The 55,323-nt window shown below is 67.8% G+C and carries 56 protein-coding genes, 1 tRNA gene and 1 riboswitch; of the genes, 22 read left to right on the top strand and 35 right to left on the bottom strand.

Going from position 1 to position 55,323, the window contains the following annotated elements; genetic code table 11:
- From ACE3Q6_RS06795 to ACE3Q6_RS06810, 4 genes are all read left to right on the top strand, one after another.
- Window positions 1–858: DNA polymerase III subunit delta' (locus ACE3Q6_RS06795; protein ID WP_374430006.1), on the top strand; the 858-nt coding region annotated here is incomplete at its 5' end.
- A gap of 5 nt (window positions 859–863) precedes the next feature.
- Window positions 864–1,673, top strand: a complete 810-nt coding sequence (locus ACE3Q6_RS06800) for a TatD family hydrolase (RefSeq protein WP_374430009.1) — start codon at window positions 864–866, stop codon at window positions 1,671–1,673.
- Entirely contained in the window at window positions 1,673–2,476 is an 804-nt protein-coding gene (locus ACE3Q6_RS06805) for an MBL fold metallo-hydrolase (protein ID WP_374430011.1), read from the top strand. Before ACE3Q6_RS06800 ends, ACE3Q6_RS06805 begins: the two co-directional genes overlap by 1 nt.
- Window positions 2,473–3,411 (top strand): AEC family transporter, encoded by a 939-nt coding sequence (locus ACE3Q6_RS06810; RefSeq protein WP_374430013.1) that lies wholly within the window; start codon window positions 2,473–2,475, stop codon window positions 3,409–3,411. Before ACE3Q6_RS06805 ends, ACE3Q6_RS06810 begins: the two co-directional genes overlap by 4 nt.
- Before the next feature lie 161 nt (window positions 3,412–3,572).
- On the opposite strand, the gene ACE3Q6_RS06815 is transcribed toward ACE3Q6_RS06810, so the two are convergent.
- The 5 genes from ACE3Q6_RS06815 to ACE3Q6_RS06835 all read right to left on the bottom strand — a co-directional run bounded on the left by ACE3Q6_RS06815 (window position 3,573) and on the right by ACE3Q6_RS06835 (window position 8,402).
- Window positions 3,573–4,511: an ABC transporter permease gene (locus ACE3Q6_RS06815; protein WP_374430015.1), complete on the bottom strand. Its 939-nt coding sequence runs from the start codon at window positions 4,509–4,511 to the stop codon at window positions 3,573–3,575.
- 4 nt (window positions 4,512–4,515) lie between these two features.
- Window positions 4,516–5,754 carry an ABC transporter permease gene (locus ACE3Q6_RS06820; RefSeq protein ID WP_374430018.1) on the bottom strand — a complete coding sequence of 413 codons (1,239 nt, stop codon included), beginning with the start codon at window positions 5,752–5,754 and terminating at the stop codon, window positions 4,516–4,518.
- Window positions 5,755–5,809: 55 nt separating this feature from the next.
- A complete protein-coding gene (locus ACE3Q6_RS06825; protein ID WP_374430020.1) occupies window positions 5,810–6,880 on the bottom strand; it encodes an ABC transporter substrate-binding protein in 1,071 nt (356 codons plus the stop codon).
- A 51-nt stretch (window positions 6,881–6,931) separates the two neighbouring features.
- Complete coding sequence (locus ACE3Q6_RS06830; RefSeq protein WP_374430022.1) at window positions 6,932–8,032, bottom strand: ABC transporter ATP-binding protein; 1,101 nt, start codon at window positions 8,030–8,032, stop codon at window positions 6,932–6,934.
- Window positions 8,033–8,315: 283 nt separating this feature from the next.
- Window positions 8,316–8,402 (bottom strand) — tRNA-Leu (locus ACE3Q6_RS06835).
- A 142-nt stretch (window positions 8,403–8,544) separates the two neighbouring features.
- On the opposite strand from ACE3Q6_RS06835, the gene lipB reads away from it, so the two are divergent.
- From lipB to ACE3Q6_RS06855, 4 genes are all read left to right on the top strand, one after another.
- Complete coding sequence (gene lipB / locus ACE3Q6_RS06840) at window positions 8,545–9,210, top strand: lipoyl(octanoyl) transferase LipB (protein WP_374430413.1); 666 nt, start codon at window positions 8,545–8,547, stop codon at window positions 9,208–9,210.
- Window positions 9,211–9,311: 101 nt separating this feature from the next.
- Window positions 9,312–9,722 (top strand): cytochrome C, encoded by a 411-nt coding sequence (locus ACE3Q6_RS06845; protein WP_374430023.1) that lies wholly within the window; start codon window positions 9,312–9,314, stop codon window positions 9,720–9,722.
- Window positions 9,723–9,926: 204 nt separating this feature from the next.
- Window positions 9,927–11,606, top strand: coding sequence for a cytochrome c oxidase subunit I (ctaD, locus tag ACE3Q6_RS06850; RefSeq protein WP_374430025.1), 1,680 nt, complete (start codon window positions 9,927–9,929; stop codon window positions 11,604–11,606).
- 69 nt (window positions 11,607–11,675) lie between these two features.
- The gene (locus ACE3Q6_RS06855) at window positions 11,676–12,623 is read left to right on the top strand and encodes an alpha/beta hydrolase (protein ID WP_374430027.1); all 948 of its coding nucleotides are present in this window, start codon (window positions 11,676–11,678) and stop codon (window positions 12,621–12,623) included.
- On the opposite strand, the gene ACE3Q6_RS06860 is transcribed toward ACE3Q6_RS06855, so the two are convergent.
- Window positions 12,620–13,303 carry a gamma-glutamylcyclotransferase gene (locus tag ACE3Q6_RS06860; protein WP_374430031.1) on the bottom strand — a complete coding sequence of 228 codons (684 nt, stop codon included), beginning with the start codon at window positions 13,301–13,303 and terminating at the stop codon, window positions 12,620–12,622. The two genes, ACE3Q6_RS06855 and ACE3Q6_RS06860, sit on opposite strands and share 4 nt — an antisense overlap.
- A gap of 104 nt (window positions 13,304–13,407) precedes the next feature.
- Here ACE3Q6_RS06860 and ACE3Q6_RS06865 point away from each other — a divergent pair, with 104 nt between their 5' ends.
- Complete coding sequence (locus tag ACE3Q6_RS06865) at window positions 13,408–13,893, top strand: DUF2244 domain-containing protein (RefSeq protein WP_374430033.1); 486 nt, start codon at window positions 13,408–13,410, stop codon at window positions 13,891–13,893.
- A gap of 6 nt (window positions 13,894–13,899) precedes the next feature.
- On the opposite strand, the gene ACE3Q6_RS06870 is transcribed toward ACE3Q6_RS06865, so the two are convergent.
- Window positions 13,900–14,250, bottom strand: a complete 351-nt coding sequence (locus tag ACE3Q6_RS06870; RefSeq protein WP_374430035.1) for a hypothetical protein — start codon at window positions 14,248–14,250, stop codon at window positions 13,900–13,902.
- The gene (locus ACE3Q6_RS06875) at window positions 14,251–14,709 is read right to left on the bottom strand and encodes a GatB/YqeY domain-containing protein (RefSeq protein WP_374430037.1); all 459 of its coding nucleotides are present in this window, start codon (window positions 14,707–14,709) and stop codon (window positions 14,251–14,253) included.
- A gap of 179 nt (window positions 14,710–14,888) precedes the next feature.
- Between ACE3Q6_RS06875 and carA the strand changes: the two genes are divergently transcribed.
- Both carA and ACE3Q6_RS06885 read left to right on the top strand, forming a co-directional pair.
- Window positions 14,889–16,040 carry a glutamine-hydrolyzing carbamoyl-phosphate synthase small subunit gene (gene carA, locus ACE3Q6_RS06880; protein WP_374430040.1) on the top strand — a complete coding sequence of 384 codons (1,152 nt, stop codon included), beginning with the start codon at window positions 14,889–14,891 and terminating at the stop codon, window positions 16,038–16,040.
- Between the two features lie 62 nt (window positions 16,041–16,102).
- A complete protein-coding gene (locus ACE3Q6_RS06885) occupies window positions 16,103–17,974 on the top strand; it encodes a glycosyltransferase family 2 protein (protein WP_374430042.1) in 1,872 nt (623 codons plus the stop codon).
- Window positions 17,975–18,017: 43 nt separating this feature from the next.
- On the opposite strand, the gene ACE3Q6_RS06890 is transcribed toward ACE3Q6_RS06885, so the two are convergent.
- Window positions 18,018–18,653 (bottom strand): GntR family transcriptional regulator, encoded by a 636-nt coding sequence (locus tag ACE3Q6_RS06890; protein ID WP_374430044.1) that lies wholly within the window; start codon window positions 18,651–18,653, stop codon window positions 18,018–18,020.
- 96 nt (window positions 18,654–18,749) lie between these two features.
- Between ACE3Q6_RS06890 and ACE3Q6_RS06895 the strand changes: the two genes are divergently transcribed.
- The 4 genes from ACE3Q6_RS06895 (at window position 18,750) to ACE3Q6_RS06910 (ending at window position 21,508) form a co-directional block, all read left to right on the top strand.
- Window positions 18,750–19,397, top strand: coding sequence for a pyrimidine 5'-nucleotidase (locus ACE3Q6_RS06895; protein ID WP_374430046.1), 648 nt, complete (start codon window positions 18,750–18,752; stop codon window positions 19,395–19,397).
- Window positions 19,398–19,470: 73 nt separating this feature from the next.
- Window positions 19,471–19,713, top strand: coding sequence for a hypothetical protein (locus tag ACE3Q6_RS06900; RefSeq protein WP_374430048.1), 243 nt, complete (start codon window positions 19,471–19,473; stop codon window positions 19,711–19,713).
- A gap of 61 nt (window positions 19,714–19,774) precedes the next feature.
- Window positions 19,775–20,998, top strand: coding sequence for a UbiH/UbiF family hydroxylase (locus tag ACE3Q6_RS06905; protein ID WP_374430051.1), 1,224 nt, complete (start codon window positions 19,775–19,777; stop codon window positions 20,996–20,998).
- Between the two features lie 258 nt (window positions 20,999–21,256).
- Complete coding sequence (locus ACE3Q6_RS06910; RefSeq protein ID WP_374430054.1) at window positions 21,257–21,508, top strand: hypothetical protein; 252 nt, start codon at window positions 21,257–21,259, stop codon at window positions 21,506–21,508.
- A 57-nt stretch (window positions 21,509–21,565) separates the two neighbouring features.
- Here the strand turns inward: ACE3Q6_RS06910 and ACE3Q6_RS06915 are convergent, their stop codons facing one another.
- The 3 genes from ACE3Q6_RS06915 to ACE3Q6_RS06925 form a co-directional block, all read right to left on the bottom strand.
- A complete protein-coding gene (locus ACE3Q6_RS06915) occupies window positions 21,566–22,690 on the bottom strand; it encodes an aminotransferase class V-fold PLP-dependent enzyme (RefSeq protein WP_374430058.1) in 1,125 nt (374 codons plus the stop codon).
- A gap of 79 nt (window positions 22,691–22,769) precedes the next feature.
- On the bottom strand, window positions 22,770–23,228 hold the full coding sequence (locus ACE3Q6_RS06920) for an Lrp/AsnC family transcriptional regulator (RefSeq protein WP_374430060.1): 459 nt from the start codon (window positions 23,226–23,228) through the stop codon (window positions 22,770–22,772).
- Complete coding sequence (locus ACE3Q6_RS06925; RefSeq protein WP_374430063.1) at window positions 23,225–23,683, bottom strand: Lrp/AsnC family transcriptional regulator; 459 nt, start codon at window positions 23,681–23,683, stop codon at window positions 23,225–23,227. Before ACE3Q6_RS06925 ends, ACE3Q6_RS06920 begins: the two co-directional genes overlap by 4 nt.
- Window positions 23,684–23,809: 126 nt before the next feature.
- Between ACE3Q6_RS06925 and ilvC the strand changes: the two genes are divergently transcribed.
- Complete coding sequence (gene ilvC, locus ACE3Q6_RS06930; RefSeq protein ID WP_374430066.1) at window positions 23,810–24,832, top strand: ketol-acid reductoisomerase; 1,023 nt, start codon at window positions 23,810–23,812, stop codon at window positions 24,830–24,832.
- Window positions 24,833–24,865: 33 nt separating this feature from the next.
- Here ilvC and ACE3Q6_RS06935 read toward each other — a convergent pair whose 3' ends face one another.
- Complete coding sequence (locus ACE3Q6_RS06935) at window positions 24,866–25,126, bottom strand: hypothetical protein (RefSeq protein WP_374430068.1); 261 nt, start codon at window positions 25,124–25,126, stop codon at window positions 24,866–24,868.
- 140 nt (window positions 25,127–25,266) lie between these two features.
- On the opposite strand from ACE3Q6_RS06935, the gene ACE3Q6_RS06940 reads away from it, so the two are divergent.
- The 3 genes from ACE3Q6_RS06940 (at window position 25,267) to ACE3Q6_RS06950 (ending at window position 27,173) form a co-directional block, all read left to right on the top strand.
- Window positions 25,267–26,049: a hypothetical protein gene (locus ACE3Q6_RS06940; RefSeq protein ID WP_374430071.1), complete on the top strand. Its 783-nt coding sequence runs from the start codon at window positions 25,267–25,269 to the stop codon at window positions 26,047–26,049.
- A gap of 81 nt (window positions 26,050–26,130) precedes the next feature.
- The gene (locus ACE3Q6_RS06945) at window positions 26,131–26,283 is read left to right on the top strand and encodes a hypothetical protein (protein WP_374430073.1); all 153 of its coding nucleotides are present in this window, start codon (window positions 26,131–26,133) and stop codon (window positions 26,281–26,283) included.
- Window positions 26,268–27,173 carry a glycosyltransferase 61 family protein gene (locus tag ACE3Q6_RS06950; protein ID WP_374430076.1) on the top strand — a complete coding sequence of 302 codons (906 nt, stop codon included), beginning with the start codon at window positions 26,268–26,270 and terminating at the stop codon, window positions 27,171–27,173. Before ACE3Q6_RS06945 ends, ACE3Q6_RS06950 begins: the two co-directional genes overlap by 16 nt.
- 10 nt (window positions 27,174–27,183) lie before the next feature.
- On the opposite strand, the gene ACE3Q6_RS06955 is transcribed toward ACE3Q6_RS06950, so the two are convergent.
- The 12 genes from ACE3Q6_RS06955 to ACE3Q6_RS07010 form a co-directional block, all read right to left on the bottom strand.
- Complete coding sequence (locus tag ACE3Q6_RS06955; protein ID WP_374430078.1) at window positions 27,184–27,651, bottom strand: hypothetical protein; 468 nt, start codon at window positions 27,649–27,651, stop codon at window positions 27,184–27,186.
- Entirely contained in the window at window positions 27,648–28,460 is an 813-nt protein-coding gene (locus ACE3Q6_RS06960) for a hypothetical protein (RefSeq protein WP_374430080.1), read from the bottom strand. The genes ACE3Q6_RS06955 and ACE3Q6_RS06960 overlap by 4 nt, the downstream gene beginning before the upstream one ends.
- A 173-nt stretch (window positions 28,461–28,633) precedes the next feature.
- Window positions 28,634–29,977, bottom strand: coding sequence for a phosphoglucosamine mutase (gene glmM / locus ACE3Q6_RS06965; protein ID WP_374430082.1), 1,344 nt, complete (start codon window positions 29,975–29,977; stop codon window positions 28,634–28,636).
- Complete coding sequence (gene folP / locus ACE3Q6_RS06970) at window positions 29,974–30,993, bottom strand: dihydropteroate synthase (protein ID WP_374430084.1); 1,020 nt, start codon at window positions 30,991–30,993, stop codon at window positions 29,974–29,976. The genes glmM and folP overlap by 4 nt, the downstream gene beginning before the upstream one ends.
- 45 nt (window positions 30,994–31,038) lie before the next feature.
- Entirely contained in the window at window positions 31,039–31,947 is a 909-nt protein-coding gene (locus ACE3Q6_RS06975; protein WP_374430088.1) for a dihydroneopterin aldolase, read from the bottom strand.
- Between the two features lie 85 nt (window positions 31,948–32,032).
- Window positions 32,033–32,650, bottom strand: coding sequence for a cell wall hydrolase (locus ACE3Q6_RS06980; protein ID WP_374430090.1), 618 nt, complete (start codon window positions 32,648–32,650; stop codon window positions 32,033–32,035).
- Between the two features lie 187 nt (window positions 32,651–32,837).
- The gene (locus tag ACE3Q6_RS06985; protein ID WP_374430092.1) at window positions 32,838–35,384 is read right to left on the bottom strand and encodes a putative PEP-binding protein; all 2,547 of its coding nucleotides are present in this window, start codon (window positions 35,382–35,384) and stop codon (window positions 32,838–32,840) included.
- A 159-nt stretch (window positions 35,385–35,543) separates the two neighbouring features.
- Entirely contained in the window at window positions 35,544–37,646 is a 2,103-nt protein-coding gene (glyS, locus tag ACE3Q6_RS06990) for a glycine--tRNA ligase subunit beta (RefSeq protein WP_374430094.1), read from the bottom strand.
- Window positions 37,647–37,655: 9 nt separating this feature from the next.
- On the bottom strand, window positions 37,656–38,321 hold the full coding sequence (locus tag ACE3Q6_RS06995; RefSeq protein WP_374430097.1) for an FkbM family methyltransferase: 666 nt from the start codon (window positions 38,319–38,321) through the stop codon (window positions 37,656–37,658).
- Window positions 38,322–38,323: 2 nt separating this feature from the next.
- Entirely contained in the window at window positions 38,324–38,779 is a 456-nt protein-coding gene (locus ACE3Q6_RS07000; protein ID WP_374430099.1) for a DUF6446 family protein, read from the bottom strand.
- Window positions 38,780–38,810: 31 nt separating this feature from the next.
- Window positions 38,811–39,512 carry an FkbM family methyltransferase gene (locus ACE3Q6_RS07005; RefSeq protein ID WP_374430101.1) on the bottom strand — a complete coding sequence of 234 codons (702 nt, stop codon included), beginning with the start codon at window positions 39,510–39,512 and terminating at the stop codon, window positions 38,811–38,813.
- Window positions 39,509–40,435 (bottom strand): glycine--tRNA ligase subunit alpha, encoded by a 927-nt coding sequence (locus ACE3Q6_RS07010; protein ID WP_374430103.1) that lies wholly within the window; start codon window positions 40,433–40,435, stop codon window positions 39,509–39,511. Before ACE3Q6_RS07010 ends, ACE3Q6_RS07005 begins: the two co-directional genes overlap by 4 nt.
- 174 nt (window positions 40,436–40,609) lie before the next feature.
- Here ACE3Q6_RS07010 and ACE3Q6_RS07015 point away from each other — a divergent pair, with 174 nt between their 5' ends.
- A complete protein-coding gene (locus ACE3Q6_RS07015) occupies window positions 40,610–42,376 on the top strand; it encodes a serine protease (RefSeq protein ID WP_374430104.1) in 1,767 nt (588 codons plus the stop codon).
- Here the strand turns inward: ACE3Q6_RS07015 and ACE3Q6_RS07020 are convergent.
- The 4 genes from ACE3Q6_RS07020 to metZ all read right to left on the bottom strand — a co-directional run bounded on the left by ACE3Q6_RS07020 (window position 42,373) and on the right by metZ (window position 47,513).
- On the bottom strand, window positions 42,373–43,821 hold the full coding sequence (locus tag ACE3Q6_RS07020; protein ID WP_374430106.1) for a TrkH family potassium uptake protein: 1,449 nt from the start codon (window positions 43,819–43,821) through the stop codon (window positions 42,373–42,375). The two genes, ACE3Q6_RS07015 and ACE3Q6_RS07020, sit on opposite strands and share 4 nt — an antisense overlap.
- Window positions 43,822–43,861: 40 nt before the next feature.
- Window positions 43,862–44,947 carry a GTP cyclohydrolase FolE2 gene (gene folE2, locus ACE3Q6_RS07025; RefSeq protein ID WP_374430108.1) on the bottom strand — a complete coding sequence of 362 codons (1,086 nt, stop codon included), beginning with the start codon at window positions 44,945–44,947 and terminating at the stop codon, window positions 43,862–43,864.
- 159 nt (window positions 44,948–45,106) lie between these two features.
- The gene (locus ACE3Q6_RS07030) at window positions 45,107–46,330 is read right to left on the bottom strand and encodes a hypothetical protein (protein WP_374430110.1); all 1,224 of its coding nucleotides are present in this window, start codon (window positions 46,328–46,330) and stop codon (window positions 45,107–45,109) included.
- 1 nt (window position 46,331) lies between these two features.
- The gene (gene metZ / locus ACE3Q6_RS07035; RefSeq protein WP_374430111.1) at window positions 46,332–47,513 is read right to left on the bottom strand and encodes an O-succinylhomoserine sulfhydrylase; all 1,182 of its coding nucleotides are present in this window, start codon (window positions 47,511–47,513) and stop codon (window positions 46,332–46,334) included.
- A gap of 49 nt (window positions 47,514–47,562) precedes the next feature.
- Window positions 47,563–47,641, bottom strand: a riboswitch (SAM riboswitch).
- A 99-nt stretch (window positions 47,642–47,740) separates the two neighbouring features.
- Here metZ and ACE3Q6_RS07040 point away from each other — a divergent pair.
- Window positions 47,741–48,859, top strand: coding sequence for a tetratricopeptide repeat protein (locus ACE3Q6_RS07040; protein WP_374430113.1), 1,119 nt, complete (start codon window positions 47,741–47,743; stop codon window positions 48,857–48,859).
- 45 nt (window positions 48,860–48,904) lie between these two features.
- Here the strand turns inward: ACE3Q6_RS07040 and ACE3Q6_RS07045 are convergent, their stop codons facing one another.
- The 6 genes from ACE3Q6_RS07045 to ftsY all read right to left on the bottom strand — a co-directional run bounded on the left by ACE3Q6_RS07045 (window position 48,905) and on the right by ftsY (window position 54,077).
- A complete protein-coding gene (locus ACE3Q6_RS07045) occupies window positions 48,905–49,537 on the bottom strand; it encodes a hypothetical protein (RefSeq protein WP_374430115.1) in 633 nt (210 codons plus the stop codon).
- A 96-nt stretch (window positions 49,538–49,633) separates the two neighbouring features.
- Window positions 49,634–50,242: an inner membrane-spanning protein YciB gene (locus ACE3Q6_RS07050; RefSeq protein WP_374430118.1), complete on the bottom strand. Its 609-nt coding sequence runs from the start codon at window positions 50,240–50,242 to the stop codon at window positions 49,634–49,636.
- A complete protein-coding gene (locus ACE3Q6_RS07055; protein ID WP_374430120.1) occupies window positions 50,242–51,141 on the bottom strand; it encodes an EamA family transporter in 900 nt (299 codons plus the stop codon). The genes ACE3Q6_RS07050 and ACE3Q6_RS07055 overlap by 1 nt, the downstream gene beginning before the upstream one ends.
- Window positions 51,138–52,007, bottom strand: coding sequence for a hypothetical protein (locus tag ACE3Q6_RS07060; RefSeq protein WP_374430123.1), 870 nt, complete (start codon window positions 52,005–52,007; stop codon window positions 51,138–51,140). Before ACE3Q6_RS07060 ends, ACE3Q6_RS07055 begins: the two co-directional genes overlap by 4 nt.
- Window positions 51,997–52,929 (bottom strand): hypothetical protein, encoded by a 933-nt coding sequence (locus ACE3Q6_RS07065; RefSeq protein WP_374430125.1) that lies wholly within the window; start codon window positions 52,927–52,929, stop codon window positions 51,997–51,999. Before ACE3Q6_RS07065 ends, ACE3Q6_RS07060 begins: the two co-directional genes overlap by 11 nt.
- Complete coding sequence (ftsY, locus tag ACE3Q6_RS07070) at window positions 52,926–54,077, bottom strand: signal recognition particle-docking protein FtsY (protein WP_374430128.1); 1,152 nt, start codon at window positions 54,075–54,077, stop codon at window positions 52,926–52,928. The genes ACE3Q6_RS07065 and ftsY overlap by 4 nt, the downstream gene beginning before the upstream one ends.
- Window positions 54,078–54,503: 426 nt before the next feature.
- Here ftsY and ACE3Q6_RS07075 point away from each other — a divergent pair.
- The coding region (locus ACE3Q6_RS07075) for a fatty acid desaturase (protein WP_374430130.1) at window positions 54,504–55,323 on the top strand (820 nt) is incomplete at its 3' end.

The following is a 55,323-nucleotide window of genomic DNA, read 5'->3' on the forward strand; positions in this document are numbered from 1 at the left end:
GACAGCGATCCCGTCGCCCGACGCCTCCTCCAGCTGGCCGAACCGCGCCACTTCCTCCTCCGCCGCGGCCCGAACGACAAGGAGACGGCGCTGTCGCAGGTCATCTCGGTGGACGAGGTCCGCAAGATGAAGTCCTTCTTCGCGCTGACCGCCGCCGACGGTGGCCGCCGTACCGCGATCATCGACGCGGTGGACGAGATGAACCCCGCCGCCGCCAACGCGCTTCTGAAGCTCCTCGAAGAACCCCCGCCAAACGTCACCCTGTTCCTGATCGCCCACCAGCCTGCCCGCCTCCTCCCCACCATCCGCTCCCGCTGTCGCGAGCTGCGCCTCGCGCCGCTTGCCCCGCAGGACCTCGCCGACGCCCTGACCCAGGCCGGTGGCGACATCGCGCCCGAAGACCGCACTGCCCTTGCCGAACTTTCCGGCGGCTCGGTGGGCGAGGCCTTCCGCCTGACGAACCTCGACGGCCTGAAACTTTACACCGCCCTCACCCGCCTCTTCGCCACCCTCCCCCGCCTCGACCGCCCGCAAGCGCTGGCCCTGTCCGAGCTTGCGGCGGCACGGGGCGCGGCAGAGACCTTTGACCTTCTCGTCACCCTGATCGACCTGCTTCTGGCCCGCATCGCCCGCTTCGGGGCCACCGGCCAGACCGTCCCAGAAGCCGCCGCGAACGAGGCGCAGCTCCTTTCTCGACTGGCCCCCCACCCCCAGGCCGCCCGCGCCTGGGCCGACCTCGCCGCCGACCTCTCGTCCCGCGCGCGGCGGGGCAAGGCTGTCAACCTTGACCCTGCCGCGCTTCTGATGGATATGCTCCTGAAGGTCGACGAGACGGCGGGGAGCCTCGCCCTGAGGTAGCCCGAATGACATCCCCCCTTCCCGATCTGGTGGACAGCCACTGCCACCTCGACTTCCCCGACCTGATCACGGAAACGACCGAGATCATCGCCCGCGCCAAGGCAGCGGGGGTCAACCGGATGGTCACGATCTGCACGCGGCTGAAGAACGAACCCAAGGTCCGGGCGCTGTCGGAAGCGCACCCCGAGGTCTTCTACGCCGCCGGCACCCACCCGATGAGCGCACACGAAGAGCCCCTCGTCACGGTCGAGGACCTCATCGCCCTCGCCCGTCATCCGAAGTTCGTCGGCATCGGCGAGACCGGACTCGACTACCACTACACCGCCGACACGAAGGCCATTCAGCAGACCAGCCTGCGCATCCATATCGAGGCCGCTCAGGAAACCGGCCTGCCGCTGATCATTCACGCCCGGGACGCGGATCAGGACATGGAAGCGATCCTGTCCGAAGGCATGAAGCGGAAGCAATACACCTGCGTCATGCACTGCTTCTCCTCCGGCCCCCGGCTCGCCGAGGCGGCGCTGGAGATGGGTTTCACCCTCTCCATCTCAGGCATCGCGGCCTTCCCCAAAAGCCAGGACCTCCGCGACATCTTCGCCAAGGCGCCCCTCGACCGGCTGATCCTGGAAACAGACAGCCCCTACCTTGCGCCCCCGCCCTTCCGCGGCAAGCGGAATGAACCGGCCTACGTGGCCCACACGGCCCGCGCTCTGGCCCCGGTCTTCGGCCTCAGCCTGGAAGCCTTCGCCGCCCGGACCACCGCGAACTTCGACCGCCTGTTCCCGCGCGCGGCCCGCGCTGCAAAGGCCGCCTGATGGCACGGCTCACCTTCACCATCCTTGGCTGCGGCTCTTCGGGCGGGGTCCCCCGCCTCGGCGGCATCTGGGGCGACTGCGACCCCACGAACCCGAAGAACCGCCGCCGCCGGTGTTCCATGCTGATCACCCGCGAGACCGCCCAGGGCGCGACCCGCGTGCTGATCGACACCTCGCCCGACATGCGCGACCAACTTCTGGATGCGGGCGTGGGCGCGCTGGACGGGGTCGTCTACACCCATTCCCACGCCGACCACATGCACGGGATCGACGATCTGCGGCAGGTCGTCTTCAACCAGGGCAGCCGCCTTCCCGTCTGGGCCGACGCGCCGACGCAAGAGGCGCTCCTCTCCCGCTTCGGCTATGCCTTCGTCCAGCCCGAAGGCTCGCCCTACCCGCCGATCCTTGACCTGCACACCATTCATGGCCCGGTGACAGTCGCAGGAAGCGGCGGCCCGATTACGCTTACCCCGTTCCGGGCCGACCACGGCAGCATGGACGTGCTCGGCTTCCGCATCGGTCCCCTGGCCTACCTGCCAGATGCCGTCGACATCCCCGCCGAAAGCTGGCCGGTGCTCGACGGCCTCGACTGCTGGATCGTCGATGCGCTCCGCCGCAAGCCGCATCCGACCCACGCACATCTGGACCTGACGCTCAGCTGGATCGCCCGCGCCAAGCCCGCCCGCGCGGTGATCACCAACATGCACATCGACCTCGACTACGAGGTTCTGCGGGCCGAGCTTCCCCCCCACATCACGCCCGCCTTCGACGGCATGACCATCGCCTACGACAACCAGCCGTGAGCCTGCTTCTCGACGTCATCCTGCCGGTCTTCCTGGTGACCGGATTCGGCTATGTCGCGGCGCGCTGGCTGGGATTCAAGGAGGCCTCGGTCGACGGGGTGATGCACTTCGCCCAGGGCTTCGCGCTGCCCTTGCTTCTCTTCGCCTCGATCGCGCGGCTGGACCTGGGCCGGGCCTATGACACCGGGCTGATGGTCAGCTTCTATGTCGGCGCCTTCTCGGGCTTCGCGGCCGGGTTCCTTGCCGGGCGCTACCTCTTCGGTCGGCCCCTCACCGACAGCATCGCTTTCGGCTTCTGCGGGCTTTTCTCGAACTCCCTCCTCCTTGGCGTGCCGATCACCGAGCGAGCATACGGGCCGGGGGCGCTGGAGGGGAACTTCGCCATCATCTCGATCCACGCACCGGTCTTCTACGCCTTCGGGATCACCCTGATGGAGCTCGCCCGCTCGCACGGGCTGGGCCTGTCCGCCGGGGCGCTGGCCCGGCAGGTCGCACGGGCGATCCTGTCGCAGCCGCTGGTCATCGGCATCCTTTGCGGCTTCGTGGTCAATCTCTCGGGCCTGCCCCTGCCCGCCATCGCCTGGTCGGCCATCGACATGGTCCTCGCCGCCGCGCTGCCGACGGCGCTGTTCGGGCTGGGGGGCGTTCTCTACCGCTACCGGCCCGAGGGGGACATGCGGGCCATCGCGGTGCTGTCCGCGGTGTCGCTGGTCCTGCATCCGGGGATCACCTGGGTGCTGGGGACGCAGGTCTTCGGTCTGGACGATGCGGCGCTGCGGTCGGCGGTGATCACGGCGGCGATGGCGCCGGGGGTGAACACCTATGTCTTCGCTAACCTCTACGGGGTCGCCAAGCGGGTCGCGGCCTCGACGGTTCTGGTCGGGACCGGGCTCTCCATCCTTAGCGTGTGGGTCTGGCTGCAGATCCTGCCTTGAGCCTGTCCACCGTGGACAAGACCCTGATACCTCCGAAAATCAAGCACTTGCGCGCGGACGTTCGGAATTTCTTAATCTCCGCTCGGCACACCTTCCGCTGACTTCGCCCCACCTTGCGGAGGGTGCGGATCGGGATGCCGAAGAGGACGGCAGACCGCCCCTCAGCGCCCCGTCACGCCCCGCAGCCGGTCCGACCGGCGCCGCAGAAGCTCCACCGTCGTCAACAGCGCGATGGAGATCACGACGAGGATCGTCGCCACCGCCAGGATCGCCGGGCTGATCGCCTCGCGGATGCCGTTCCACATCTGGCGCGGAATGGTCTGCTGGTCGGGACCGGCGATGAAAAGGACGGCCACCACCTCGTCGAACGAGGTCACGAAGGCGAAAAGCGCGCCCGAGATCACGCCGGGCAGGATCAGCGGCATGATCACCTTGAAGAAGGTCGTGCGCGGATTGGCCCCCAGGGATTGGGCCGCCCGGATCAGCGACTGGTCGAAGCCCGACAGCGTCGCCGTCACGGTGATGATGACGAAGGGGATCCCCAGGATCGTATGCGCCAGGATCACGCCCAGGTAGGTCGAGGTCAGCCGCCCGCATTCCACCCCGATGATCCCGCAGGGGTTCGAGTAGAAGAAGAACATCCCCGTGGCGATGATGATGATCGGCACGATCATCGGGCTGATCAGGATCGCCATGATCGTCCGGCGATAGGGCATCTCGGGCCGCGACAGGCCAAGCGCGGCCAGCGTTCCCAGGACCGTCGCCAGGATCGTCGCCCAGAAGCCCACGATGACCGAGTTCTTGGCGGCGTTCACCCAGGTGGAGTTTTCCCACATGTCGGCGAACCAGGCCCCGTCGCGCGGCGCCTCGGGCGCCTGCATCCCGAAGGTCAGAAGCGTGTCATACCAGCGCAAGCTGTAACCCTCGGGGTCCAGCGCGATCATCTTCTCGGTGAAGCTGAAATAGGGCTCGACGTTGAACGACAGCGGGATGACGATCAGGATCGGCGCGATCAGGAAGATGAACACCAGCGCGCAGATCACCTGATAGGTGCGGTGCCAGAGGCGCTCCAGCGGGTCGGCGTAGGAAGGCAGTGCCATCAGGTCACCCGAGTTTCAGGCGGTCGATGCCGACCAGCCGGTCATAAAGCCAGTAAAGGATCAGGACGCCGACCAGGAGCATGGCGGACAGCGCAGCCGCCATCGACCAGTTCGAGTTCTCCATGTGGAAGGCGATCATGTTCGAGAAGAGCTGCCCGTCCGCCCCGCCGACCAGCGCCGGGGTGATGTAGTAGCCGACGGCCAGGATGAAGACGAGAAGCGAGCCCGCGCCGATGCCCGGCAGCGTCTGCGGCAGGTAGATGCGGCGGAACGTCGTCCAGGAGGTCGCACCCAGGCTGCGGGCCGCGCGGGCATAGCTGGGCGGGATCACCCGCATCACCGAATAGAGCGGCAGGATCATGAACGGCAGCAGGATATGCGTCATCACGATGATCGTGCCGGTCTGGTTGTTGATCATCCGCAACCGCCCGTCCTCGCCAATCGCGCCCAGCCAGAGCAGAAGGTCATTGACGACGCCCTCCCCCTGCAGCAGCGCCATCCAGCTGGTCGTCCGCACCAGAAGCGAGGTCCAGAACGGCAGCAGGACCAGGATCATCAGAAGGTTCGCCTTGGCCATCGGCAGGGTCGCCAGCAGATGCGCGACGGGGAAACCAATCAGCAGGCAGATCAGCGTGATCAGGCCCGACAAGAGGAAGGTCTTGATGAAGAGGTAGACATAGATCTGCCGGTTCTCCTCCACGCGCACGAGGTTTCCGTCGGGGCCGCGTTCGAAATCGGTGGCGGCCATGTAGAAATCGGTGGTGTAGGGACTCGCGGCCCCCCGCATCGCGCCCCAGAGGTCCGCCTCGCCCCAGCGCGCGTCGATGGCGAGAAAGGCATCGCGGTAGGGTGGCGCCAGTTCGTCCGCGTTCCGCGCCGTCTTGGTGAAAAGCGAGCGGGTCTCGGGCAGGACATAGTTCACCCGCGTCCCGGCCTCGCCCGCGGTGCGGTTGGCCTGCATCGCCTTGAAGTCCTCGGCAAGAGCCGCGAAGGCGGCCTCGTCGGGCTCGGTGCCCGCGGGGTTCGCGTCGAACCAGGCGGCGATGGCCGGAGCGTTGCGGGAAAATCCGTCGTGGTAGATCGACCGGTGCAGCATCTGCCCGATGGGCAGCACGAAGCTGAGCAGCACGAACAGAAGAAGCGGCACCACAAGGAAGAAGGCCTTCCGGCGCGCCTTGGACTGGGCCTGGGCAAGCGCCTCGGCCAGCGGGCGTCCATCGGCGGTGGTCAGAAGTTCGGCCATGGTCAACTCGGTCAGGAAGGGTGGCGCGGGGGTCAGCCCCCCGCGCCATATGTCATCAGCCGGCGGCGAGCCAGGCGTTGAAGCGCTCGTTCAGCTCGGCGTCCCGGTCAACCCAGAACTCCCAGTTGGATTCCAGCGCGTTCTTCATGTTGTCGGGATGGGTCGGCAGGTGCGGCGCCATCTCGGTCTTGCCGTCGTTGAAGATCAGCGGTTCGATCAGCGCCGACTTGCGGGCCGGGCCGTAGCTGATCCACTGGGCCTGCTGGCGCAGACCTTCGGTCGAGGTGGCATAGGCGATGAATTCCTTCGCCTGTTCCAGGTTCGGCGCGCCCTTCGGGATCACGTACATTTCGTTCTCGTAGATCTGCCCGTCCCAGACGATCTGGAAGGGTTTGCCTTCCGCGATCTGGGCGCTGAAGATCCGGCCGTTGTAGGCGGTGGTCATGACCACTTCGCCGTCGGCAAGGATCTGCGGCGCCTGGGCACCGGCTTCCCACCACACGACTTCCGACTTGATGGTGTCGAGCTTGGCGAAGGCGCGGTCGATGCCTTCCGGAGTGCCCAGCGTCGCGTAGACGTCGGCCGGAGCCACGCCGTCAGCCATCAGCGCGAATTCCAGGACCGCCTTGGCGCCCTTGCGCAGGCCGCGCTTGCCGGGGAACTTCTCCAGGTCGAAGAAGTCGGCTGCGGTGGTCGGGCCTTCCGGGAACTTCGTGGTGTCATAGGCGAAGACCGTGGCCCAGATGTCGGTCGAGACGCCGCAGTCGGTCACCGCGCCAGGCAGGAAGTCCTCGGCCGCCGGGGTGCCGTCCGCGCCGGCGGGCAGCGAGGCGACGTCGATCGGCTCCAGAACGCCCTCGTCGCACAGACGGATCGCGTCGGCATATTCAAGGCTTGCCACGTCGACGGTGACGTTGCCGGCCTCGACCATTGCCTTGATCGGCGTGGCGGGGTTCTCGCTGTCGACCATCATGGTCGCGATGCCGGTCTTTTCGGTGAAGGGCTTCAGGTGGCCTTCGGTCTGGGCCGCGCCGTAGGAGCCGCCCCAGGACATCACCGTCACGTCGGCATGCGCCGCGGCGGCAAAGCCCACAAGGGCGGTGGTGAGGATGAGGGTCTTCTTCATTGAGGTCTCCCTGTTCTGGTTATCGGTTTGGCCGGGCCCCCCGGCCGGGCATCAAGGGTCCAGCGCGCGGGCATCCTGGGGATGCCAGCCCACCTTGATCTTCTGGCCGGGGGTCAGCTTGGTCTGCCCCAGCGTATTGCGCATCTTCATGACAAACTCGTCCGAGCCCGCGACCTTCAGGACCGCGCGCAGGATGTCGCCCATGTAGATGATCTCGACCACTTCGGCGTCGAGCGTATGGATGCCTGCCGGCATCATCTCGGGCTTGAACTCCACCCGCTCGGGGCGGATCGAAACGAGCGTCTTCTGCCCCTTCTCCTTCACGTTCACCGCCGTCGCGTCGATCAGCTCGCCCGTGGGCAGGCGGACCAGCGCGCGGTCGCCGTTGAGCTCTTCCAGGGTGCCGGGCAGCTTGTTGTTCTCGCCGATGAACTGGGCGACGAAGCTGTTCTCGGGGCGCTCGTAAAGGTCGGCGGGCGGCGCAAGCTGCTGGATGCGGCCGTCGTTGAAGACGGCGACGCGGTCCGACATGGTCAGCGCCTCGCCCTGGTCGTGGGTCACGTAGACCACGGTGATGCCCAGGTTCTCATGCAGGTGCTTGATCTCGAACTGCATGTGTTCGCGCAACTGCTTGTCCAGCGCGCCGAGCGGTTCGTCCATCAGGACGAGCTTGGGATCGAAGACCAGCGCGCGGGCCAGCGCGATGCGCTGCTGCTGGCCGCCCGAAAGCTGCGCCGGCCGCCGGTTCGCGAAGGCCCCCATCTGCACCATGTCCAGCGCGCGCTTGATCTTCGCGTCCCGCTCGGACTTGCCCATGCCGCGGACTTCCAGCGGGAACGAGAGGTTCTCGCCCACCGTCATGTGCGGAAACAGCGCATAATTCTGGAACACCATCCCGATCCCGCGCTTGTGCGGTGGGACCTCGTTGATGTTCACCCCGTCCAGCCGGATCTCGCCATGGGTGGCGGTCTCGAAGCCCGCGAGCATCATCAGGCAGGTCGTCTTGCCGGATCCAGAGGGTCCGAGCATCGTCAGGAACTCGCCCTTCCCGATGGAAAGGTTCAGATCCTTCACGACCAGAGTGACACCGTCATAGCTCTTCTGGACGTGCTCAAACGCGACGAAAGCGTCGTTGCGGGGCTCAAGCGTCACCCGTGTCTCCCTGATGTCCTGGGCGCTGAGCGCCTTCTGTTGATTCGACTAAAGCGAAACGTTCCAGCCATTGCAACGCACTTTTTCCTTCGCAAAGCGGACTTAAGCGACCAGATTGGCCCCCTTTGCGCCGGAACGGGAAGAACGTTCAAAAAGCGCACTCAGATCGGTCTTTCTGCCTGTCATCCCGGCAAGAAAAGGAGGCGTTCCGGCAGCGTCCAGCGCCAAAAGCGAAGGGCGCGAAGGTTTCCCTCGCGCCCTCTGGCTTTGTCCCGACCGACCCTGGTGCGGATGAAAAGACTCGAACTTTCACTCCGGTTAAGGAACAGCGACCTCAACGCTGCGCGTCTACCAATTCCGCCACATCCGCACGGGGTCTGGTCTTGGACGACCGCTATCTAGCGGCAGTCGCGCGGGAAGGAAAGGGGCATTTTCGCCCCCGGCCACCCGCTCTCGCACAGGGCGGCCCGACGGGGTATAGAGCGGCAGGTTCCAGGCACAGGGCTAGGCGCATCATGGTCGAATGGACACATATTCCCGGGCTTGCCCCCTACCCCGAGACACTGGCGGCGATGGAGGCCCGCGCCGAGGCCATCTCGCGCGGTGAGGCGGGCGAAGCGATCTGGCTTCTGGAACACCCCCCGCTCTACACCGCCGGCACCTCGGCCAAGCCCGCGGACCTGGTCGATCCCGACCGATTCCCCGTCTACCCCGTCGGGCGCGGCGGGCAGTACACCTATCACGGGCCGGGCCAGCGGGTGATCTATACCATGCTGGACGTCAAGGCGCGGGGGCAGGATGTGCGCTGCTTCGTCCGTGAGCTGGAGAAATGGGTCATCGACACCCTGGCCGAGTTCAACGTTCGCGGCGAGATTCGCCCCGGCCGCGTCGGCGTCTGGGTCACGCGGCCTGACAAGGCGCCCAACCCCGACGGCACCCCGCGCGAGGACAAGATCGCTGCCATCGGCATCAAGCTGCGCCGCTGGGTCAGCTTCCACGGCATCTCGATCAACGTCGAGCCGGACCTGAGCCATTTCGAGGGAATCATCCCCTGCGGCATCCGCGAGCATGGGGTGACCAGCCTTGTGGACCTTGGCCTGCCGGTCACGATGGCCGACCTCGACGCAGCCCTCATGGCCACCTTCCCGCGCCGTTTTCAGGGCAGTTGCGCCGCGTAAGTTGTCGCATAGCGCCATCCTGCTATTGCATATCAGCCGCACCAGACCCCATCTTCCGCCCGTGGAGCTGCCCAAGGCGCTCCGTGACACATGAGGACACCATGACGAAGTTCATCCTTCTTGGCCTGACCGTCGCCGCCCTTTCCGCCCCCGCCTTCGCGGGTGACCCGGCGGCCGGCGAGGACACGTTCAAGAAGTGCAAGGCCTGCCACTCCATCGTCGCCCCCGACGGGACCGAGATCCAGAAGGGCGGCCGCACCGGTCCGAACCTCTATGGCATCATCGGCAAGGGCGTGGCGTCCGACCCCGACTTCTCCTATGGCGACTCGCTCGCCGCCCTGGGCGCGACCGGCGCCGTCTGGGACGAGGCAAGCCTGGCGGCCTATGTCGCGAACCCGGCCGAGTACCTGAAGACCGCGCTTGGCGACGATGCTGCCAAGTCGAAGATGTCCTTCAAGCTGGCCTCGGGCGGCGAGGACGTGGCGGCCTACCTGGCCTCGGTCGCCCAATAGGCAACCCGCTTTCGACACCAGATTTGGGCGCGACCCTTCGCGGGGCCGCGCCCTTTGCATTTCGGGAAAGATTTCTGTCCCCTGCGGCAAAGTCATGCATTGCGAGGCGGGCCTCGCGGGGCTAAAGACGGGATCACAAGGGAACCGGGCGGGCTTACAAGCTCGTGAACGGGCATGTAAGAACGACGAAAGCGGAGGACGCCTATGGCGGACGCAGCCATTCACGGCCATGACGAACATCATCGACCCGGGTTCTTCACCCGCTGGTTCATGTCGACCAACCACAAGGACATCGGGATCCTCTACCTTTTCACCGGCGGTCTCGTCGGCCTGATCTCGGTGATCTTCACTGTCTACATGCGGCTCGAACTGATGGAGCCGGGTGTCCAGTACATGTGCCAGGAAGGCGCGCGGTTCATCGCCTCGGGCGAGCTCTGCACCCCGAACGGGCACCTTTGGAACGTGATGATCACCTATCACGGCGTCCTGATGATGTTCTTCGTCGTCATCCCGGCGCTCTTCGGCGGTTTCGGCAACTATTTCATGCCGCTGCAGATCGGCGCGCCGGACATGGCCTTCCCGCGCATGAACAACCTGTCCTACTGGCTCTACGTCGCCGGGACCTCGCTGGGCGTGGCCTCGATGCTGGCGCCGGGCGGCGGTGGCGATCTGGGCACCGGCTCGGGCGTGGGCTGGGTTCTCTACCCGCCGCTGACCACCACGGCCGAGGGCGGCTATGCGATGGACCTGGCGATCTTCGCCGTCCACCTGTCGGGTGCCTCGTCGATCCTGGGCGCGATCAACATGATCACGACCTTCCTGAACATGCGCGCCCCGGGCATGACGCTGCACAAGGTGCCGCTCTTCGGCTGGTCGATCTTCGTGACCGCCTGGCTGATCCTGCTGGCCCTGCCCGTGCTGGCTGGCGCCATCACCATGCTGCTGACGGACCGCAACTTCGGGACCACCTTCTTCTCGCCCTCGGGCGGCGGTGACCCGGTCCTCTACCAGCACATCCTGTGGTTCTTCGGCCACCCGGAAGTCTACATCATCATCATCCCGGCCTTCGGGATCATCTCCCAGGTCATCGCGACCTTCGCCCGCAAGCCGATCTTCGGATACCTCCCGATGGTCTACGCGATGGTGGCGATCGGCGTGCTCGGCTTCGTCGTCTGGGCGCACCACATGTACACCGCCGGCATGTCCCTGACCCAGCAGTCCTACTTCATGCTGGCGACGATGGTCATCGCGGTGCCCACGGGCGTGAAGATCTTCTCCTGGATCGCGACGATCTGGGGCGGGTCGGTGGAGTTCAAGACCCCGATGCTCTGGGCCTTCGGCTTCCTCTTCCTCTTCACCGTAGGCGGCGTGACCGGGATCGTCCTGTCCCAGGCCCCGGTGGACCGTGCCTACCATGACACCTACTACGTCGTGGCGCACTTCCACTACGTGATGAGCTTGGGCGCCGTGTTCGGGATCTTCGCCGGGATCTACTTCTGGATCGGCAAGATGTCGGGCCGGCAGTACCCGGAATGGGCGGGCAAGCTGCACTTCTGGATGATGTTCATCGGGTCCAACCTGACCTTCTTCCCGCAGCACTTCCTGGGCCGCCAGGGGATGCCCCGCCGCTACATCGACTACCCGGAGGCCTTCGCCTACTGGAACTGGTTCTCCTCGGTCGGTGCCTTCATCTCGTTCGCGTCCTTCGTCTTCTTCATCGGGATCGTGTTCTACACCCTGATGTGGGGCCGTCGCGTGACCGAGAACAACTACTGGAACGAATACGCCGACACCCTGGAATGGACCCTGCCCTCGCCGCCGCCCGAGCACACGTTCGAGCAGCTGCCGAAGCAGTCCGACTGGGACCGCAGCCACGCGCACTAAGCGCCTGACGTGATCCAAGGGCCCCGGGCTGCAAATGCCCGGGGCCTTTTCCGTTTCAAGGGATATCCAATGCGCGCGGTCTTCTTCGTCCTGGTGATCGTGGCCGTGGCCCTGCTGGGCTATGTCGGCATAACGGGCTATTTCCTGGCCCATGCCGCAGCGGGTCTGTTGAAGGTGGGGGCGATCTCGACCGCGCTGGCCACGGCCGAGCCGCCCAAGGACCCGCTGGCGCTTGGCTACCGCGGCGACCCGATGGTGGCGCTGTCCCTGCCCTTCGAGACCGTCACCCTCGACACCCCGCTCGGCCCGACCGAGGCCTGGCTGGTCCCCGCCGCAGGACCCGAGGCCGGTCGCGCGATCTATGTCCACGGCATCGCCGGCGCGCGCGAGGACGGCTACCGGGCGCTGCAGCTCCTGCACGAGGCGGGCTGGTCCGTCCTGCTGATCGGCTACCGCAACGACCCCGGCGCGCCCGCCTCGGCCGATGGCACCTACGGATTCGGCCTGACCGAATGGCCCGACCTTGAACCCGCCGTCGCTCGCATGGCCCCGGCCGAGGCGGACCGCGTGCTCGTCGTCGCCGAATCGATGGGCGGCGCGATCCTTGGGCAGTTCCTGAAGCAAAGCCCGCTTGCCGCCCGCGTCAGCGCCATCGCTCTGGACAGCCCCGCGATCAGCTTCGGCGCGGTGATCGACCATCTGGCGGCGCAGAGTGGAAAGCCCCTTCCCGGCCTGATCGCCTGGACCGCCAGGCAGATCATCCCGTTCAAGGCCCCCGTCCCCATCGCCGAGGCCGAAGTCGCCGACACCTACGCAGCCTTCCCCGGCCCCCTCTTCCTCGCCCACGGCAGCGCTGACCGCATCGTGCCGATCGGCCCCTCGCAGGCCCTCGCCGCCGCACGGACCGCCCCGACCGTGACCCTCTGGACCGGGGCGGACCACCTCGGCTCCCATGCCGAAGACCCGGCGGCCTATGGCAAGGCCTTCCGGGACTTCCTCACGCAGGTGAAGGGCTAAAGGCTGTCGATCTCGGCCGCCACGCGGGCCTGCAGGTCCCAGAGGTAGCGGTCGCGGATGCCCAAAGCCTCCAGGTGGCTGACGGTGTTGTACAGGTATTCGGCGCAGCTGCCCACGTAGCCCGCAGCCCGCGCCAAACGCCCTGCCTGCTCCTCCAGCGGCAAGCGCACCAGGTCGGGATGCGAGGCGGGGGCGCAGTAGAAAGCCAGGGCCCGCACCGGCCCCTCGGCCGTCCGCACTGTCACCCACCGCAACCAGGGCAGGTCCTCGTGATAGGCAATCTCGCGGTAGAGCATCCGCAGAAGCCGCGCCTGCAGGTCATCCTCTGGCATCCGGTAGACAACACCGGCGCATGCCCCTCCCCGGTCAAGCGCCAGCATCAGCCCCGGCACCTCGTCCGTGCCGCGCCAGGAGGTGATGTTCAGGCAGAAGGACCGCCGCCAGCCGTGCACCCTGCCCCGCCGTGCCTCGACATGATCGAACTCGGGCTTCCAGATGAGGGAGCCATAGGCGAAGACCCAAAGTGGAGCATCCTTCAGCTGGTCCAGGAAGCCTTGGGCGACAGCCTTGAACTCTGCGTCAGACAAGGGACGGTAGCTGACCTGGTGGGGTTTCCGTTCCACCACCCGCGCGACCTTGGCCACATGCTGCGGCCCCAAGGCCATGACCCGACCCGCCATCCCGCCCCCCGCACGATCCGATGCGCAAGGATTGCACCGCCTCTCCCACCTGACAAGCTGCCGCAGGGTCTTCCCTTTCCCGCCCGCGAAATTACAAACGCCCCATGCCCTACGAATGGCTTCCCCCCGAGGGCGGCGAGGTCCGCCTGCATCTCTGGCCGCACCGGTCGCTGAACCAGCGCGGCTTCGTCTGGTTCATCGGCGCCACCGCCGCACTCATCGCCGTGCCGCTGGTCGGCATCCTGGGCAGCCCGGTCCTCTGGGCGCTTCTCCCCTTCCTGCTCGGCACGATCTGGGCGATCTGGTTCGCGCTGCGCAAGAACGGCCGCGACCGCGACATCGTCGAGGACTTGCGCCTTTCCCGGGATCGCATCACGCTCGTCCGCCACGGCCCCAGGGGCCGCCGCCAGGACTGGGAGGCGAACCCCTACTGGGTCCAGGCCAGGCTGCACGAAACCGGCGGGCCGGTCCCGAACTACCTGACGCTGAAGGGCGACGGGCGCGAGGTGGAACTGGGCGCCTTCCTGTCGGAAGAGGAGCGCATCGCCTTGCGCGCCGACCTGCAATCCCGCATCCACGCCTTGCGCTGAACGCGATCAACCCAAGAGCGCGCAGCCGTAAGTCTTCTCCAGATGCGCGGTGATGGCCCCCGCCCAGCCATCGGTCTTGCGGGTCATGTCCAGCGCCATGCCCAGCGTCGGGGCCCCCGCCTCGATGCCCTGCATCAGCTCCGCCGCAAAGGCCTCACCGAACTTCGTGGCGTTCTCCTCGAAGGCTGCTTGCGCTTTTGCAGCCTGCGCTGCGGGCGTCTCTCCCGCCGGGCCGGGCTTGCAGGCGTAGACATAGGTCACGCCGTCCTGGCCCAGGATCTCCACCCTCTCCCGCCCCGGATACATCAGCGCCAGGACCGAGGTCATGTCGAAGGCCAGCGCGACCGCCGCCAGCATCTAGCCGAGCCGTGCCTTCACCAGCGCGCCCACCGCACCGAAATCCATCTGGCCGGTGTAGCGGGCCTTCAAGGCCGCCATCACCTTGCCCACGTCGCGGATGCTTGCGGCCCCCGTCTCGGCCACCGCCGCGTCGACCGCCGCCGTGATCTCGGCCTGGTCCATCTGACGCGGCAGGAACTCCTGGATCACCCCGATTTCCGCCAGTTCCTTCTCGGCCAGCTCAAGCCGCCCGCCTTCCTCGTACGCGCGGGCCGATTCCTGGCGCTGCTTCACCATCTTGCCCATGATCTGCAGGATCTCGGCCTCGCCGACCTCGCCCGCGTCGCTGTCGCCCCTGACCGCAATCTCGCGGTCCTTGATGGCGGCGTTGATCAGGCGCAGCGTGGACAGGCGGTCGGCCTCCTTGGCCTTCATGGCCTCCTTGAGGGCCGTCTGCAGACGGTCGCGCAAAAGCATGTGAAGTCTTTCCGATAGTTTCCCCGGATCGGGAGTCTACCCCGAACCGCCCCTGACCGCAACCACGGTGGATTTTGCCAAGCCTCTGAAAATGCGAGGAAAACCTTTTCGCGCCGGGCCTTGACCCTGCGGCCCCCTCCCCTTAGTTTCCGCGCAATTTACCGATAGGAGAGTCGCCCATGCCTGCGCCGCAGAAGCCAACCGCCTGCCTCGCACTTGCCGACGGCACCCTCTTCTACGGTCACGGCTTCGGTGCCACGGGCGAAACGGTGGCCGAGCTTGTGTTCAACACCGCCATGACCGGCTACCAGGAAATCATGACCGACCCCTCCTACGCGGGCCAGGTCGTGACCTTCACTTTCCCTCATATCGGCAACACCGGCGTCACGGTTGAGGATGACGAGACCGCCACCCCCGCCGCCGCCGGCATGGTGGTGAAATGGGACCCGACCGAACCCTCGAACTGGCGCGCGACCGGGGAGCTCACCTCGTGGCTCCAGAAGATCGGGAAGATCGGCATCGGGGGCATCGACACCCGCCGCCTGACCCGGGCGATCCGCCAGCAGGGCGCGCCGCATGTGACCTTGGCGCATGACCCCGAGGGCAAGTTCGACATCGAGAAGCTCGTCGCCAAAGCCCGCGCCTGGAAGGGCCTCGTCGGCCTCGACCTCGCCAAGGACGTGACCTGCGCGCAAAGCTACCGCTGGGACGAGAAGCGTTGGGCCTGGCCCGAAGGCTATACCCGCCGCGAGGGCCCGGGCTTCAAGGTCGTCGCCATCGACTACGGCGCCAAGCGCAACATCCTGCGCTGCCTGGCTTCCGTGGGCTGCGAAGTGACCGTCCTGCCGGCAAATGCCACCGCCGAAGAGGTCCTCGCCCACAATCCCGAGGGCGTGTTCCTCTCGAACGGTCCCGGCGACCCGGCCGCGACCGGCGCCTATGCCGTCCCGATGATCCAGAGCGTGCTGCAGAAGGACCTGCCCTTGTTCGGCATCTGCCTCGGCCACCAGATGCTGGCCCTGGCCCTCGGCGCCAAGACCCGCAAGATGAACCACGGCCACCACGGCGCGAACCATCCGGTGAAGGACCTGACCACCGGCAAGGTCGAGATCACCTCGATGAACCACGGCTTCACCGTGGACGCCGACACCCTGCCCAAGGGCGTGAGCGAGACGCATGTCAGCCTCTTCGACGGCACGAACTGCGGCATCGCGGTGGACGGCAAGCCCATCTACTCGGTCCAGTACCACCCCGAAGCCTCGCCCGGCCCCCAGGACAGCTTCTACCTCTTCGAACGTTTTGCCGAAGCGATGCAGGCTCGGCGTGCCTGAAGGGCGTTAACCGCCTGTTAACCCGCCGCGCGCAAGGTTGAGCGTGGAATGGGGGAACGGGCATGGGTGCCGCAGAACGGATCAGCAAAGTCGACCTGTCCGGCCGTGCCGCAAGCGCGCCGCGTCGCACCTTTGCGGTCGGGGCCTCGCTCCTGCGCGAAGGGGTCGTGGCGCCGGACGAAATGCTGACCGCGCTTGCGCACCAGGGACGCGAAGCGGGCCGCCTGCCTGACGTGCTGCGGGCGCGCGGGCTGGTGGTGGAACGGGACCTTCTCGGGGTCGACGCGCGGAACTGGGGCCTGCGCGTCGTCGACCTGGATGCCGTCCTGCCCGATCCCCGGCTGATCGACGCGGTGGGCGCGCAGGACTGCCTGCGCCACGGTCTCGTCCCCTGGCAGAAGGTCGGCGATGTCACCATCGTCGCGACCTCGCGGCCCGAGGAATTCCGCCGGCTCCGTCCGATGCTCGAGGCCCGGCTCGGCCCCGTCGCCGCTGGCATCGCCTCGTCCCGCGCGATCCTCGCCGCGATCCATGCCCGCAGGGGCGACCTGCTGGCGCGCGCCGCCGAAGCGCGGGTTGCGCTTGCCGAAAGCTGCCGGTCCTGGCCGCGCCTGCACCAGTCGCCCCGCGCCATCGCGGTCATCGCCGTGACCTTGCTGGCCCTGATCCTGGCGCCGGTCGCCACGGGGCTTGCCGCGCTTGCCTTCGCAATCTTCTCGCTGGCCTGCCTTACCGCGCTGAAGATCGCCGCCACCATCGCGGCCCTGCGCGCCCCCCTGCCCGGCCCCACACCGGCGACCGACCTCATCCCCCCCGTCGTCACGATCATCGTCGCCCTCTGCCGGGAAGAAGACATCGCCCCGCGCCTCGTCCGCCGCCTGGCGCGGCTGGACTACCCGGTGGAGCTTCTGGATGTCATCCTCGCCGTCGAGGCCGAGGATCAGGTCACCGTCGACGCCCTGGCCGCTGCCGAGCTGCCGCCCTGGATCCGCGTCGTCATCGTGCCGAAGGGCCAGGTCCAGACCAAGCCGCGCGCGCTGAACCACGCGCTCGACTATGCGCGGGGTGCCATCGTCGGGGTCTACGACGCCGAAGATGCGCCCGAGCCCGACCAGCTTCGCCGCGTCGTCGAACGCTTCCAGCGCTCGGGCCCCGAGGTCGCCTGCCTGCAGGGCGTGCTCGACTATTACAACCCGCGGACAAACTGGCTGTCGCGCTGCTTCACCATCGAATACGCCGGCTGGTTCCGGCTGGTCCTGCCGGGCCTCGCCCGCCTTGGCCTCGTCGTGCCCCTGGGCGGCACCACGCTCTTCTTCCGCCGCCAGGTCCTGGACAGCCTGGGGGCCTGGGATGCGCATAACGTGACCGAGGACGCCGATCTTGGCATCCGCCTGGCCCGGCATGGGTACCGGACCGAACTGATCGACACCGTCACCCAGGAAGAGGCGAACTGCCGTCCCCTCCCCTGGATCAAGCAGCGCTCGCGCTGGATCAAGGGCTACATGATGACCTGGGCCGTCCACATGCGGCAGCCCCGGCTTCTCTGGCGGCAGCTTGGACCCAGGGGCTTTCTCGGCTTCCAGGTCCTGTTCCTGGGCACCATCGCGCAATTCCTGCTGGCACCTCTCCTGTGGTCTTTCCTGCTGCTGCCCTTCGGCTTTGACCACCCGCTTTATGCAGCCCTGCCGCTGGCCGCCGTCCTGACCATCGCCGGGATCTTCTTTCTGTCCGAGGTCACGAACATCCTGATCGGGGCGATCGGCCTTGGCCGCACCCGGCATGGGCTCAGCCGGCTTTGGGTCCTGACGCTGAAGGCCTACTATCCGCTGGCATCGCTTGCCGCCTACAAGGGTCTTCTGGAACTTGCGACCCGGCCCTTCTATTGGGACAAGACCACGCACGGCCTCTTCGACCACGTCGAAGCCAAGGACTGATCCGCAAAGCGCAGACCGCGGCCGCGGGGCAACTCCGGGTGCGTCAGCGCATCCGCAGTTCGCCCGCGTCGACCCGAAGCCGTGTCTCGAAGGCCTGGCTGATATGCGACTTCAGCGCCTGGTAGGCCGCATCGCCATCCCCGGCCTCGATCGCCGCGACGATATCGGCATGTTCGTCCAGCGCCACCTCGTCCCGCCCCTCGGCCGCAAAGGAGGTGTTGGCCATAAGCGCCATGGACCGGTGCACAAGGTCCAGCTGCTGGACCAGGAACCGGTTGTGGCTGGCGAGGTGAATCTGCTTGTGGAAGCGCTTGTTCGCCCGGCTCAGCGCCCGCGGATCACCCCCCAGAAGCGCCCGGTCCTCCGCCACCATGCTTTTCAGGACCCGCACTTCCTCGGGCGTCGCGTGGCGGGCGGCCAGACGCGCCGCCAGGCCCTCAAGCTCGGTCCGGACCGCGTAAAGCTCGGCCAGCTGGTTGTGGTCTAGGCTTGCCACGATCAGGCTGCGCCCGTCGCGGGTCAGCATCGCCTGCGTCTCCAGCCGCTGCAGCGCCTCGCGCACCGGGGTCCGGCTGACACCCAGACGCTCGGCCAGTTCGCTTTCGACCAGACGGTCGCCCGGCTTGTAGACCCCGGCCTCGATCGCCTCCATGATCAGCGTATACGCGTCTTTCTGCACTTTTCTCGCCCCTCGCTCGCGGCGCGGACCCTAACGCGCGCGGCGCGTCGCGATCAAGCCTTCCCAACGCCCCGGCGTCGCACTACATGCGTGCCCATGCCGAAACAGGATTTCTCCCACGTCCGCACCTGGGTCTTCGACCTGGACAACACGCTCTATCCCCCGCACATGCGGCTTTTCGACCAGATCGAGGTCCGGATGACCGACTGGGTGATGCAGGCGCTCAAGGTCGACCGGGCGCGGGCCGACCATCTGCGGGCGCATTACTGGGCGACCTATGGCACCACGCTTGCCGGCCTGATGACCGAACATGGCGTGGACCCGGGCCCCTACCTGACGGACGTCCACGACATCGACTTCTCGGTCCTGTCGCCCGACCCCGGCCTTGCGCGCAGCATCGCCGCACTCCCCGGCCGCAAGATCGTCTACACCAACGCCTGCGCCCCCTATGCCGAAAAGGTCCTCGCCGCCCGTGGCCTTTCCGGCCTCTTCGACGGCATCTACGGCGTCGAACATGCCGAGTTCCACCCCAAGCCGGACGCCCGCGCCTTCGCCACAGTCTTCGGGCGCGACGGGCTTGACCCCGCGACGGGCGCGATGTTCGAGGATGACGCCCGCAACCTTGCCGTGCCCCACGCGCTTGGGATGCGGACCGTCCATGTCGCACCCGAACCGGAGCCGGCCGACCACATCCACCACCACACCGAGGACCTGGCACATTTCCTTGCCCGGCTGGTGGAGTGACACTCCGCCACATCGCGCATGGCAGCGGCGGCCCTAAATGGAGCGGCACCCGCCAGTTCCGATGAGGCCGCGCATGACCCTTGCCACCACCAACGCCCCCAGCCCCCTCGGCCGCCTCGCCCGCGCCATCCCGGTCCTGGGCCAGGTGATCCGCGACATCGAGCGCGACACGAACAGCATCTACTACCTGCTGGTCATCCTGCTGACCGCCCTCGTGCTCGCGATCCAGACCTGGGGGCTTCCGGCCCTGGTCCTGACGGCGCTGGCACTCGTCCCGGTGATGTTCGTCCTCCTGGTCCTCATCGCGCGGCCCTGAGGCGTCCTGTCCTCTGGCCCCCTGCGGCCATGCGGCCTATGCTCATGGGTGGAGGCCCCGAATGCGCGAAACGACTGACATCCTGATCTCCGGCGGCGGCGTCGCCGGCTTGACGGCGGCCTGTGCCTTCGGGTCGGCCGGGTTCCGCGTGATCTGTGTCGATCCCGCGCCTCCGGTCACCGAGGTCGACGCGGACGGGGCCGACCTTCGCACCACCGCCTTCCTGCAACCCTCGATTCCCGTGCTGCAGGCCGCCGGCCTCTGGACCCGGCTGGAGCCGCACGCGGCGGCCCTGCAGGTCATGCGGATCATCGACGCAGGCGGCGAGACGCCCGAGGCCCGGCTCGTCAAGGACTTCGACGCCGCCGACATCTCGGACGCGCCCTTCGGCTGGAACCTTCCGAACTGGCTTCTGCGGCGCGAGATGGTCGCGCGGCTGGCCGAACTCCCGACGGTCAGCTTCCGCCCCGGCACAGGCTTCGCCCGGATGCTGGTCCGCGACGCCGAGGCGCTGGTCAGCCTCAGCGACGGCGCGCAGGTCGCGGCGAAACTGGTGATCGGTGCTGACGGCCGCAACTCTCCCGTCCGCGAGGCGCTGGGGATCCCTGCCAAAACCACCCGCTACGGCCAGAAGGCGCTTGCCTTCGCCGTGACCCACGACGTGCCCCACAACGACGTCTCGACCGAGGTGCACCGGTCGGGCGGGCCCTTCACGCTGGTCCCGCTGCCCGACCGCGATGGCCGTCCGGCCTCGGCCGTGGTCTGGATGGAAAGCGGCCCCGAGGTCGCGCGCCTCGCCGCGCTTCCCGTCCCGGAGTTCGAGGCCGAGATGACCCTGCGCTCCTCGGGCATCCTCGGGCCACTAACGCTGGTCAGCCGGCGCTCGGTCTGGCCGATCGTCAGCCAGATCGCGGACTGCCTCTCCGGCCCGCGAACGGTGCTGATGGCCGAGGCGGCCCATGTCGTCCCGCCCATCGGCGCGCAGGGCCTGAACATGAGCCTTGCGGACCTCGCAAGCCTTCTCGACCTGGCCGAGCAGCACCGCACCGACCCCGGGGTGCCGGCGGTGACCGATGCCTTCCACCGCGCGCGCCACCTGGAAGTCCAGGCCCGCGTCACCGGAATCGACCTTCTGAACCGCGCCTCGATGGCCGGGGCCCCCGTCCTGCGCGACCTCCGCGCCAAGGCGCTCGACCTCCTCTACTCCGCCCGTCCGGTCCGCCAGACCCTGATGCGAGCGGGCCTTGGCGTTGGACGGAAGGCAGCTACGTCGGCACGCGACTAAGGTTTTGTGCAATCCTGCACAGGTCTCCCTCATCCTCACGGAACGACGCTTCATCCTTGAAACATGTGACCGGGCGCGCGGTCCCGGCCCCAAGCTTTCCTGGGAATTTCCCGCTCAACCGAGCGCAAGCCGCACGTGAGTTCACATTGCGGCGACCCTGCGCGACCAACCCGTGATTTCACTTTTTCCCTGCGTCACCCCAAATCTCCCTCACCGCCCCACGGTGGGGCAGGACGCAAGAAGATAAAGGATTACAAGATGAAAAGCTTCGTTCTCGCTACCGCTCTCGTCGCCGCTTCGGCAGTCGGCGCCATCGCCCAGGACGCGCCGGTCGCGCTGCCCTCCTCGATCACCTCGCAGATCCTGACCGTTCTGCCGAACGCTGACCTGTCGTCGCTGACCAACTCGCAGTACGCCCAGCTGGTCTCGTTCTTCGCCGACACCGAGAATACCAACACCGCTTCGGGCACCGCCCAGGGCGTCCAGGCGATCCTCAGCAACGCTCAGTGATCGACCACCCTTCCGAAACGCACAGGCCGGAGAGCTCCCCTCCGGCCTGTGTCTTTTCTAAAGCACCGCGTCCACGGCACGCCGCAACCGTTCGACCGTCGCGTCCACGTCCTTCAGCTTGTCGAGCCCGAAAAGGCCCAGCCGGAAGGTCTTGAACTCTGGCCCCTCGCCGACCTGCAACGGCACCCCGGCCGCGATCTGCATCCCTTCCGCCCGGAACTTCGCGCCGTTCTGCACATCCGGATCGCTGGTATAGCTCACCACCACGCCCGGCGCCTGGAAGCCCTCGGCGGCCACCGAAGCCACCCCCTTCGCGGCCAGCATCCCCCGCACCGCCCGTCCCAGCGCCCATTGCGCGGCCTTGGCGGCCTCGAACCCCATCGCCTTGGTCTCCACCATCGCATCGCGGAAGCCGACGATGGCGTCGGTCGGCATGGTCGCATGATAGGCGTGACCGCCCTTCTCATAGGCCTCCATGATTGACCGCCACTTCTTCAGGTCCAGCGCAAAGCTGTTCGACGTGGTCTCGGCCAACCGCGCCTCGGCCAACGGCGACAGCACCACCACGCCCGCCGAGGGCGAAGCCGACCACCCCTTCTGCGGGGCCGAGATCAGCACATCGACCCCGGTCGCCGCCATATCCACCCAGATGCAGCCACTGGCGATGCAATCGAGCACCATCAGCGCCCCCACCTCATGCGCCGCCGCGGCCATCTGCGTGATGTAATCATCCGGCAGGATGATCCCGGCCGAGGTCTCGACATGCGGCGCGAACACCGCCTCGGGCTTCACCTCACGGATCTTCGCCACCACCTCGTCAATCGGGGGCGGCGCATAAGGTGCCCGCGCGTCATTCCCGGTCTGCCGCGCCATCACCACCGTCGTCTCCTGCGCGAAGCCGCCCGCCTCGAAGATCTGCGTCCAGCGATAGCTGAACCAGCCGTTCCGCACGATCAGCACCCGGCCCTTCCCGAACTGCCGCGCCACCGCCTCCATCGCATAGGACCCGCCCCCGGGGACCAGCGCCACGGCCGAGCCCCTGTAGACCTCCTTCAGCATCGCCGAGACCTCGCGCATCACGCCCTGGAAGCGGGCTGACATGTGGTTGAGCGAGCGGTCGGTGAAGACGACCGAGAATTCCTGCAACCCGTCCGGGTCGATGTGCGGATGCGGCAAATTCATGTAGTCCTCCCTGTTTGGCGCAAAGCCTAGCGCCTGGCGTGCCGCTCTGCCAGCCCGTAGGGTGGGGTACAACCCCACCCTACCCTAAAGGCCCCGGCCGCCGCTCCTCCGTCAGAAGCACATTCGCCTCGACGTTCCCCACCCCCGGCAGCGTCATGATCCGGCGTCGCAGGACCCGCTCGAAATCCGCGATGTCCCGCGCCACGACCCGCAAGCGGTAATCGAACAGCCCCAGCACATGCTGCACCACCTGCACTTCGGGGATCGCCTGCACCGCGCGTTCGAAGTCCTCCAGCGACACCCGGCCCTTCGTGGCGAGTTTCACCCCAAGGAACACCGTCACGCCAAACCCCAGCTTCTCCCGGTCCACCTCAACCGCGAGGCCTTTCAGCACACCCGCCTCCTCCAGCCGCCTGATCCGCCGCCAGGCCGCGGGCTGCGACAGGCCGAGCCTGCGCCCCAACTCCCCCGCCGAAAGCGTTCCATCCGCCACCAACGCCCGCAGAATCGCCCGGTCGGTATCGTCCAGATCAATCACAGCGGCAGCCCCCCAGTCTCCTTGATGGTCGAGACGAGCATCAAGGCCTCCACCTCCGCGATATGCGGAAGCGTCAGGATCCGGTCGCGGTAGATGCCGGTCCAGTGCCCCATGTCCCGCGCGATCACGTTCAGGCGCACATCGACCCGGCCGAGGAAGGTCTCGATCCCGATGACCTCCGGCACCTCCCGCGCCGCCGCGATGAACTCGTCGAAAGCGCGGGGGTTGGTCTTGTCCAGCGTGAAGCGAAGCGAGACCTCCACCTCATACCCCAGCGCGCGCCAGTCCACCCGCGCCCCCTCGGACCGGATCACGCCCCCCTCGCGCAGCCGGTCGAGCCGCCGCCAGAGCGTCGCCGCAGTGACCCCCGCCCGCTCCGCAAGCACCGCACGCTCCAGCCCCGGCTCGGCGAGCCAGTGGCGCAGGATGCGGCGGTCGGTGTCGTCCAGTTGCATGAATTTCTCATTGCGAAGCCATTCAGAGAATGATCCTTCGCACATCACACCGTAATCGTCAAAGATTGCACGGGTTCCGCGCCAGAAATCCCTATTGTGCCGCCATCAACAACAAGGAGACGCCCAATGCGCGTTTACTACGACCGCGACTGCGATGTGAACCTGATCAAGGACAAGAAGGTCGCCATCCTCGGCTACGGCTCCCAGGGCCACGCCCATGCGCTGAACCTGCGCGATTCCGGAGCAAAGAACGTCGTCGTGGCGCTGCGCGAAGGCTCGCCCTCGGCCAAGAAGGCCGAAGCCGAAGGCCTGAAGGTCATGGGCATCGCCGAAGCCGCCAAGTGGTGCGACCTGATCATGTTCACCATGCCCGACGAGCTGCAGGCCGCGACCTACAAGCAATACGTCCACGACAACCTGCGTGAGGGCGCCGCGATCGCCTTCGCCCACGGCCTGAACGTGCACTTCGGCCTGATCGAGCCGAAGAAGGGCGTCGACGTCATCATGATGGCCCCGAAGGGCCCGGGCCACACCGTCCGCGGCGAATACACCAAGGGCGGCGGCGTGCCCTGCCTCGTGGCCGTCCACCAGGACGCGACCGGCAAGGCGATGGAAATCGGCCTGTCGTATTGCTCGGCCATCGGCGGCGGCCGGTCCGGCATCATCGAGACCAACTTCCGCCAGGAATGCGAAACCGACCTCTTCGGTGAGCAGGCAGTCCTCTGCGGCGGTCTCGTGGAACTCATCCGCATGGGCTTCGAGACCCTGGTCGAGGCCGGCTACGAACCCGAGATGGCCTATTTCGAGTGCCTGCACGAAGTGAAGCTGATCGTGGACCTGATCTACGAAGGCGGCATCGCGAACATGAACTACTCGATCTCGAACACGGCCGAGTATGGCGAATACGTCTCGGGCCCGCGCATCCTGCCTTACGACGAGACCAAGAAGCGCATGAAGGAAGTCCTGCGCGACATCCAGACCGGCAAGTTCGTCCGCGACTTCATGCAGGAAAACGCCGTCGGCCAGCCCTTCTTCAAGGCGACCCGCCGCATCAACGACGAGCACCAGATCGAACAGGTCGGTGAAAAGCTCCGCGCGATGATGCCCTGGATCTCCAAGGGCAAGATGGTCGACCGCGCCCGCAACTGATGCCGAAGGGGGCGCTTCGGGCGCCCCCCTCACTCACTCCAGCGTCGCGCGCGCCGGGAACCGGGTCTCGCCGCGGTCAGCCCGCGCCAGCGCCACGCGCAGGTTCGGCTGCAGCTGGTCCGGCGGCAGCAGGAACGCCACGCCCCCGAACTTGCCATCCTTCGCCAGCGTCGACACCGGAGCATTCGGGTCGCGCATCCGGTCCTTGGTCCGTTCCTTCGCGATCAGCGCCAGCAGGGCCACGGCAAGCAGCGTGAAAAGCGCAAGGAAGGGGACGATTCCTCCATCGAACATCTTTGCCTCCAAGGGATAGGGCACCCCACGGTGCCGTCCCCGGACCAACAAGGCCAAAGCCGACACGGTTCCGTTTTCCTTTGAAATCCCCCGGGCGCTTTGGCACCTTGCCGCCGACCAGCCGAAAGGGCGTCCGACCGATGGCCACCGTCCTCATCCTCATGCCCACCGGGGGCCAGGTCCATACGCCCGCGATGCTCAGCCTCATCGGGCTGACGCAGGCGATGGCGCGGCGCAAGGTCGCCTTCGCGATGAAGACCTGGGAATGGTCCGACCTCGTCATCTCGCGCAACTACCTGTTGTCCTATTTCCTCGCGCAGAAGCAGTTCACCCACGCGCTTCTTCTGGACAGCGACATGAGCTATCCGGCCGACCTGTTCTTCGATCTCCTCGCCTTCGACGCCGACTTCACCTGCGCCCCCTATCCGCAACGCCAGATGCGCTGGCAGGCCTTCCGCAGCCTGATCGAGGCCGAAGCCGCGAAGCCCGAGGCCGAGCGCGCATCCACCGCCGACCTCCTCGCCCGGTCGCTGCGCTACAACGTGGCCGAGGTCTTCGACGCGGGCCAGCCCTGGCCCGTCGAAGAGCGGGGCGGTTTCCGCAAGGTCCCGGGCGTCGGCACCGGCTTCATGCTCCTGCGCCGCGCGGTCCCCGAACGCATGGTGGAAACCGGTGCCGCCCTGCCGGTCCCCGGCTTCAACGGCCCGGGCTACCCCGGCGCCGATTTCCATGACTTCTTCAGCCACCTCCGCGGCCGCGGCGGCGAGATCATGCACGGCGAGGACACCTCCTTCTGCCGCCGCTGGATCGAAGGCTGTGGGGGCGAGATCTGGTGCCACCAGACCGCGAAGATCACCCACCATGGCAGCCTCGCCTACCCGGGCGATTACGGATTGGCCCGAGGCGCGCCGCATCCGGGTTGAAACCGCCTCACCACCCTTTTTCCAATGCGCCAAAGCTCCGGATGTGGCAGCTTTCGATTAGCGGCAACAAGGGAGACCGGATTGGTAAGCCTCATCGCCCGGCTGTCGCCGCTGTCCGCGCCTGTCCTGAAACGATTGATCGGACCCGGACGGGCCGAAACCGATGTCCTGCAACCGGCCGAGACGGTGCCTGTCCAACCCCGGCCCGACTGGACGGTATGCTGGACCGCGTGACCGGGACCGACGAGCATTCGACCATCGCCTACCACATTCAGACCGCGCAAGAGACCGAGGTCACCCATGCGCCGGTCCTGCGCCATTCCTGGCGAAACGCGCTGGTCCGGCGCGCGGGTTATGCGACCTGGCGGTGGCAGGAACGCTATGACAAGGGCCTCGGTGTGGCCGAGGCCACCGGCACCCTTTCCGAAGTCCCCGTGGTCCGCTACTGCCACAGCTATGTTTCCTGGCGCTATTTCGGGCATTGGCTGACCGATTCCATTCCCTCGGCCCTGATCGAACCAGACGCCGGGGCCCTGTGGATGCCGCATGATCCGGCCTGGGGCCACTGTCCCGCCTACCTTTCGGCGCTGTCCCTGCCCGCCCTGCCGGACCGCGCGGTCCTGGCAGAGGAGCTCATCACCTATCAGGACCATTCCCAAGGCAGCCACAAGATCGGCCGCTACCAGATCATCCGCGACGCCCTGCAGGCCCGCTTCGGCGGCCCGGGCGAAACGCTGGTCTACATCCGTCGCGGCAATGTCGGGGCACAGCGCCGGATCGTGAACGAGGATGCTCTGGTGAACACACTCGTGGCGCGGAACTGGCGCATCCTCGATATCGTGGGCACTTCGGTCGAAGAGATCCAGCGCGCCCTTTGTCCGGCCCGCGTGGTGGTCAGCATCGACGGCAGTCATGTGGACCATGCTCATCTGTCGCTGCGCGCGGGCAGTGCCATGGTGATACTGATGCCGGGCGACCGTTTCACCATGCGCCAGGTGGGCCCGTCGCGGGCGCATGGCGTCAAGCCGGGTTTCGTGGTGCTGAACGGCTCGGGCGAGGCCGGCTACACCGCCGATGCGGACGAAATCCTGCGCACCGTGGACCTGGCGCTGGCGATGGCGTGACCACCGCCCGTCAGCCTCCGGCAAAGCCGCCGCGGGCGCTCCAGGTCCAGTGCTCCCCGTCTCCCATCGGATCCTCTTCCAGGACGATCTGTCCCGGCGTGGTGGAAACCGTCAGCTCCACGCAGGTCGTGAGCGGCCCGTCGGTCGCCAGCTCCTCGCCCAGCGTCACCACGTAATAGGCCAGCGGGTCGCCCAGGTTCTCGCAGCTGTGCGTCCCCGGAACCACGGCCACCAGCGCCCGCGTTCCCAGCATCTGCACCGCCTCGTCGTCGGCCAACAGGTCCACGACCTCGATGTCCGCGGCGGAAAGCACCTGGATCCGCTCGAACTGGTTGGGGCCGGCCCACATGATCTCGACCGGATCGATGACCTCGATCTGCACGAGCAGGTCGCCCGCGACGAATTCCTCGTCCCGGACCTCGGCAACTGCAGCCCCGGCAAGAAGGCCGAGCCCGGCCAGAAGGCGCGCCGCCCTCACTCTTCACCCTCCGCCCGCAAGGCCGCCATTGCCTCGGCGGGCCACAGGTTGGTGTCCTGCGGCCAGATGTGCGGCTCGATCTCTCCCTCTACCTGCCAGGCGACGAAGACCCCCTCACTTGCCGGATGCAGGTAGAGGAAGGCCCAATCCGCGTCGCAGGTGAATTTCAGGCAGGCGCGGCCCAGATAACCCTCGGCCGTCAGATCACCGGAGCCAAGGTCCGAAATCCGCTCGGCAAAGGCCGGATAATCCGCGCCAAGGCCCGCCTGCAGCGCCGCCAGAACCGGGGCCAGCTTCATCGCCTCCACCGGATGCGCCTGCGCGAGGCCCGGCACCGCCTCCCAGCCCGCCCCGTCGCTGGCGAACTCCTCGGGCGAGGCTTCGGTCATGCCCGTCACCGGGTTCCAGACCCAGACCTCTCCCGGTTCCGACGGCAGCGGTTCGGTGGAAAACACCAGCGCCTCGGGCTGGACCTGCAGGGTGAACTCGCGGCAGCTGTCCAGGGGGCCATGGAAGGCCGGGGCCGCGCCCTCCTGCAATGCCAGCACGAAGGGCGCCGCGCCGCAGGCGTTCCCGCCTGCCCCGGCCACCCCCGTCACTACCGTCAGCCCGCTGATCGACTGGGTGGCCTCGTCCAGGTAGATTACCCCGTTCTCGTGTAGGACCTCGCCATCCACGACCAGCGCCGCGCTGCCCATTCCGTCATCGGTGACGCTGACCGTATGGCCCGCGACCGACAGGTCCTGCGCCAACGCGGTCGAGCCGCAAAGCAGCGCCGCGACGCCAAGTCCCCTGCAAAACATCCGCATCTTTCACCCAGTGTTGCGATCTTCCGCGCCGACAATGCCGCGACCCCGCGCCCTTCGCCAGAGCGGAAAGCCTGACCTTCCGGCCCTTCAGAGAAGGTTAACACCGCCCTAACGGGAAATTCCAAGCGGTTGATTTCATTGCGTGAACGGGTTTTGTCCACCGTGGACAGGCTTCAGACCGCGGCCTCCACCGCGCCCACGATCTCGTCCACCACGGCGGCGAGCAGGACCTCGTCCTCACACTCCGCCATGACCCGGATCAGGGGCTCGGTCCCAGATTTCCGGATCAGGATGCGTCCCAGCCCTTCGATCCGCGCCTCGGAGGCCCGGATCACCTCCTGGACCGATTCCACCTCCAAGGGCCGCGCCCCGGCGGAGAAACGGACATTCTTCAGCATCTGCGGGACCGTCTCGAAACTGCGGGTCAGTTCCGACGCCGGTCGCCCGGTCCGCACCATCTCGGCCAGGAACTGCAGCCCCGCGACAAGGCCGTCCCCCGTGGTCGCATAGTCGGTCATCACGATATGCCCCGACTGCTCGCCGCCCAGGTTGAAGCCCCCCTCCCGCATCCGTTCCACCACATAACGGTCGCCCACCGCCGTCCGCTCCAGCCGCAGGCCCCGGCCCGCCAGGAACCGCTCCAGCCCCAGGTTCGACATCACGGTGGCCACCAGCGCACCCCCGGCGAGCCGACCCTCCTCGGCCCAGCGCGCCGCGAGCAAGGCCATGATCTGGTCCCCGTCGGCGACCCGCCCCGTCTCGTCCAGGATCATGATCCGGTCGGCATCGCCATCCAGACTGATCCCCACATGCGCGCCGTGGGCCACCACCGCCTCGGCCGCCGTCTCGGTGTGGGTGGACCCGCAGCGGTCGTTGATGTTGGTCCCGTTCGGCGCGACCCCCACCGGGATCACCTCGGCCCCCAGCTCCCACAGCACCTCGGGTGCCGCGCGGTAGGCCGCCCCGTTGGCGCAGTCGATCACCACCTTCAGCCCGTCCAGCCGCAACCCGTGCGGAAAGCTGGTCTTGACGAACTCCTGATACCGTCCCCGTCCGTCCTCGATCCGCTTGGCGCGGCCGATGTTCTCGGGCTTCGCCGGCTGGATCTCGCCCTCGACCATCGCCTCGATCTCGGCCTCGGCGGCGTCCGACAGCTTGAATCCGTCCGGTCCGAAGAACTTGATCCCGTTGTCCTGGTGCGGGTTGTGGCTGGCCGAGATCATCACCCCCACGTCCGCCCGCATCGACCGCGTCAGATAGCCCACCGCCGGCGTCGGCACCGGACCCAGAAGCAGGACGTTCATCCCGGTGGAGCAGAACCCCGCCGTGAGCGCATTCTCCAGCATGTAGCCCGAAAGCCGCGTGTCCTTCCCGATCACCACGCGGTGCGCCGCCGAGCCATCCCGCCGGAAGTACCGCCCCGCCGCCGCGCCGAGTTTCAGTGCCAGCTCCGCCGTCATCGGCCAGCTGTTCGCCCGGCCGCGCACGCCATCGGTGCCAAAAAGCTTTCGGGTCATGTCTCGGTCTCCAAATGATCGGTGTTCAATGCCTGCCACAGCCGCAGGGCCTGCCGCGTCTCGGCGACGTCGTGGACCCGGACGATCTGCACCCCCTGCGCCACCCCGGCCAAAGCCGTCGCGATGGAGCCCGGCGCGCGGTCCTGAGGCTCCGCCGCCCGGCCGATGCTGCCGATGAAGCGCTTGCGCGATGTGCCCAGCAGGATCGGGCAACCAAGGCCGTGGAACACCGACAGGCCCCGGATCAGCGCAAGGTTGTGGGCCTGCGTCTTGCCGAACCCGATGCCGGGGTCGAGCACGATGCGCGCGCGGTCGATCCCCAGCGCCTCAGCCCTTGCCAATCGCGCGGCCAAGGCGTCGTAGACGTCCAGAAGCACATCCGCATAAAGCGGGTTGTCCTGCATCGTTGCAGGCACGCCCTGGGCATGCATCAGCACGACGGGAGCGGCGGTCTTCGCCACCAGCGGCCCCAGCGTCGGGTCGAAGTCGAAGGCCGAGACGTCGTTGACGATGGTGGCCCCTGCCCCCAAGGCCGCCTCGGCCACCGGGGCCTTCCGCGTGTCGATGGACAGGGGCGCGGTCAGCCCGCCCTCGCGTAGCGCCCGGATCACCGGGACCGTGCGGGCGATCTCCTCTTCGACCGGCACTTCCGCCGCGCCCGGCCGGGTGCTTTCCCCGCCGATGTCGATGATCTCGGCCCCCTCGGCCATCGCGCGCGCCTGGGTCACAGCGGCCTCGGCCCCCAGGAACCGGCCCCCGTCCGAAAAGCTGTCAGGTGTCACGTTCAGGATGCCCATCAGCCGCGGGCGATCCATAGTCAGCCCGGCGAAGGGCGCGCGAGAGGCGGTCAGGCGGTGCAGGACCGGCGCGGGGACGTCCTGGGCCGGGATGATCCGGGGCGCGGCGGCGCGGGACAGGACCTCCACCCGGTCGAACCAGCACCAGCCGCCAGCCAAGGTCAGCGCGCCCGCAGGCCGTGCCGGATCGGTCATCGCGATGGGACGAAAGTATTCCATGCCCCCGGAGTGGCCGAGGATCGTCCGCTTTTCAAGGGGGAAGGATCAGGCGCGCCGCACGGGAACGCGGCTTCCTGCCGGGACTGCAACCTCGCCGTGAACAACCAGCGCCGAGGCCGACATTGTTTCCGCAAGCCACAGGGCAAGGCTCACCGGCTCGGTCCCCTTCGGGCCGTCGACCGCGTCGAGCACCAGCTTCGACGGCGCCCAGACCACCGACTGCCCCCGCTTGATCGCCCAGTCGATCTCGGTCCGCGTCGCCACCACCACGCAGCGGGCGTCTCGGGCCGCGAGGGTCCAGGCGTTCTGCTCCATCGCCAGCAGGTCCACCCGGCGCTGGGTGGGCTTGTGGCCCGTCACCGGGCGCGGCAGGTCCGGCAGGCCCACGGCCAGGATCAGCGGCATCCCCTCGGCCAGAAGCGCGTCCAGCCGCGCCGAAAGGTCGGGCGCGTGGATGGTCGCGTTGTCCAGGAACACGACCAGCGGATGCACCGCTTCCATCCCCTCGTCGCCCGCCTTCTGCACCGGGCGTTCGGCGCGGGAGCGGACGATCTCCACCCCCAGGGCATAGGGGCCGATGTCCAGCTTCTCGATTCTGACGAAGACCCGCATCGCCGCAGGTTCGGCCAGGATGCGCTCGGCCACCCGTTCGGCCAGGGTTTCCAAGAGGTTCAGGCGTTCGGCCGAAAGCTCGGCGTCGATCGCCTCGGTGATCCGGTCGTAAGAGAGGATGCGGTCGACATCATCCTCCAGGGGTTCGGTGACGGGGCGCACCTCGACCACCACGTTGAAGCGCAGCCGCTGCTTGTGGCCGCGTTCCTTCTGGAAGGCGCCGATGTCGGCTTCGACCACATGGTCGCGCAAGGAGATCCGGTCGCGCGGGGCCGCACCGGCGGACGCCTCGGCCCGATCCTCGGGATGGGCGAAGGCAAGCTCGATGTCGGACATGGTCATGGGCGCCTCCGCTATTCGGCCCCTCATAGCACGCAGGGCGGTCAGGCCAAGCGGGAAGGCGTCACGGAACGCGCAATAGACGACATCAGCTTCGGTTGCCCTGCCGGTAGAAGAGATGCGCGCCGATCGCCGTCGTCCGCGCAAAGCGCTTCGACCAGCTGGGCTTGACGCCGCGGGTGTGGAAGTGGGTCGCGCCGTCGGTCAGGACCCGGGGCGCGCCGTCCAGCATCGCGCGGGCGATCCGTCCGGCCAGATCGGCGGCCTCGCGGTCGCGCATCCGGTCGGTCCGGCCATCGCATACGTAGGAGAACTGGCAGCCGCCGCCCCCGCGCTGCTTGACGACGGCGCAGACGCTGTGGGGGTAAAGCGGATTGTCGACGCGGTTCAGGATCACCTCGGCCACGGCAATCTGCCCTTCCAGGCTTTCGCCGCGGGACTCGAAATAGATCGCCTCGGTCAGGCATTCCCACTGCGCGTCGCCCTCAGGCTTTGGCTGGGACATCAGCCAGTCGGCGGTCAGGCCCTCTGTCATTGCCGTCGCCGGCTGCGGCTTCGAACGGTTGGCCTGGGACAGAAGCTCGAAGTCGGTGCTTCGGGATGCGGCCTGGACGCCGAACATGCTGGCGGGCCAACTGACTTCGGCACCGGCGGATGTAGTCGCCAGAGCCACCGCCAGGGCGAGGGTCGCGAGGTCACGTTTCATCTGCTCATTTCCGTCTTTGTGGCTGGCAGGAGTGCCCCCCGCCTTCGCAAGCAGCCGGCGACCTAGGGACTATGTTCCAGGGGGTCCACCGCTGTTGCCTAAAAGCCACGGAAATTCATGCTGCATAAGCGAAATACCGCCGAAAAACGGCGCGATTTCCTTAAGAAATCCTTACAAGCATATGAATTTAAACGACGTTCTTCCTATCGTTGAGCGCCAGGTGCGCCGCCGCGAGGCGCGCCATCGGCACCCGGTAGGGCGAGCAGGACACGTAATCGAAGCCCGCCTGGCGGCAGAAGGCGATGGATTCCGGGTTCCCACCATGCTCCCCGCAGATGGAAAGAGTCAGGTCTTTCCGCGTCTTGCGGCCCCGCTCTGCCCCGATGTGCAGAAGCTCTCCCACCCCGTCCACGTCCAGGATGTGGAACGGGTCCTCAGGGAAGACGCCCTGCCGGACATAGGTGTTCATGAACCGACCGGCGTCGTCGCGACTCAACCCGTAGGTCATTTGCGTCAGGTCGTTGGTCCCGAAGGACAGGAAGGCCGCGTGCTGGGCGATCTCTCCGGCGCGAAGTGCAGCGCGGGGGGTTTCGACCATGACGCCCAGCTTGTAGTCGAAGCCCGCTCCCGCCTTGGTGCGGACGGCGGCGGCCACCGCGTCGATGCGGGTCTTGACCAGTTCCACTTCGCGCCGGGCGCTGACGAGGGGGATCATGATCTCGGGCACCACGGGCGCGCCACGGCGGGCGGATTCCAGCGTCGCCTCGAAGATGGCCTGCGCCTGCATGTCGTAGATTTCCGGCAGGACCACGCCCAGCCGGACCCCGCGCATCCCCAGCATCGGGTTCACCTCGGTCAAGGCTTCCGCCCGGCGGGTCACTTCCGAGAGCGGCCGGTCCAGTGCCTCGGCGAGGCCACGCAGACCCTCGCGGTCCTGGGGCAGGAATTCATGAAGCGGCGGGTCGAAAAGGCGGATGCAGACCGGCAGGCCCTGCATGATCTCGAACAGCTGCACGAAGTCCGCCCGCTGCATCGGCAGAAGCCGCGCAAGGGCCGCCGCGCGGTCGCCCGGCGTGTCGGCGAAGATCATCTCGCGCATGACGACGAGGCGGTCTTCCTCGAAGAACATGTGTTCGGTCCGGCAGAGGCCGATGCCCTGCGCCTCGAACTTGCGGGCGGTCTCGGCGTCGGCCGGCGTGTCGGCATTGGCCCGGATGCCGATGTCGCGCACCTCGTCCGCCCAGGCGAGAAGCCTGCGGAAACTGTCGTCCAGCGCCGGGGGCAGCATCTCGGCGGCGCCCGCCAGCGCCTCGCCCTTGGACCCGTCCAGCGTCACCAGGTCGCCCTCGCGGAAGACGCGCCCGTCCGCCGTGGTCAGCTTCTTGTCCCGCGTGTCGAGACGCACTTCCGAGGCCCCCACGACACAAGGCAGGCCCAGCCCCCGGGCGATCACCGCCGCGTGGCTGGTCATGCCCCCGCGTTCGGTCAGCACCGCCGCCGCCGAATGCATCCCCCGGATATCCTCGGGCGAGGTCTCGCGCCGCACCAAGATGCAGGGCTCCCCCCGCGCCGCCGCCGCCTGCGCCGCGCTGGAGGAAAACACCAGGATCCCCGTCGCCGCCCCGGGCGAGGCCGCGATGCCCCGGGCGATCACGTCGCGTTCGCCGCGCGGGTCGACCTGGTGGTGCAGAAGTTCCGACAGCGCGCGCGGTTCGACCCGCAGCACCGCCTCTTCTTTGGGGATGACCCCATCCTCGGCCAAAGCCACCGCGATCCGCAGCCCGGCGCGCGCCGACCGCTGCACCTTGACCGCGTCCAGCACGGCCAGGCGGCCGTCCTCGATGGTGAACTCGACCTGCATCTCTTCGCGCAGGCGCTGGCGGCAGGTCGCGCCATATTCCACCAGCGTCGCGAAGATCCCCGGCGCCACGTCCTCCAGCGACGGGCCGCGGGGGTCGCGTGTGAGGTACAGCGCCTCGGTCGTCTTCAGCGCGTCGCGACCCTGGCTTTGCCCCAGGTAGCGCCCGGTGATCTGCGGCTGCCCGGTGACCGGATCGACGAACTGGATCACGCCCGAACCACTGATCCCCTGCCCGATCCCCTGCGCCATCTCCTGCACGACAAGGCCGAGGGCGGCCTCCTCGGGTGCGCCCTTAGCCTGGCGGAGGAGGCGGGCCGAGGTCCCCTCCCAGGCCCGGGCCATCGACCGCAGCACTTCCGAAAGCTGCCGCGCGGGGTCCTGCGGGAAGGGCTCGTCCGTCTCGACCTCGTATTCGCGGAGCGCATCCTTCAAGGCCCCCGGCCCCGGCTTCAGCCCGTCGAAGACCTCGGGGTCCAGCCGCGCCACATGGATCGCATAGGCCTGCACGAAACGCAGATAGAGTGCATCCGCCGCCGCCTCGCCATGCGTCTCGGCCAGACGCGCATGGCGCTTGGCGTTCAGTCCGATGTTCAGGATCGTCGCCGGCCCGCCCCAGTCGGGGTTTGCCGGGCTGGGACGTACGCTGATTAGCGGGCCGTCGCCGAAATGGTCAAGGATTCCAATGCTGTCCACCCCATGCCCCGCAGCGATGGCCCGCACGGTGGTCGAAGGGAGCGCTACCGACTTCGGAACCGGCAGGTCCAGCCGCACCAGCCGCTGCAGGCACTTCGCCCGCCAGCCATGCGAAGCCGCCGCGATCTGCGCCGAGGGCGTGATCTGCGCGAACTCCGCGATGGGGTCATGTTTCTGCACTGCAGCACCTGTTGTTCAGGTGCAGAATACGCTGAAACCCCTGTCAATCAAGGGTGACATGTCAGTTCGGTGACGAATCTTTGGGCGGTTTGCGAAAGCCAAGCTGCGCACCGCGGCTCCCCTCCCCCTTCGTGGGGAGGGGATGGGGGTGGGGGGCCGTTACCCCTCGATGCGTGTCAGGTCGGCGACACCCGAACAGACCGCCCGGATGCGGTGGAGGAGGTTCAGCCGGTTCCGCCGCACGATCTGGTTGTCGCTGTTCACCTGCACGGCGGTAAAGAAGGCGTCGATGGGGCCACGAAGCGCCGCCATCGCGGCCATCGCGGTCCCGAAATCCTCCTGCGCCATCGCTGGCGTGATCGTCGCCTCGGCCTTGTCCAAAGCCGCAAAGAGCGCCCGCTCCTCCTCTGTCTCGGCGAACTTCAACTCCGCCCCGAAGGAGTATTCGACGCCATCCTTCGCCTCGGCCTGGCTGAGGATGTTGTTCGCCCGCTTGAACCCTTGCAGCAGGTTCGCCCCGTCCTCGGTCTTGAGCGTTTCGGACAGTGCCGTAGCCCGCTTGACGAGCAGCGTCAGGTCGTCATTCCCCGGCATCGCGAGGCAGGCGTCGATGACATCGTGCCGGACGCCCTGGTCCTTGAGATAGACCTTGAGACGGTCGTGGAAGAAGGAGAGGAGGTCGTTAACGTCCGCCCACGACGGGCCGGACTTCGTCTCTTGGATGCCAATCTGATCGCGTGCCTTTCCGACCGGACCTTTGGCGTCAGTCATGCTCATGCGGACGTCCCGCGACAACACCAACCGGATCACCCCCAGCGCCGCGCGCCGCAGAGCGAACGGGTCCTTCGACCCCGTCGGCTTCTCGTCAATCGCCCAGAACCCGGTCAGAGTGTCGATCTTGTCGGCCAGCGCAACGGCCACCGACACCGGCTCGGTCGGGACGGAGTCGCTCTCCCCCTTCGGCCGCCAGTGGTCCCGCGCGGCGTCGGCGACGGCAGGCTTCTCCCCGGCCTCCAGCGCATAGTAGCGGCCCATCACGCCCTGCAGCTCGGGGAACTCGCCCACCATCGACGACCGCAGGTCCAGCTTCGCCAGACGCGCGGCGCGCTCCGCCTCTCCGGCATCCGCGCCCACCAGCGGCGCGATCTCCCGCGCCAAGGCCGCGATCCGCTCGATCCGCTCGGCCTGGGAGCCGAGCTTGTTGTGGAAGGTGACCGCATTCAGCCCCTCCACCCATTCGCCCATCCCGGACTTCGCGACCCGCAAGTCATTCTCCCAGAAGAACTTCGCGTCCGACAGGCGGGCGGCCAGCACCTTCTGGTTCCCCTTCAGGATCACCTCGCCACCATCCGCGGCCTCGATGTTGGCCACGGTCACGAAGCCCTCGATCCGCCCCGTCTTCGGGTTCTTCACGGAAAAGAACTTCTGGTGCTCCTTCATCGAGGTCTGCAGCACCTCGGGCGGCAGGCCAAGGAACTGGTCCGCAATCCGCCCCATCAGCGGCACCGGCCATTCCACCAGCCCCGCGACCTCGGTCAGCAACCCGGGGTCCGCCACGACCTCCATCCCCGAGGCAAAGGCCAGGTTCTGCGCTCCCTGCCAGATCGCCGCCTCACGTTCCGCCGTATCCAGCACCACCTTCGCGCGCTTCAGCTTTACGGCATAGTCGTCGAATCCCGTCACCACGAAGCGCCCATTGCCCATGAAGCGGTGGCCCTCGGTCGTGTTGCCAGCCTTGATCCCGTCGACCTCCAGCGGCACGACATGCGCCCCCGTCTCATCCGACAAAAGACAGATGATCGACTGCAACGGCCGCACCCAGCGTAAGGACCCCGAGCCCCAGCGCATCGACTTCGGCCAGGGGAAATTGCGGATCACGCCTTCCAGCACCTCGGCCACGATCTCGGCCGCCTGACGGCCCGGCTTTTCGACGACGGCATAGAAGGTCTCGCCCTTCTTGTCCGCCCGGCGTTCCAGCTGGTCGAGCGTCAGCCCGGTCGACCGCAGGAACCCCTCCACCGCCTGCGCCGGAGCCGACACCGAAGGCCCCTTCCGCTCTTCCCGCACCGCGCGGCTCTCGGCCGTCAGCCCCTCGACCGACAGCACCAGCCGCCGCGGCGTCGAGAACGCGCCGGCCGAGGCATAGGTCAGCCCCGCCTCGACCAGCCCGTCGGTCACCAGCTTCCGCAGGTCGTCGCGGGCCTTGCCCTGCATCCGGGCCGGGATTTCCTCGGAGAAGAGTTCGATCAAAAGGTCGGGCATATCGGGGTCCTAGATCCAGTCGAGGTTCACGCGGGCGGGCGGATAGGCGGCGGCGATGGCATCGCGAAGCGCGGCGAAGCGGGGGCGCAGGTCCTTGAACTTGCGCTCATGCGTCTCGGCGACGGTCAGCTGGATGGCGTCGAAAAGGCGCGCGTCCAGCATGGAGGACAGCAGGTCCAGCTCGGCCCCCTCGATGTCCATCTTGACGAAGGCGATGCGGCCATGCGCATCCAGAAGTCCGCGCAGGAAGGCCGGGAAATCGATCATCGGGACGTCGATCCCCTGCCCTTCGGCGATGTTGTGGCCCCCCGCGACGACGGTGCTTTTCACCGAGGCGAGGTCCGGGTCGTCGTCCCAGTTCGCCGCCCGCATCAGCCGCACGGTCCCGGCTTCGACCCCGACGGCAGCGGCATGCAGCGTCACGTTCGCACGGCTGGCAAAGCGGTCCTGCAGCTGCAGGACGTTGTAGGGGTCGGGCTCGAAGGCATGGACCGTCGCGCCCGATCCCGCCAGGGCCTCGGTCACGTCACCCCGGTTCGCGCCGCAGTCCACCACCACGTCCCCGGGCCGCAGCATCGCGACGACACCGGCCAGAAGCCCTTCGGCCCGCGCATGGCGCAGGTCGCGCTTGTGACGGCGCTTGAGCTTCTTGAGGGCGTCCTCGGCCTCGGCCATCGTCACTCCGCGAGCTTGCCGTTCAGCTGGTGCCAGGCGAAGGCGCGCCCGTCGGGGAAGACGGCGACGACGCGGTCGACGCCGGGATGGATATCGGGTTCCGAGAGGAAGGCCAGCGCCTCGCCGCTTTCCAGCGCGCGTCCGATCTCGGCCGCATCGAAGCAGTCGAAGCCGCGGGGCGCGATCAGGGGTTCGGCCGTCGGGTATTCGCGATAGGTCTCGGTCAGCATGGCAAGCGACAAGGGCGTGCGGAAACAGGCGCGGAACTTGATGGGAGAACTGTCGGCGTCGATCCCTTCGACGGCCTCGACCACGATGGCCTCGGGCTGGTCCGAGGTGAGCGGCACCAGCCGGATTTCCTGGCCGGGCTGGAAGGCGACGGGTTCATAGAAGGCGCGCTCGGCAGTGTACCAGAGGAACCCGCCCGCGATGGCGGCGACGATCAAGATGGCACCCACGATAATCTTGCCCGCATTCAAGTGAAGTCTCCTAAGGCCAGAACGTATCCACGGGGAAAGGCAGCTCTCCCCTCCGGTCCTTGCATCGCAAGCTGTACAGGAATTCGGTCTTGCCGGGGACCGAGCGCTCATGGGTTTCGACGAACATCGACTGGACCGGGAACCGTTCGCCTTCCTCCAGGACCTCCTCGAGAATGTCGAACTCGGCCCCCTCGATGTCCATCTTCACGATGGCAACGGGCTGACCGAACCCCGTCACCACGTCGGCGAAGGCAACCGTGCGCACGCGAATGCCGTCTGCCTGGTAAAGCGCCGGATCCTGAACCACGATGCTGGAGCCCTGGCTGAACTTATCCGGGGCCTCATCGAAATTGAGCTGACGCCTCAGCGTCGCGAAACCGGCGGTTCGGGCGACGGCGGCGTTGTGAAGATGGACGTTGGGGCGGTCGGCGAACCTTTTCTGCAGGGCCGCAAAGCAGTGGGGATCGGGCTCGTAGGCGTGGACCGTGGCCCCCGTGCGGGCGATCTTTTCGGTGAACTCGCCCATGTTTGCGCCCAGGTCCAGGCAGATGTCCGAACTGGTCAGCTTCGAGAGCCGCTGATCGAACTCGTCCAGGCTCAGCTGCTTGCGCCGCCGCCGAAGCTTGCGGTTCGCGCTTGCGCCGATGCGTCCGCTGGACCGGGACAGCCAGAACAGCAACCGCTGAAACGCCGTGAAGTCCCGATTGCTCACTGATCCGCCCCTGCTTCAGTCAGCCGGAACGCGTCCGCGCATTTCTTGGCCAAGGCCCGGACCCGGCCGATGTAGGCCTGGCGTTCGGTCACGCTGATGACCCCGCGCGCGTCCAGAAGGTTGAAAAGATGGCTCGCCTTGATCGTCTGGTCATAGGCGGGGTGCGCCATGATGATCCGCTTGCCGGACTTCGGGTCCTGAGGCTCGAAGGCGAGAAGCCGCTCGCATTCGGCCTCGGCGTCCTTGAAGTGCTGGAACAGCATCTCGGTCGAAGCCCCGTCGAAGTTGTGGCGGGAGTATTCCTCTTCCGTCTGGCGGAAGATGTCGCCGTAGGTCAGCGGGATCGGCGACTGCGGGTCATTGAAGGGCATCTCCATCACGTGGTCGATGCCCATCACGTACATCGCCAGCCGCTCCAACCCATAGGTCAGCTCGCCCGAGACCGGCTTGCAGTCATGCCCGCCCACCTGCTGGAAATAGGTGAACTGGCTGACCTCCATCCCGTCGCACCAGACCTCCCAGCCCAGGCCCCAGGCGCCCAGCGTCGGGCTTTCCCAGTCGTCCTCGACGAAGCGGATGTCGTGGACGCCGAGGTCGATCCCGATGGCCGCGAGCGAACCGAGGTAAAGCTCCTGCAGGTTCGAAGGCGAGGGTTTGATGATGACCTGGTACTGGTAATAGTGCTGAAGCCGGTTCGGGTTCTCGCCATAGCGGCCGTCCGTCGGGCGGCGCGAGGGTTGGACATAGGCTGCGGCCCAGGGTTTCGTGCCCAGGGACCGCAGCGTCGTCGCCGGGTGGAAGGTGCCTGCGCCCACTTCCATGTCATAGGGCTGCAACACCGCACAGCCCTGCGCGGCCCAGTAGTTCTGCAGCCGCAGGATGATTTCCTGGAAGCTTTTCGGCGTCGTCGGGGCATCGGACATGAGAGCGGCCTCTGGCAGGGGCATCGGGCGGGAGAAACTGCCGCCTTCCCTATCCACTGGCCGCCAAAGGGTCAATTCCGGAAAGGACCGGCGCAAACGTGACCGGTTTCACCCTTGCCGCGGCGCGCGCGCTGACTAAAGGTGCGAAAAATGCCGCTGCCGTCAGGACGCCCGATGTTCAAACCTGTTGCCCTGCTTGCCCTGTTCGTTTCCGTGCTTCTTCTCGTGCAGCCCCCTGCCGCCCGCGCCCAGGAGGGCGAGGTCTACATCCAGGTCGAGGCCCTGCCCGACCGTGCGACCGCCGTGACCCGCGCACAGGCCTACACCGCGCTCTTTGCGGAAACGAACGGCTTCGGACTGCGCTCCGGCTGGTTCGGGATCCTGCTTGGGCCCTACACGCCCGGACAGGCGGCCGAGCTTCTGGCCAGCCTCAAGGGCGAACGGCTGATCCCCTCGGACAGCTTCATCGCCTATCCCCGCGACATGGGCGACAGGTTCTGGCCGGCCGAGGGTGCTCCCGCTGCCGCGGCGGCAGACCCCGCTGCCGCCGATCCGGCCGCCGAGGCGACCGTTGCCGAGACCGCTCCCGAGCCCGAAGCCGCCCAGGCCCCCGACGAAGACCGCCAGCAGGCCCGCGACAGCGAGGCGCTTCTGACGCCCGAGGAACGCCGCGACCTCCAGACCGCGCTGCAATGGTTCGGCTACTACCCCGCCGCCATCGACGGTGCCTTCGGTCCCGGCACCCGCAACTCGATGTCCGCCTGGCAAGAGGCCCGCGGCTATGAGGCGACCGGCATCCTCACGACCCGCCAGCGCCGCGAGCTTCTGGAGGCCTGGAAGGGCGAACTGGCCGCCTTCGGCTTCCAGGAGGTGATCGAGGCTGAATCCGGGATCACCGTCACCCTGCCCCTCGCGCTGGTCGAGTTCGACCATTACGAGCCGCCCTTCGTCCATTACCGCCCCAAGACCGAGGGCGCGCCGAAGATCGTGCTGATCTCGCAGCCCGGCGACCAGGCGGCGCTTTTCGGCCTTTACGACGTGCTGCAGACGCTGGACTCCGTGCCCTTGGACGGCGCGCGCGACCGCGACGACCGCAGCTTCCGGATCCGCGGCACTTCGGCCAAGGCGGACACCACCGTCTATGCGGAACGGAACGGCGACCGGATCAAGGGCTGGATGCTGATCTCCACCCCCGGGAACGAGGCCCGCGACGCCCGCATCCTTCGGGTCCTGCAGGACAGCTTTTCGCCCGACGGCGACAGCGTGCTGGACCCCGGCATGGTCGCAATGGAGGCGGGCACCAAGGCCGGGCTCCTGGCCGGGCTCGAAGTCCGCAAGCCCCGCTTCAGCCGCACCGGCTTCTTCGTGACGACGGACGGCGCTGTGGCGACCACCGCGGAAGCCGTGGAACAGTGCGGCCGCATCACCATCGACCGGACCACGGATGCCGAGGTGGCGCTTTCCGACGCCGCCACCGGCCTTGCGATTCTGAAACCCAAGGCCCCGCTTGCCCCCCGCAACGTGGCCGCCTTCTCCAACGCCTCGACCCGTCCCGGCAGCGAGGTCACCGTCCCCGGCTATTCCTACGAGGACCGTCTGCCCGCCCCCGTCCTGACCTTCGGCACCTTCGAGGATGCTCAGGGCCTGAACGGCGAGCCGGGCCTTGCGCGCCTTGCGCTGCAATCTCTGCCCGGCGATGCGGGCGGCGCGGTCCTGGACGGCAGCGGATCGGTCGTGGGGATGCTCCTGCCCGCCGCAAGCGATGGCGGCAAGCAGCTTCCCGCAGGGGTCGCCTTCGCGCTTTCGGGGGCCGAGATCACCCGGCTTCTTGCCGCGAACGGGCTGACCCCGCAGACCCCCGCCGCGCCCACCCCGCTCGCCCCCGGCGCGCTGGCCGAGGCCGCCACGGGGATGACCGCGCTCGTCTCCTGCTGGGACTAGCGGCGCCAGAAGCTGGGAAGGACAAGGACCAGGATCGCCAGAAGCCCAAGACGCCCCAGGATCATGCAGAGCGACATGATCGCGATGGCGCCGGGCGGGAAGTCGATGAAGGTGCCCGTCCGCTCGACCAGCGGGCCGAAGCCGTACCCGACGTTGCCGATGGCCGTCCAGACCGCGAAAAGCGCCGAGACGCTGTCCACCCCCAGCAGGTTCATCGCCACGCTCATCGTTCCGATGATGAGGATGAAACTCGACACGAACAGGATCAGCGCGTTCAGCACATCGTCCTCGACCGCGCGCCCGTCATAGCGGATCGGATCGACCGTCGAGGGGTTGCCGATGCGCCGCACCTCGCGCTTAAGCACGGCCACCAGAAGCTGGGTGCGGAAGATCGAGAAGCCCGCCGCAGAGGACCCCGAACAGCCGCCGACCACGCCCACGACGAAGGCCACCACCAGCATGAAGCCACCCCAGGTCGGGAAGCTGCCCGAGAAGAACCCCGTCGATGACATGATCGAGGTAAGGTTGAACAGGGCCTCGCGGAACACGGGCTCCACCGGGTCGCCAGTGGTCCAGACGCGCCAGACCGTGACCGAAAGGACTGCATAGGCCAGCCAGCGCAAATAGGCCCGGACCTGCGCGTCCTGCCACAAGGGTCCCGCGTTGCCGTTCACAAGCTGCACGTAGCGGATGTAGGGCAGGCTTCCCAGGATCATGAACAGGGCCCCGAAATACTCGCCCGCTCCGGCGTACTTGTTGAAGGACACGTCCGCCGGGAAGAACCCGCCGGTGGCGATGGTGGAAAAGCCGCCGACGACGGCGTCCAGCGTCTCCATCCCGATGGCGGAATAGGTGGCGATGCAGGCCAGGGTCAGTGCCGAGTAAACGAAGAGAAGCTGCCGCGCGATGTCGGTCGCCCGTGGCAGGGCCTTGCCGAAGGTGTCGAACCCCTCGGTCCGGAAGAACTGCATCCCGCCGATCCGCATCAGCGGCAGGAAGATCATCGCGATGAAGGCGATCCCCAGGCCGCCGAGCCAGTTCAGCATCCCCCGCCAGAGGTTCATCCCCGCCGGCAGCTCGTCCAGGCCATAGATCACCGTGGCCCCCGTAGTGGTGATCCCCGAGACGGCCTCGAAATAGGCGTTGTTCAGCGACAGGCCCGGCGCACCGATCCAGAAGGGCAAGGCGCCGAAGAAGGGCACCAGGATCCAGATCCCCGCGGTCAGAAGATAGGCCTGCCGGGTGTCAAGCGCCTGCCCCAGCGCGTTTCCGGTGGACAGCGTCAGCGCCGCGCCGGTCACCCCCGTCAGCGCCGCGCAGGCGAGGAAGTCATAGCCGTTCTCCAGCCCGGCGCGCCAGTCGATGATGGCCGGGGCCAGCATCAGGATCGCAAGCACGATCAGGATGCGGCCGATGACGTAGGCGACGGGGCGGAAGTCAACCATGGTCGGGCATGGCTACGCGGCCCCGCGCCGTCGGTCAACCTCAGCGCGCGTGGATCAGCGTCCGGAAGAGATGCGGGTCCAGGCTTTCGGCCGCGAAGGTCTCGCCCTCGGTCAGAAGACTGACGGCGTCGTGGCTGTGGAGCGATTCCTGGTGGCTTGCCACCACCCGGAAGTCACCGATCCGCGCGTCCTGGCGCAGCGCCTCGCAGAAGAGCCGCGCCGCATCCTCGACGAAGATCGGGTTTGCCGCGTTCAACTCGGCAAAGGCCTGCTCGTCCTCGCGCTTGACCATCACCTGGGTCTCGGTGACGACCGCGCCCCGCGCCAGGTCCACCAGGTCCTCCAGCGCCATCTCGCCGGTCAGTTCCACCGACAGCCGCGCCACCGAGCGCTGCGAATGCGGCGTCGCCAGCTGGCCGCGCACCATGCGGGCGTGCTCCGACAGCTCCAGGCTGCAGGGGCAGGTCGAGCTGTAGACATAGTCCAGGTGCGCGATCCGCTTGCGAACGCCCGCCTGCTCCACCAGCTCCAGCGCGATGTCGTAGTACTGCCAGCCCGTCAGGTCCGACCGCAGGCTGACCATCTGCATCGGGAACGACAGCCGCATCTGGATGCGCGCGTCGAACGACCCGAGGTCGGCCTTGTAGTCGTCCAGCGCCGCCTCGATCACGCCGAAGGAGAACTCTTTCTCGGCATGGGCATAGAAGGACCGCATGATGCGGCTCATGTTGATGCCCTTCTTCTCGGCCTCGAGGCTCACCGTCCCGGTGACCGAGGTCTCCAGCACGATGGGCGCACCGTCGCGCGTCGCAAAGCGCACCGGCAGGCGGAAGTTGGAAATGCCCACGTGCTGGATGCGCGACTTCGCGCCCCGGATCAGGCTGGACGGCCCGTTCTGCAGGTCGGGCATCGACGCCTTGTAGCCCGCATCCGGGCGGAACGCCTCGGGGTAGACCCGGCTCAGCGCGGGATAGCCCTGGCCGGGCAGCAGCCAACCCACGGCGGAATCGAGCTTCGCGATATCCTCGTCCGAGGACTTGCCTGCCCACTGGCGCAGCACCGCAAGCGCTGCCTCGGCCTCTTCGCGCGTGGGAAGACGGTCGATCTCGGGGGTATGGATGTTCATTTGGGCAGGTCCTTTCGGTTCGGGCGCGGCCGTCGGGCAGGCGCCGTCAATTTCCGGAGAGTCTTACGTGGCAGTCCCGCCGCCGGATCACCCTGGTCCGGGACAGGTGACCAAGAGATAGGGATTCCGCGCCGTGACGCAAGACAAATCCGGACGCAATCAGGCCGTTTCCGACCAACGCGGCACGATCCTTTGCTGCAGCGCCCAGTCATGCAGCGTGCCGGCGACGGGATCCGGCCCACCTCCGCCCGTCCGCAATCCCGTCGCCCCTCCGCCCGCCTGCGCCGGATCGCCGCCGGAAAACCCCTCGGGAAGGCCGATCCCGTGGGGAAACCCAAGCGTCAGCAGTGTCTTTTCCAGATGCGGCGGCGTCTCGGACAAGGTGAGCGTCACCTCCCGCGCCCCGCTGATCTGCGCCGCCGTGATCCGGGTGGTAACCCCGCGCGGAGGATTCCAGGCGAAGCCGAAATGTTCCAGCGGCCGAACGCCAACCTCGACCGGCCCCTCGCCCTGGACCGAATGCTCAAGATCGCCGATGCCGCCCGCAAACCGCACCCGAACCTCGGCGCCCCGCACCTCGGCCTCGACCATCCGCAGCGGCTCCCACGCCTCCCCCAGCAGCGCCCGCCGGATCGCCCGGCCGTGCAGCACCCCCAGCCGCACCGCGCCGCGCGGCTTCAGATGCACCCCGTCCCAGCGTTCCAGCATGTATTCCGGCCCGGCCATCACCACCTGCCCCGGCCGCGTCGCAGCGACCTCGGCCTGGGCCAGCGCCGCGCCCCGCCGCCCGGCCCGGTAGAAGGCCGTAGTCTGGCTGAGGCAGAAGAGAAGGCTGCCCTTTCCCCCCGTCACCGCCGCCAGCGCCGCCTCGATCCCGTCGATCAGCGCGCCGAGCCGGTCGACATAAAGGCTGTGCGGCGTCCGCGCATCCGCCTGCCCCTGCACCCAGGAGACGACCAGCCGTTCGAACCGAAGCCCCCGCGCGGCGGCCAGCGCGACACCGTGCGCAAGGCAGCGCTCCAGGTTCCGGAAAGCCGCCCCGCCGGGCAGGAAGGCCGCGATCTCGGTGTTGCGCCGGGCAAGGTTCACCGTCAGCAGCCGGTCCTCCGCGCCCAAGGCCCCCAGGATCTCGGCCGAGGCTGCCGTCAGGGGACCCGACCTCCCGTCTCTCAGATGCGGAGCGGTCTCTCCCAGCGCGTCCCCGGGCAGGTCCTGCGTCGGATCATCGGCCACCCGCGGCGTGCCAGAGGCCGACAGGACCCAGGCCCGGACCGGATCGACCGGCCCCGGCGCCTGGCCCAGAGGCCGCTGCCGGGGCGTCAGGGCCAGGAGCGACTGGCCCAGGCCCAGATAAAGCACCAACTCTCCGGCTTCGGCGGCCAAGTCAGGCGACGGCCAGGGCCTGCGTCAGATCGGCGATCAGATCGCCCGCATCCTCCAGCCCCAGGGACAGCCGGATCAGGCCGGGAGTGATCCCCAGCGCGTCCTTCTGGTCCTGTGGCAGCCGCTGGTGCGTGGTCGTGGCAGGGTGCGTCGCAATGGTCTTGGCGTCGCCGAGGTTGTTGGAAATCTTGGCGATCTCCAGCGCGTTCATGAAGCGGAAGGCCGCCTCCTTGCCGCCCGCGATCTCGAAGGTCACCAAGGTGCCCCCCGACCCCATCTGCTCCATCGCCAGTGCGTGCTGCGGGTGGCTTTCGAGCCCCGGATAGATCACCTTGGTGATCTTGCCATGCGCCGCCAGCGCCTTGGCCACGGTCAGCGCCGTGTCCGCCATCGCCCGGCAGCGCAGGTCCAGCGTCGCCATGCCGTTCAGGTGCATCCAGGCCGTGAACGGGCTCATTGAGCCGCCGGTGTGCTTCATGTAGGGCTCAAGCACCTTGCGGATGAATTCCTTCGTCCCACAGACGACACCGCCGAGCGCGCGGCCCTGCCCGTCGATGTGCTTCGTGGTGGAATAGACCACGACATCCGCCCCCTGCTCCACCGCGCGGGAAAAGATCGGCGTCGCAAAGACGTTGTCGCAGATCACCAGCGCCCCCGCCGCATGGGCGATCTCACTCACGCCGCGGATATCCACCAGCTCAAGCGTCGGGTTCGACATGGACTCGAAGAAGACAGCCTTCGTCCCCGGCGTGACGGCCTTGCGCCACTGGTCCAGGTCCGCGCCGTCGACGAAGGTCACCTTGACGCCAAAGCGCTGCAGCACCTCCTCCAGCACGTAAAGACAGGACCCGAACAGCGCCCGGGCTGAGACCACATGATCCCCCGCCCGCAGCATCGACATCAGCGCGCCAGACACCGCCGCCATGCCGCTGGCGGTGGCGAATGCGTCCTCCGTCCCCTCCAGCGCGGCAATCCGCTCCTCGAACATCCGGGTCGTCGGGTTGCCGTAGCGGGCATAGATGAACTCGTCCTCGCCCGCCTTGACGAAGCGCGCCTCGGCCGCCTCGGCGGTTGGATAGACGAACCCTTGCGTCAGGAAGATCGCCTCGGCCATCTCGCCATACTGGCTGCGGCGGCTGCCTTCGTGCACCAGGCTCGTGCGGGTCTTCCAGTCCTTCGTCATCGCGCGGGCCTCCCGGCCAATAAAAAGCCCCGGACAACCGAAAGGTGCCGGGGCAACGCCCTTCACCTCTTTAGCGGCTTGTTTAACGTGGCCCGCAATCCGGAGGACAAATCGCCACGGCCGCTTCAATACGCCTGCGCCCCGGCCCGGTCAACCCGCCCGCCGCACTTGATTTCCTTGGCCCCCTGGGGGACGCTTGCCCATCCGTCCCTTGCCCCAAGGCCCCCATGCACCGCCTTCTCTTCGTGCTCGCGACCCTCGCCCCCGCCGCGCCCGCCTGGGCGCAGTCCTGCCTGGACCGGAACTCCGACCCCGAGGCGCAGGTCACCCTCTGCGACCAGGCCTTCCAGGCCGCCGCCACGCCCGAGGACGCATCCCTTGCGCTGGCCTACAAGGGCGAGGCGCAGCGGATGCTCGGCCAGTACGACGAGGCGGCGGCGACCCTGCAGCAGGCGCTTGGCTACACCCCTGCCAATGCCTGGGTCTGGGTCGAGCTTGGCAATGTCCGCTACGACCAGGGCGACACGGCGGGCGCGCTTGCCCATTACTCCGCCGCCCTTGCGACCGAGGACTACATCTCGGCCTGGGCCAACCGGGCCGAGACATGGTGGCAGTTCCGCGAAGGCCAGCGCTGTTCGGACGACGCCGACAACGCGCTTCGGCTTGACCCGCAATATGCCTATGCCAACGAGATCAAGGGCCGCTGCCTGATCGACCTGGACCGCGCGGACGAGGCGCTTGCCTATTTCGACACGGCGATCGCACTGGCGCCGGGGTATCAGAACGCCTACCGCAACAAGCTCGCCGCCCTGTCGGCGCTAGGGCGACACGAAGAGGTCGTGGCCGTGGCGGACGAGGCGCTTCGACCCGGGGTCGTCACCGACCCGAACCCCGCCATCGAAGAGGACATCCTGGCCCGCCGCCTGCTGGCCTTGGGCGAATATGCCCCGCCCGCCACCGTCGCGGCCGAGGCCGAGGCGCTGCTCAAACGCTATCCCCAGAACCTGGCCGCGGTGAACGTGCAAGGCGCCGCGCTTCTGGCCGATGGCAAGGTTGATGAGGCGGACAAGGTCACGCAGGTCCTGCGCCTGAACCCGGGCGGCGCGCGGATGGAGGGCGTCTATCACGATACGCTCGCCCGGATCGACGCCACGCTCGGCCGGATGGAGGAGGCGTTTGCCAACTACAAGGCCGCGATGGACCTCGACCCGGCCTTGTCCAGGACCTATGCCCGCAAGCTGTCGGAACTGGGGTTCCTGCCCCTGTCGAACGCACCTTCGGGCGTCCTGACGGCGCTTCGTCGCTGCATCGACGTCAAGAAAACCGCCTGCGTCATGGCCAAATGAAAAGGGCGCCTCCGGGGCGCCCCTTATGGATCTGCCGCAATCGGCTCAGACCTTGTGGCCGTCGTCCAGGTTGATCACCGTCAGGACCATCGCCCGCAGGACCGTGTGGCCGATGATCGGCAGGACCGCCCAGAACAGCAGCCAGTGCGACGGATCGACGGCGCGGATCATGGTTTCGTTCAGCAGCAGGAAGCCGAAGTTGTAGACCACCATCATCTTGGTCAAGTTCGGCAGATGCTCGCGCATTTCCTCGTCCGGCCAGAAGCTGGCAGCGGTCGCGGTGCGGCCGTTCATCACGTCCTGCAGGAAGATGCCGGCGATGACCACGTAGAACAGGCTTTGCATCCGCTGGCACCACAGCGGATCGTCCGCCAGCGCCAGCACGGCCAGCGGAACGGCCGCGAAGAGCAGCGCGAAGACCACCGCCTGGCGGGGCGAGTAGCGCGTCAGCATCCGCCGCACCATGCCCTCGAACCCCATGCCGATCCGCACGGCCAGCGCGGCCAGGAAGGCGGTGGCGAAGGCCTGGCCGTGGTGGTCCGGCCCCAGAAGCACCGACAGGATCGGATAGCTCACCAGCAGCACCGCGCCCGGCAGGTACAGCGACCGCGACAGGGGCGGCAGGTCCTGGAAGAGGCTGAGGAAGATACGGACGAGATCGAGCGGCGAGCGGTACATGGCGGAACCCTTCTTGCTTGCCGAAAGGTCTAGTCCTGCATCAAGGCAGACCTGCGGCAGAAGACGGTCCGCGAGGGGGCATTTGCCCGCCCGCCGTCACTTTTCCTCGGCGTCCGGTTCGATCATGAAGCGCTGCAGCGCCATGAAGTTTACCATCAGAAACAGAAACAATGCCGCCGGCATGGCAAAGGTCTCGAGCTTGACCCAAAGCTCGGTCGACTGGGTGCGCCAGATGATCTCGTTGGCCACCGCGAGCGCGGCGAACATGGCCGCCAGCCGCCGGGTCAGGATCATCCAACCCTCTGGTTTCATGGGCAAAGCTTCGGCCATCACCCATTGCAGGAGGCTTTTCCCGCGCAGGAGGCCGATGCCCAGGATGACCGCAAAGGTCCCGTAGACGATCGTGGTCTTCATCTTGAAGAAGCGCTCGTCGTTGAACCAGGCGGTCAATCCGCCGAAAAAGATCACCATCACGGCCACGAATATCTGCATCCGGCTGATCGTTCCCGTCAACAACCACAGAACAACGGTCGAGGCGAGAAGCAGCGGCACCAGGATCAGGGCTGCCACAATGAAGCCAGAATACTCGGTCCCGGCCAGGGTGAAACTGTCGTCCTTGATCCGCATGTAGATCAGGAAGAACAGAATCGTCGGCCCCAGCTCCAGCGCCTGTTTCAGGATAGGGTTGATCTTCCGTTCGGCCATTATCCCGCCCATTCCATGATCACCGCGCCCGCCGCGATCAGGGCCATCAGCCCCGCCCGCGCGGGCCCCACCTTCTCGCCCAGAACCAGCCAGCCGATCAAGGCGGCAAATACGGTCGAGGTCTCGCGCAGCACCGCCGCCTCGCCGACCTTGTCGAGCCTCGTGGCCAGCATGATCGAGCCGAAGCTGAAATAGGCGACGAAAGCGCCCAGGACACCCCGCTTGAGCAAGGGGACGATCTCGGCAGCGGGAAGCTGCCGCCAGCGGCGCTGGGTGACCAGCGGGATGAAGATCCCGTCCAGCATGAAGAACCAGGCGAGGAAGGTGAAGGGGTCCGCCGTGGCGCGGATGCCGTAGGCGTCGTAGGTGGTGTAGCAGGCCACCATCGCCCCCGTCGCCACCGCAAGCCACAGCGCCGGCACCATCGTCGCCCGGTCCACCGTGACGTGCCGCAGGTTCCAGGCCGCCAGGCCCAGGATGCCGCCCACCAGCAGCGCAAGGCCCGCCCATTGGCCGGGCGCGAAGGTCTCGCCGAAGACGATGCCCGCGCCGATCACCGTGAAGACCGGCCCCGTGCCCCGCACCACCGGGTAGACCACCGTAAAGGCCCCTCGGCTGTAGGTCATCGCCTGCAGCACCTTGTAGACGATGTGGATCAGCACGGCGCCCGCGAAGATCGGCCACATGTGGGCTTCGGGCCAGGGAACCACGAACAGCGCGAAAGGCGCCGCGATCACCCCGTAACTCACGTCGATGGCCGCGCGCGACAGCCAGGGATCGTGCCGCCCCTTCTGCAAGGCCCCGAACAACGCGTGGAGCACGGCGGCCAGCAGCGCCAGCGCCAGCGCCAGGTCATGCCCGGCTTCCGTCCCCTCGACCGACCGCAGGAACTCTTTCACGGGGCGATCCCGGGCTGCCAGTCCACCGTGACCTCCGCGCCCTGGAACAGCCGGGCCAGAGCCGTCGGTCCCAGCGGATCGTCCGAGAGCGCCGCGATCCCGACCGCGGCCATCCCGATCCCCTCGGGGGCGCGGAACTCCAGCCGCAGCCAGCCCCGGCCCTGCGGCAGGGCGTCGATCATCGCCTCCAGCCGGTCCCGACCGTCGTCCTCGAACATCGCGTCCGGCAGGTTCTGCAGCAGATGCCGCAGCGCCACGCGCGCCACGTCCACGCCCGCCTCCCCGGCCGCGCCGTCCGCCAGACCCTCGCCCCAGGCCTGCATGGCCGGGCGCAACAGCTTGCCGTCGTTCCGCCAGTCGAGCCGCGCAAGGGTCAGCCGCCCGACCAGCAGCGCCCCCGGCTGAAGCCCCGCCCCGGCGATCTCGGCCTCGATCCTGACATCGGTCCCGCCCGACAGCCGCAGCCGCGCATCCCGCAGGACCATCCCCTCCGGTCCCACCGTCGCCGCGGCCCTGAGGTCCGCCGTCTGCAGCCGCAACGTTTCCCGCAGGACCGGGTCCATGTCCCGCTGCCCCAGGCCCGGAGCCAGCCTGACCCCGCCCGCGTCCAGCGCCAGCGTCACCAGCGCGCCCTCTGCCGTCTCGCCCTGCAGTCGCAACCGCTCCGCCGCCAGCGCGGGGGCGCCCTCGGCCCGCAAGGTTGCCCGGTCCAGCACGCACCAGCCCGCCTCTGCCCCGGACGGGGGCGCCGTCACCGCATAGCCCGTCAGGCCCTCGAACGCCGCCACCAGGGCCGCACAATCGGCAGGCTCGGCCGCAGCCGGACCCGCCAGCAGCGCCAACAGCACCGCAGCCTCAGGGCGCATCGGAATGGGTCCAGACCGCGTCCAGCGTCACGCCCTGCAACAAGGGAACCGTCTCGGCCAGCGTTGCCAGCGCCCCGGTCCCCGCGTGGCCGCGGAACCGCGCGGGCCCGATCCCCGGCTCAGCCCGCACCGACAGTTCCAGATCGCCTGATGGGTTCGGCAGCTCACCGATCAGCGCCACCAGCGCCGCCTTGCTGTCCTTGGAGACGCTGGTCGCGGGCAGATCGCGCACCGCGGAAAGCATATCCTGCCGGATCGCCTCGGCCGCGGCGTCCATGTCGCCCTCATAGGGCAGGACTTCCGGGCCGAAGGGCATCAGCACATACCATTCGAACAGCCCATGCGTGGTGATCCGCGCCTCGACTTCGGTCAGCGCGAAGCTGGTGGCCGACATCTGCAGCGCGCCTGCCGAGGACAGGTCCACCCCCGTCACCGTGGCCCGCGCCTCCACCATGTTCTCGCCGGGGAAGTCGATGCTCATCCCTTCCAGCCGCAGGACCCGAGTCGCCGGATCCCAGGCCAGCGCCGCCTCGGCGTCGATGCTGTTCGGCCTGACTTGCGCGGCAAAGAGCCAGTCCATCTGCGGATTTCCGGTCTGCACGATCAGCCGCAGCCCCTCGACCACGATCTCCAGTCCCTCGGGCTGGCTGGACCCATCCGCGATCCAGCCCAGCGCCGCACCGCGCAGGCGCAACCGGTCCAGGTGCCAGTCGGGCATGTACGACCCCTGCAGGTCGAGGATGGGCGCTTCGATCATGCACCAGTCGCCCTCCTGGCCCACCGCTTCCGCCGAGACGGTGCCCAGCGCGCCAAGCCCGTCAGCCAGTCGGGTCCAGACGGCCTGACACAGGGCATCGCCCCCGAGTCCCTCACCCGCCGCCGGTCCGGCCAGCACCAGCGCCAGACCAGCGGCCCGGATCATGTCTCGGCCCCGACCAGGGCTCGGGCAAACTCTTCGGGGTCGAAGGGCGCGAGGTCGTCGATCTGCTCGCCCACGCCGATGGCATGGATCGGCAGCCCGAACTTGTCGGCCAGTGCGACCAGCACGCCGCCCTTCGCCGTCCCGTCCAGCTTCGTCATCACCAGGCCGCTCACGTCGGCGATCTTGCGGAAGATGTCGACCTGGGTCACCGCGTTCTGGCCTGTGGTCGCGTCCAGCACCAAAAGAGTGTTGTGCGGCGCCGTCGGGTCGACCTTGCGGATCACCCGGACGATCTTCGCCAGCTCCTCCATCAGGTCCTGCCGGTTCTGCAGCCGCCCCGCCGTGTCGATCATCAGAAGGTCCGCACCATCGGCCCGCGCCTTGGTGAGCGCATCGAACGCAAGGCTCGCCGGGTCCGACCCTTCCGGAGCCGTGAGGACCGGCACCCCCGCCCTGTCGCCCCAGATGCGCAGCTGGTCGACCGCCGCCGCGCGAAACGTGTCGCCCGCCGCGATGACCACCCGCTTGCCCGCCGCCTTGAACTGGCTGGCGAGCTTGCCGATCGTCGTCGTCTTGCCCGAGCCGTTGACCCCCACGACCAGCACGACCTGCGGTTTCTGCGGGTAAAGCGGCATCGGCCGGGCGACCGGAGCCATGATCCGCGTCACCTCGGCCGCAAGGGCCTCCCGCAGCTCGCGGGTCGAGACTTTCCGCCCGAACCGCCCCTCGGCGATGTTGGCCGTCACCCGCACCGCCGTGTCGACACCCATGTCGGCCTGGATGAGCAGTTCCTCCAGGCTTTCCAGCATCGCATCGTCCAGGACCCGGCGCGGCTCTTCGCTGCGGCCCAGAAGCCGCCCGAGCAATCCCGGCCGCTGCGCCGCGCTCTCGGGCTGCGGCGGGGGCTGCACGGGTGCCGCCGGGCTGGGCACGGCCGCGGGCGGGGCCGGCGGCGGCGTTTCGTCCTTGGGCGCAGCCTGCGCCTCGGGCGGCCGGGGCGGGTTCGGCTGCGGCGCGGGCTCCGGCGTGGTGTCGGGGGCGTTGTCGTCAGGGGCATCCGCACCTTCGGCCACCAGGGCCTCCAGCCCCTCGCCGATCTTGTCGGACGACCGGAACAAGCGGTCCTTGAGCTTCTTGAAGAACGACATCGGCGGTCCCCGGACTATGCTATCCCCCACCTAATCGCTTTGCCGGGGCAAGGAAAGGTTGGAAAGCCTGCACCCCTTGCCCTGGCCGAGCTTTCCCCGCCCCTCTCGCTTGGCGCCTGCCCGACCCGACAGGCGGGAAGGAGCCCGCGCAAGCCCCCTACCCAGCTCGCCCCGCCCGCTTCGCGCCGGAACCAGAGACCGGGCCAGCCAAAGCCCGCTCGACGCGCGCCCGGAGCCCGCCACGTGCCGCGACCCGGATGCCCGGCAGCCCGTCGGGTCCGCCGCACTTTGCGATCAGGAACCCGCCCATGTCCCGGCCCACACGCCAGCGCCCGCGCCCTACGACACGAATGCCAGTTGCAAGCGCGACGTTTTCGCTCGAATTTCCCGGCATCCCGCCCCAGAGCATTCGACCCGCCGCACACGATGCAAGCCCGCCCCCTGCCCCTTGCTGCCTTCGCCGTCGCAGCCCTTCTGCCCCTGCCGCTCGTGGCCCTTGGCGTGGCGCAGGGCGGCGCATGGGCATGGGCGGCCTTCCTCTACATGGCTGTCCTCACGCTTCTGCTCGACCAGCTGGTCCCGCTCACCCCCGGCAGCGCCGAGGGCGAGGACTTTCCCGCCGCCGACACCCTTCTCGTCGCCGTCGGGCTGTCAGCGCTCGGCCTTCTCTGTCTGGCCACCTGGGCCATCGCGGGCGAAAGCCGGCTGGACGGGGGCGAAAAGGTCCTCCTCTTCCTCGCCGCCGGCTTCTGGCTCGGCCAGGTCGCCCACCCCGCCGCGCATGAGCTGATCCACCACCGTCGACGCGCCTTCTTCCGGCTCGGCGCTGCCGTCTACGTGGCGCTACTCTTCGGCCAACACGCCAGCGCCCACCGGCTGGTCCACCACCGCGCCGTCGCCACCCGCGACGACCCGAACACCGCGCGCGAGGGCGAAGGCTTCTACCGCTTCGCGCTGCGCGCCTGGACGGGCAGCTTCCGCGAAGGCGCCCGGGCCGAGACGTCCCTGCGCGCGGGCCGTGGGGGGCTACATCCCTATGCGCTCTATCTCGCAGGCAGCGCGACCGCGCTTGGGCTAGCGACGGTCATCGCGGGCCTGCCCGGCCTTCTGGCCTGGACCGGGCTTGCCCTGCATGCGCAAAGCCAGATCCTTCTGTCCGACTACGTCCAGCACTACGGCCTGACCCGGTCGCGCGGGCCGGGCGGGAAGCCTGAACCCGTGGGCCTTGCCCACAGCTGGAACACCG

Origin of the sequence: Tabrizicola sp., from assembly GCF_041913445.1 — a bacterium.
In the GTDB taxonomy this organism is placed as follows: Bacteria; Pseudomonadota; Alphaproteobacteria; order Rhodobacterales; family Rhodobacteraceae; genus Tabrizicola.

Coding starts and splice junctions, on each gene's coding strand:
- ACE3Q6_RS06800 (WP_374430009.1), top strand. CDS start 864: ATGACATCCCCCCTTCCCGATCTGGTGGACAGCCACTGCCACCTCGAC.
- ctaD (WP_374430025.1), top strand. CDS start 9,927: ATGGCGGACGCAGCCATTCACGGCCATGACGAACATCATCGACCCGGG.
- folP (WP_374430084.1), bottom strand. CDS start 30,993: ATGGAATACTTTCGTCCCATCGCGATGACCGATCCGGCACGGCCTGCG.
- ACE3Q6_RS06940 (WP_374430071.1), top strand. CDS start 25,267: ATGGCCACCGTCCTCATCCTCATGCCCACCGGGGGCCAGGTCCATACG.
- ACE3Q6_RS06865 (WP_374430033.1), top strand. CDS start 13,408: ATGCCCTACGAATGGCTTCCCCCCGAGGGCGGCGAGGTCCGCCTGCAT.
- ACE3Q6_RS07050 (WP_374430118.1), bottom strand. CDS start 50,242: ATGGCCGAACGGAAGATCAACCCTATCCTGAAACAGGCGCTGGAGCTG.
- glmM (WP_374430082.1), bottom strand. CDS start 29,977: ATGACCCGAAAGCTTTTTGGCACCGATGGCGTGCGCGGCCGGGCGAAC.
- ACE3Q6_RS07065 (WP_374430125.1), bottom strand. CDS start 52,929: ATGATCCGGGCCGCTGGTCTGGCGCTGGTGCTGGCCGGACCGGCGGCG.
- ACE3Q6_RS06905 (WP_374430051.1), top strand. CDS start 19,775: ATGCGCGAAACGACTGACATCCTGATCTCCGGCGGCGGCGTCGCCGGC.
- ACE3Q6_RS07060 (WP_374430123.1), bottom strand. CDS start 52,007: ATGCGCCCTGAGGCTGCGGTGCTGTTGGCGCTGCTGGCGGGTCCGGCT.
- ACE3Q6_RS06895 (WP_374430046.1), top strand. CDS start 18,750: ATGCCGAAACAGGATTTCTCCCACGTCCGCACCTGGGTCTTCGACCTG.
- ACE3Q6_RS07010 (WP_374430103.1), bottom strand. CDS start 40,435: ATGTCCGATGCCCCGACGACGCCGAAAAGCTTCCAGGAAATCATCCTG.
- ACE3Q6_RS07020 (WP_374430106.1), bottom strand. CDS start 43,821: ATGGTTGACTTCCGCCCCGTCGCCTACGTCATCGGCCGCATCCTGATC.
- ACE3Q6_RS06925 (WP_374430063.1), bottom strand. CDS start 23,683: ATGCAACTGGACGACACCGACCGCCGCATCCTGCGCCACTGGCTCGCC.
- ACE3Q6_RS06995 (WP_374430097.1), bottom strand. CDS start 38,321: ATGGCCGAGGCCGAGGACGCCCTCAAGAAGCTCAAGCGCCGTCACAAG.
- folE2 (WP_374430108.1), bottom strand. CDS start 44,947: ATGAACATCCATACCCCCGAGATCGACCGTCTTCCCACGCGCGAAGAG.
- ACE3Q6_RS06915 (WP_374430058.1), bottom strand. CDS start 22,690: ATGAATTTGCCGCATCCGCACATCGACCCGGACGGGTTGCAGGAATTC.
- metZ (WP_374430111.1), bottom strand. CDS start 47,513: ATGACGAAGGACTGGAAGACCCGCACGAGCCTGGTGCACGAAGGCAGC.
- ACE3Q6_RS06935 (WP_374430068.1), bottom strand. CDS start 25,126: ATGTTCGATGGAGGAATCGTCCCCTTCCTTGCGCTTTTCACGCTGCTT.
- ACE3Q6_RS07040 (WP_374430113.1), top strand. CDS start 47,741: ATGCACCGCCTTCTCTTCGTGCTCGCGACCCTCGCCCCCGCCGCGCCC.
- ACE3Q6_RS06870 (WP_374430035.1), bottom strand. CDS start 14,250: ATGCTGGCGGCGGTCGCGCTGGCCTTCGACATGACCTCGGTCCTGGCG.
- ACE3Q6_RS06860 (WP_374430031.1), bottom strand. CDS start 13,303: ATGGCGGGTCGGGTCATGGCCTTGGGGCCGCAGCATGTGGCCAAGGTC.
- ACE3Q6_RS06845 (WP_374430023.1), top strand. CDS start 9,312: ATGACGAAGTTCATCCTTCTTGGCCTGACCGTCGCCGCCCTTTCCGCC.
- ilvC (WP_374430066.1), top strand. CDS start 23,810: ATGCGCGTTTACTACGACCGCGACTGCGATGTGAACCTGATCAAGGAC.
- ACE3Q6_RS06820 (WP_374430018.1), bottom strand. CDS start 5,754: ATGGCCGAACTTCTGACCACCGCCGATGGACGCCCGCTGGCCGAGGCG.
- ACE3Q6_RS06975 (WP_374430088.1), bottom strand. CDS start 31,947: ATGACCATGTCCGACATCGAGCTTGCCTTCGCCCATCCCGAGGATCGG.
- ACE3Q6_RS06950 (WP_374430076.1), top strand. CDS start 26,268: ATGCTGGACCGCGTGACCGGGACCGACGAGCATTCGACCATCGCCTAC.
- ACE3Q6_RS06815 (WP_374430015.1), bottom strand. CDS start 4,511: ATGGCACTGCCTTCCTACGCCGACCCGCTGGAGCGCCTCTGGCACCGC.
- ACE3Q6_RS06875 (WP_374430037.1), bottom strand. CDS start 14,709: ATGCTTTTGCGCGACCGTCTGCAGACGGCCCTCAAGGAGGCCATGAAG.
- ACE3Q6_RS07045 (WP_374430115.1), bottom strand. CDS start 49,537: ATGTACCGCTCGCCGCTCGATCTCGTCCGTATCTTCCTCAGCCTCTTC.
- glyS (WP_374430094.1), bottom strand. CDS start 37,646: ATGCCCGACCTTTTGATCGAACTCTTCTCCGAGGAAATCCCGGCCCGG.
- ACE3Q6_RS06855 (WP_374430027.1), top strand. CDS start 11,676: ATGCGCGCGGTCTTCTTCGTCCTGGTGATCGTGGCCGTGGCCCTGCTG.
- ACE3Q6_RS06960 (WP_374430080.1), bottom strand. CDS start 28,460: ATGCGGATGTTTTGCAGGGGACTTGGCGTCGCGGCGCTGCTTTGCGGC.
- ftsY (WP_374430128.1), bottom strand. CDS start 54,077: ATGTCGTTCTTCAAGAAGCTCAAGGACCGCTTGTTCCGGTCGTCCGAC.
- carA (WP_374430040.1), top strand. CDS start 14,889: ATGCCTGCGCCGCAGAAGCCAACCGCCTGCCTCGCACTTGCCGACGGC.
- ACE3Q6_RS06900 (WP_374430048.1), top strand. CDS start 19,471: ATGACCCTTGCCACCACCAACGCCCCCAGCCCCCTCGGCCGCCTCGCC.
- ACE3Q6_RS07015 (WP_374430104.1), top strand. CDS start 40,610: ATGTTCAAACCTGTTGCCCTGCTTGCCCTGTTCGTTTCCGTGCTTCTT.
- ACE3Q6_RS06825 (WP_374430020.1), bottom strand. CDS start 6,880: ATGAAGAAGACCCTCATCCTCACCACCGCCCTTGTGGGCTTTGCCGCC.
- ACE3Q6_RS06885 (WP_374430042.1), top strand. CDS start 16,103: ATGGGTGCCGCAGAACGGATCAGCAAAGTCGACCTGTCCGGCCGTGCC.
- ACE3Q6_RS06805 (WP_374430011.1), top strand. CDS start 1,673: ATGGCACGGCTCACCTTCACCATCCTTGGCTGCGGCTCTTCGGGCGGG.
- ACE3Q6_RS06910 (WP_374430054.1), top strand. CDS start 21,257: ATGAAAAGCTTCGTTCTCGCTACCGCTCTCGTCGCCGCTTCGGCAGTC.
- ACE3Q6_RS06980 (WP_374430090.1), bottom strand. CDS start 32,650: ATGAAACGTGACCTCGCGACCCTCGCCCTGGCGGTGGCTCTGGCGACT.